The organism is Pseudoduganella sp. R-32, from assembly GCF_049913245.1.
GTDB lineage: Bacteria > Pseudomonadota > Gammaproteobacteria > Burkholderiales > Burkholderiaceae_D > Rugamonas.
On sequence record NZ_CP183987.1, the window covers coordinates 4,135,383 to 4,192,461 of the forward strand.

The window sequence follows — 57,079 nt, forward strand, 5'->3', positions numbered from 1 at the left end:
TCAACTCCGCCACACCAGGGCAAAAATTTGGGATAATCCTCGACCTTTGCCACTAAATCAAACATTTGCTCGGCGCTGTATCCCAGGAATACCGACTTGTGCACTACTGCCATTGAGTAACCGTTTGCTATGATGTTGTCCAAAGAACCCGTAGTTTAACCGACCCACGCATTTTTACCCATGTCCATTGCCGATAATCGCAAAGCCTTCCACGACTACTTCATCGAAGACAAGTATGAAGCAGGGATCGCGCTCGAAGGCTGGGAAGTCAAGGCGATCCGCGATGGGCGCGTTCAGATCAAGGAAGCTTACGTTACCATCCGCGATAACGAACTGTACCTGTTTGGCGCGCACATCAGCGCCCTGCCCACCGCTTCCACCCACATCCACCCGCAAGCAGTGCGCACGCGCAAGCTGCTGCTGCATCGCGCCGAGATTGACAAACTGGTCGGCAAGGTCGAGCGTGCCGGCTATACGCTGGTGCCGCTGAACCTGCATTTCAAAGGCGGCCGCATCAAATGCGAGATCGGCCTGGCCAAGGGCAAGAAGCAGCACGACAAGCGCGCCTCCGAGAAAGACCGCGACGCCAGCCGCGAGGTGGCGCAAGCCATGAAGCAGCACCGCCGATAACATTTCCAAGTGGCAACATTGATGGTACACTTTGCACCATCAATAATGCCCGGAAATGACATGGCGACCAAAATCGCATTCGCACTGATGGCAGCCGCTGCGCTCAGCGGCTGCAAGACTCCGTATTCGTCCGCACCGCTCGCCACCAATTTCCCCACCACCAGGCAGGAAAAGCTGCAGGCTGCGGCGCATTGGAACGCGATCGCCGGCCATCTGCAGCAACAACTTATCGCCGAGCTGAAGAAGGCGCCGCCACGACCGCTGTATGTGGCAAGCCCTGTCAACCAGACTCCATTTCAACAGGCTATCAACAACCAGCTCATCTCCTCGCTGGTCCGGGACGGTTACGTGGTTTCGCGCACGCCCGCCGGCGCACTGCAAATCGACCTCGATATCCAGGCCATCACATTCAGCCCGAATCGCAAGCAAGCACCGACGGTAGGCGTAGCAACCGCCATCGCCACGGGCGTTTGGGTGCTGGCCGAGCGTATTGGCGAACCGGTCGGCAAGCTTGGCCGCTTTGCAGGCGCAGCCGGGGTTGGCGCCGGCATCGACGCCTACCAATGGTACGGCAGCGAATTCGCGTCTGGACCAACGCCTCGCACCGAGATTATCATTACAGCGTCCGTGACCGATGAACATCGCTACCTTGCGCGCGCGGCTAACACCTACTATGTCGCCGACACCGATCGCGCCCTGTACGGCATACGGGACGAAGCCGTACTGCAAATTAGCCAGAGCTTCCAGGTAAAAGGAGACCGATGATGCGCGCTATCGCTGCCCTACTTCTTCCGCTCGCACTGGCAGGCTGCGCCTGGTTCTCCAACAAGCCGCCCGAGAACGACTATGCCTCCACCTCGCAAAACCAGTTTGTCGGCGCCAATTACCGGGCAGCAGACGCTCTGCTCGCGCAACTTAATGGCCGCGTGGCAGGCGACAAACCCTTGATCATGGCGACCGTAGTCAACATCGACGCGCTGGACCAGAGCTCCACACTGGGCCGGCTGGTATCCGAACAGGTGTCGACGCGCCTGGCCCAGGGCGGCCTGCGCATGCTCGAAATGAAGCTGCGCAATTCGGTCTACATGAAGCGCCAACAAGGCGAAATGATGCTGACGCGCGAAGTGGGCGAAGTGGCGCACAACCACAATGCCCAGGCCGTAGTGGTCGGTTCATACGGCGAAACCAATGACGCCGTCTTCGTCAACATCAAGGTGGTACAGCCGCAAACCAACCAGGTAATGGCAGCCACCGACTACGTGCTGGCCAAGGACAGCGTAGTCCGTTCTATGCTGCTGGGACGCTGAGCAAGTCCACCAGCCGGGGCAGCACTTCCTGCGCGGGCGACTCCAGCTTCAGGGACAGCAGGCCGTCGGCGCGCGTCCTGCCTGCGTTGATCGCGGCAATCGGCTTGCCCGCCGCCGCAGCCATGCGGCAGAAGCGGTAGCCGGAAAACACCATCAGCGAAGAGCCGACCACCAGCAGCGCGTCGGCCGCCTCCATTTCAGCCAGTGCATGCGCGGTGCGTGCCGGCGGCACGTTATCGCCAAAGAAAACCACGTCGGGCATCAGCACACCGCCGCAGGCGGCGCAGGCCGGCGCATGGAAGTCCACCAGCGCATCCGGTTCGATCGCAGCATCGCCGTCGGGCAGCGGCTGGGCAAGCATATTCGCCAGCTCGGGATTGTCACGCTTCAACTGCGGCTGCAGGCCGGCGCGCGAATAGCGGGCCTGGCATGCGAGACAGCTTACATGGTGCAGGTTGCCGTGCAATTCGATCAGGCGCTTGCTGCCGGCCCGCTGGTGCAAGCCATCGACGTTCTGGGTAATCACGCAATGCAGGTGGCCGCCGGCCTCCAGTTCGGCGATCGCGCGATGGCCGGCATTCGGCACGGCGCTCGCCATCGTGGGCCAGCCCACCATGCTGCGCGCCCAGTAGCGACGCCTGATCGCCTCGTCGCGGCGGAATTCCGGGCCCTGGATCGGCGTGCGTCCGCGCCGCACGCCGTCCTTGTCCCGATAGCCGGGAATGCCGGAGGCAGTACTCAGCCCCGCGCCGGTCAAGACCAGCACGCGGCTGTGGCGCGCCAGCCAGCGCGCCAGTTCAGCCTCAGTCGACAGCGGCGCATCCATTGGGCTTGAAAATGCGTTCGGTCGACGCCGGGTATTTTTCCAGCTTCGCTGTGGCGCGAGTTGGGCGCGGAGCGAAGTCGCCGCCGCAGTTCGGGCATTTGCCGTGCAGCTTCTCGTCCACGCAATCGGCGCAGAAAGTGCACTCGAAAGAACAGATCAAGGCATCCTGCGCACCGGGCGGCAAGTCCTTGTTACAGCATTCGCAGTTGGGTCGCATTTGCAGCATTTCCAGGTTCCTTTATTGACTCTTGTAGCTGATTGCATTCAGCAAAGCGCTGGTGGTGTCGATATCGGCCAGCGCCTCATTACTTACGCGCGCAAAGCTGCGTTCACGGATGCGGGCCAGGCGTTCGAGCAATTCCTGCCTTGGCAGTCGCGATTGCACGATCGCCGCAGGATCAATGCCCTCGTAACGGCCCCCATTTGCTTCCAGCGTATCGAGCAGGCGCCGCACTTCAGCGTCGGCCAGGCTACCCTTGCCTGCTTGCTGTGCCGGCTGTTGCGCCAGTTGCTGGCGCATCGGCGCAAAGAAGGCCAGCGCCTCTTTCGACAACCCTTGCGGCTTGAGCGCCAGCAGCACCTGGCGGCCCTGCGGCCCGCCTGCGCGCAACAGGAAGTTCACAGCGCGCGTGAACACTTCCATGTCCGGGCTTTGCAGCAGCGGTTCAACGGCCGGCACGCTGGCTGGCGAGCCGACGAGCTGCAGCAAGTCCAGCACAGGCTTGACCAATGAAGGGTCGCGCAACAGTGCGGCAAGATGACGCTCTGCCGCCGCGCCAAAGCGGCCATACAGCAAAGCGCGCACCCCGGTTTCGTCGATGGTAGAGCCTTGCTGCGGCAGCGGAATGCTCACGGCCTTGCGCAGGAAAGCGCGATCGACCAGCGGCAGCAGGCGCGCATCCTGGCTGGCCGCGGCAGCGTGCATCAGGCGGAATAGCTGCGGGCCATCGAGCGCCGCATCGGGATTGATGGCCAATGCCGCTTGCACGATAAGCGCCTTGTCGGATTCGGCGCCGTAAGCGGCCAGAAAGCAAGCGGCGTCCAGCAACAGGTGCTGGCTGGGGCGCGGCGAGCGCAATTCGGCAGCCAGTTCGCGGCGCAGCAAGGGAATTGCATCCTCACGGTAATCGCCGAAGAAGCGCCAGGCAGCATCGAGCTCGCGGCGCTGGGCTCCCGCTGCGGCGGCGTTGGCAGCCGCCGGCATGGCGCGGATCTGGGCGATGCGCGCAGTAATGGCGGCATCGGTAGCGGCATCGCCGGCATATGCCGTGAAAGACGACGCTGCCAGGGCAGCGGCAAGAAGGCGCCTCATGCCGACAGCCTGCGCTGCAGGTCCGTCACGCCAGCGAGCCAATCCTCGTAATGTTCGCTGTCTTGCCACAACTCGCGCAACTCGGAAGCATCGGACAGCACCAGCCCCAGCACGCGCTGGGCCTTGTCGGCGATATCGGCCCGAGGCTTGTTGAGCTTCGCCTGCACCTCAGCCACCCACTCGTCGACGCGCTCGGAATCCTCATCCCTCGCCCCGCCCTTGCCTTGCAGGCGCGACCAGGTTTCCACCGCCGCCAGCGCCTCGGCGCCAAATGGCGCCTCCAGGTACTCGGTGGTCTCCGCCTGCAACACGTTGTTCAACGTGTCCTCGATAAAGTAAAGGTCCCTCGATTCCTGCAGATCCTCCGCCCAATCCTGCGCGAAGTCATTGCCAAACGGTCCAACAGCCCAGGTTCCCACAAGCGCCTCCTGTATGATATAAGGCCGCATTGTACGCAATTACGGCAGACCTCGTGTCACACCCTGGGGTCACACCCCGAAAGTGACACGGGCTGAGCCATTTCCCGCTTGAGGCCGTGTCACACTTGGGGTGTGACCCCAAGGTGTGACACGGACTCTGCTGGAGCTTACTTCTGGGTCTTGACCACTTGCAGGGCGGTGGCGATCAGGCTACTCATTTCACCGACGTTGGCGGGCACGATCAGGCTGTTGTTGGTCTTGGCCAGTTCGCCGAAGGCGCTGACGTATTGCTCGGCGACTTTCAAGTTCATTGCCGCTTCGCCGCCGGGTTGCTGGATCGCTGCGCCAACCTGCTTCAGCGCGCCGGAAGTCGCTTCGGCAATTGCGAGGATGGCGGCAGCTTCGCCTTGCGCGCGGTTGATGGCCGCTTGCTTGTCGCCTTCGGAACGGGCAATCGCGGCTTCGCGCTCGCCGGTGGCGATGTTGATCTGCTCCTGCTTGCGGCCTTCGGAGGCTGCAATCAGCGCGCGCTTGCCGCGCTCGGCCGTGATCTGGGCCTGCATGGCGTGCAGGATTTCTTGCGGCGGCGTCAGGTCCTTGATTTCGTAGCGCAGCACTTTCACGCCCCAGTTGGCGGCCGATTCGTCGATCGCGTTCACCACCGTGGAGTTGATGTGGTCGCGTTCTTCGAAAGTCTTGTCAAGCTCCATGCGTCCGATCACCGAGCGCAGCGTCGTTTGCGCCAGTTGCGTGATTGCGGCAATGTAGTTGGAGGATCCGTAGGAGGCGCGCATGGCATCGGTCACCTGGAAGTACAGGATGCCATCCACCTGCAACTGCGTATTGTCCTTGGTGATGCAAACCTGCGATGGCACATCCAGCGGTATCTCTTTCAGCACGTGCTTGTAGGCGATGCGGTCGATGAACGGCACCACGATATTCAGGCCGGGCCCCAGCGTGGCGTGGTATTTGCCAAGCCGCTCGACCACCCATGCGTGCTGCTGCGGCACCACATTGATGGTCTTGAAGACGAACACCAGCGCGACGATAAATACCACCAGCGTGACAGTGCCAAAACTGATTTCCATTCCCTTCTCCCTGTTATGCGCCGACGATCAGCCGGCTGCCGCGAATCTCGCGAATCCTGAATACGCCTGGCGCCGCTGCTTCGCCCGGCGCCAGTTCCACATCCCACATGGCGCCGCGATACATCACGCGTGCAGCGCCGTCCTGCCAGGCGGCCACGCTCACGGTCTGGCCGATGTCCAGGTTGACGTCCGGGTTGGACGCCGCCGGTGGCTGCGTGGTCTTGCCGAAGCGGCTGCGGCGCAGCAGCAGCGTGGCGATGGCGGCGACCATGGCGGCCACCAGCATCTGGCCCGGCATGTCGATGCGCGCCAGCGAAGCAAGCGCGCCCGCCCCCATGCCGATGGCAATCATCAGCAGGTAGAACGTGCCGCTAAACAGTTCGAGGGTGACCAGCACGCCCGCGCCAATCGCCCACAACATCCAGTCAGCCATCACAACCTCCAAAAGTAAAAAACCCCCGCTGCCGACAAGGCCACGGGGGTTCAAGCCGCTTATCGGCGGTTTATTGTTGCATTTCTGCCAGCTTCTGCCAAGTGTCGATGACCGAGTCCGGGTTCAGCGACATGGTCTCGATACCCTGCTGCATCAGCCACACGGCCAGTTCCGGGTGGTCGGAAGGACCCTGGCCGCAAATGCCAATGTACTTGTTCAGCTTGATGCAGGCCGAAATGGCCATGCCCAGCAGCGCACGCACTGCTGGATCGCGCTCGTCGAAGTCGGCTGCCAGCAGTTCCATGCCGGAATCGCGGTCCAGGCCCAGGGTCAGCTGGGTCAGGTCGTTGGAGCCGATCGAGAAGCCGTCGAAGTGCTGCAGGAACTGCTCCGCCAGCACGGCGTTGGATGGCACTTCGCACATCATGATGACGCGCAGTCCATTTTCGCCGCGTTTCAGGCCGTTCTTGGCCAGCAGGCCAACCACTTTCTCCGCCTGGCCCAGGGTGCGCACGAACGGCACCATGATTTCGACGTTGGTGAGGCCCATTTCTTCACGCACGCGCTTCATCGCGACGCATTCCATCTCGAATGCGGCAGCGAAGTCTTCGGACAGGTAGCGCGCGGCGCCGCGGAAGCCCAGCATCGGATTTTCTTCATCCGGCTCGTAGCGCGAACCGCCGATCAGCTTCTTGTACTCGTTGGACTTGAAGTCGGACAGGCGCACGATCACTTTCTTCGGCCAGAAGGCAGCGGCGATGGTGGCGATGCCTTCCGCCAGCTTGTCGATGTAGAACTGCTTCGGCGAAGCGTGGCCGCGGGCGACCGACTCCACCGCCTTCTTCAGGTCGGCGTCGATGTTCGGGTATTCCAGGATCGCTTTCGGGTGCACGCCAATATTGTTATTGATGATGAACTCGAGGCGGGCCAGGCCCACGCCGTTGTTCGGCACGGACTGGAAGTCGAAGGCCAGCTGCGGGTTGCCCACGTTCAGCATGATCTTGGTCTTGATCGGAGGCAGTTCGCCGCGCGACACTTCGGAGATCTCGGTTTCCAGCAGGCCGTCGTAGATCTTGCCCTCGTCGCCTTCTGCGCAGGACACGGTCACGAAGTTGCCGTCTTTCAGGACGTCGGTTGCGTCGCCGCAGCCCACGACTGCCGGCACGCCCAGTTCACGCGCGATGATCGCTGCGTGGCAGGTGCGGCCGCCGCGGTTGGTGACGATTGCCGAGGCGCGCTTCATCACCGGCTCCCAGTTAGGGTCGGTCATGTCGGCTACCAGCACGTCGCCCGGCTGCACGCGTTCCATTTCGCTTGGGTCGTTGATCACGCGCACAGGGCCGGCGCCGATCTTCTGGCCGATCGCGCGGCCGGAGGTCAGCACGGTGCCGCTCGACTTCAGCTTGAAGCGCTGCTGCGAGTCGGTGGCTTTCTGCTGCGATTTCACGGTTTCAGGACGTGCCTGCAGGATGTACAACTTGCCGTCGCGGCCATCCTTGCCCCACTCGATGTCCATCGGGCGGCCGTAGTGCTTCTCGATGATCATGGCGTACTTGGCCAGTTCGACGATTTCGGCATCGACCAGGGAGTAGCGGTTGCGCATCTCGATCGGCACATCGACGGTCTTCACGGAACGGCCGGCCTTGGCTTCGCTGGTGAATTCCATCTTGATCAGCTTGGAGCCGATATTGCGGCGGATGACGGCCGACTTGCCCTGTTCCAGCATCGGCTTGTGGACGTAGAATTCGTCCGGGTTCACGGCGCCCTGCACCACGGTTTCGCCCAGGCCGTAGGAGGAAGTGATGAAGACCACGTCCTTGAAGCCCGATTCGGTATCGATGGTGAACATCACGCCCGAAGCGCCCAGGTCGGAACGCACCATGCGCTGCACGCCGGCCGACAGCGCCACTTCAGCGTGGGTGAAGCCTTTGTGTACGCGATAGGAGATCGCGCGGTCGTTGTACAGCGATGCAAACACGTGCTTCATCGCTTCCAGCACGTTGTCGATGCCGACCACGTTCAGGAAGGATTCCTGCTGGCCTGCGAACGATGCGTCAGGCAGGTCTTCCGCGGTGGCGGAGGAGCGCACGGCGAACGACACTTCAGTGGTGGAGTCTGCGACCAGTTTGTCGTAGAAGGCGCGGATATCGGCTTCCAGGCGAGGCTGGAACGGAGTATCGATGATCCATTGGCGGATTTCTGCGCCCGATGCTGCCAGGGCGCGGACGTCGTCGACGTCCAGGTGTTCAAGGCGGTCAGCGATGCGCTTGGCCAGCGAAGGGCCACCGTCAACGCTGTGCGACAGGAAGTCGCGGAAGGCCTGGGCGGTGGTCGCGAAGCCGCCAGGCACCCGCACACCTGCGCCGGCCAGCTGGGAGATCATCTCCCCCAGCGACGCGTTCTTGCCGCCGACGGATTCGACATCCGTCATGCGCAAATTCTCGAACGAGGCAACGTACACCCCGTCGGATTGCTCCTTCAATGCTGCGTTAGTCATAAAGACACCTTTTTGATGATAAAAATCTTTACGCAGGCATGCTTGGCATCGTTCTTGTCATTCTTGGCGCCGTGCAGCACAATCTTACCGTTGGCAAGCATTTTACAGCCTGCGCAGCAAATTGACGATTCATCCACTGGAAAAGCTTTTTTGATGCCACAAGATCAACGTTTATTGCCGGCTTCGAGCCGCACCGTCTTTTTCGTCTCTGACGGCACGGGCATCACTGCCGAAACTTTCGGCCATTCCGTGCTGACGCAGTTCGACCTGCGCTTCCGCCAGATCCGTCTGCCCTTCATCGATACCTGCGACAAGGCTTATGATGCAGTGCGCAAAATTAACGAGATCGGGGCCGAGGATGGCGCCAAGCCGATTGTCTTTTCGACCCTGGTGAAAGCGGAGCTGTCGGAGGTGATCCAGCGCGCCAACGCCATGCACATGGACCTGATCCAGACCTTCGTCGCGCCGCTTGAGCAGGAATTGGGCGTCAAGTCGACCCACACCATCGGCCGGTCCCACAATGTGGTGGACAGCGAGGAATACAAGAACCGTATCGAAGCGATCAACTTCTCACTCGCGCACGATGATGGCCAGTCGAACAAGAACTTGTCCTCGGCGGACGTGATCCTGGTCGGCGTCTCGCGTTCCGGCAAAACCCCTACTTCGCTGTACCTGGCCATGCAATACGGCGTGAAAGCGGCCAATTACCCCCTGATTCCCGACGATTTCGAGCGCGGCAAGCTGCCTTCGGCGCTGTATGCGTACAAATCGAAGATTTTCGGCCTGAGCATCGAGCCGCAGCGCCTGTCGGAGATCCGCAACGAGCGCCGTGCCGGCTCCAAGTATGCTTCGCTGGAAAACTGCCGCTATGAGGTCAACGAGGCGGAAGCCATGATGCGGCGCGAAGGCATCCGCTGGCTCTCGTCCACCACCAAGTCGATCGAAGAGATTTCCACCACCATCCTGCAGGAAATCAAGCCGAACCGCTCGGTTTATTGAGGATTTCCGCCCGCATCGCCCGCTGGAACTCGGCCCACAGGGCTGCCAGCGGGCGTCCATAGGCGCCGCTCACCGCCCCGGCAAACGCGTCGCCCCGCCCGACCGCCGCCAGCAGGCGCTTGAACGCTGCCGGGTCTCTTTCGTCCATCCACGCTACCAGCACCGACGCCTGGCGGTAATACATGGCATGCGCCAGCCCGTAGCTGGGCGCCTGCTTGGGCGCGAACAGGGAGCCCTCATCTTCAGGAACCATGTGCCGGCCGTGTACGAAGGCCTGCACCGCCTCCTCACGTGTCACGTTGCCAGCGCCGCCACCGCCCGACAGATAGGTCGGCAAGCCTTCCCAGAACCAGTTGGGTAACTTGCCGATGCCGGACATGCCGATCCGCTGCACCAGGTGCAAGTGCGCCAGTTCGTGCGTCACGATGGCCTCCCTGCGCTCGGTTGCCCAGGCCTGCATTTTCGGCGCAAGGTGCACATCGCCCAGCACCACCACTCCGGCTGCGCGCGGGGCAACAGCGCCGTAACGCGAGAAACTCTCGTCACTGGCATACACATTGACGCGTACCGGAGCCACGTACGCCATGCCGAAGGCCCGTTCATCATGCCCGATGGCGGCCGGCAGGAGCGGCGCAATGGCTGCGCCGAAGGCCTCGGCGCCGGGCTCGCACCAAATGCGGGGATCGGGCGTGCACTGCGTGAAATGGTCCTTGCTGGACAGCCAGGCACGCGCGCCGTAAAAGGCCATCTGGCCAACGGGCGTGAAGGCAGCGGCGACCGGCAGGCTGACCGCGATTAGCAGCCCCGCAATCCATCGTTTTTTCATTAGAAGAAGTCTTTCCAGTCATCCAGCCAGCCGGGGATGTCGTCCACCGGCATCGGGTTGGCAATATAGAAACCCTGGGCATAGGTGCAGCCCAGCCCTTGCAGGAAGTCCCAGTCATCCCTGGTTTCCACACCCACTGCGCAGGCATGCCGCGACAGGCTGCGCGCCAGGCCAAGGCAGGTTTTGAGGACGGTGCCGATGGGGCGCTTGCGCGAGGCGCCATCGACGAAACCGGGATCGATCTTCAGCTCGGAGAACGGAATGGCGGCCAACAGCTGCAGGTTGGAGCGCCCGGTGCCGTAATCGTCGATCGCCAGCCCGAATCCCATCATGCGCAGGCGCAAAAGGCGTTCGATGAAATGCGGATTGGTGGTCAGTACTGAAGCTTCCGTGATCTCGAACGTGAGGTAGTCGGACAGGATGCGGTGGCGCTCCAGGCAGGCCGTCATCTGGGCGATGAATTGCGGGTGCGCCAGCGTGCCAGGGTCCACATTGAGCGAGATCGAAATCGGAATCCCCTTGTCGTGCAGGCCGCGACAGGCTGCGACCGACTTCTCGATCATGCACCAGTCGAGGAAATCGATGCGCCGCACGCTTTCGAGCACCGGCACAAATGCCGATGGACCAAGCACCCCATGCTCGGGATGGCGCCAGCGGGCGAACACTTCCAGCCCTTTGACAGTGCCGGTCTCCAGTTCGATCTTGGGCTGGAAATAGGGATCGAATTCGCGTCCCTGGAGCCCGCGCCCTACTTCGGCAAAGCTGAACTCGGGATGCTGCGGGCCCGCTTCCGGCTCGGCGGAAGGCTCCCGGTAGTTGGCAATCAGTTCCTGCAGCCTGGCCGAGGTGACTGGCTTGGCCGAACTGCCCAGCACATCGAGTCCATAGGCTTCGGCCATGGTCTCGACGGAAAACAGCACGTCGGCGCTTTGCGAGGCGAAGATGATGATGCCCGCCCGGCAGTCGATTTCGGCCAGGCGCCGTAGCACTTCCAGGCCGTCCATGCCGGGCAGCGTCAGGTCCATCAGGGCGATGTTGGCGGGGGGATTGAGGCCGATTTCCAGCAGGCGCAGTGCACTCAGCCCATCTGATGCCTGGGTCACCTGCCGGGCGCCCAAGTGGCGCAGCATGCCGGCCAATAGCTCACGCTGGACGGGTTCGCCCTCGGCGACCAGGAAGTGCAAGCTTGCAATTTCCATAACGCCCATTCCAGCATGGTTAGTTTTATTAAGCCAGATTTTGCCTTACTTGCTCGAAAAAGCATACTGCCGCGCATGCGGCGACATTCAGCGATTCGACCTTGCCCAGGTGGGGCACGATGACGCGGTGGGTGGCCGTGCTTAACAGCATGTCCGAGACACCCTGCCCTTCATGCCCGAAGATCCAGGCCACGGGGCGTTTCAGGTCCAGCCGGTACAACTGTTCGGCTGCGTAGCCGCTGGTGGCCAGGGTGGCGATTTGCGCGCCCTGCACCAGTTGCGGCAGGTCGACGTTTTCGTAGATATCGAGCACAAAGTGGGCGCCCATGGCGGCGCGCAGCACTTTCGGCGACCAGCAGAAGGCGGTGCCGGGTGCGCAATACACCTCCTTCACGCCTGCAGCGGCGGCGCTGCGCAGGATCGAACCGACGTTGCCCGGGTCCTGCACGTTATCCAGCAGGACGGCGTTGACGCTCAGCGCCTGAGGCACATCTTTTTGGGGCGTGGCGATCAGGAACATCAGGCCGACGCCGTGTTCGACCTGACTGACGGCGTGGTAAAGCTGGTCGGTCAGGCACAGGATATGGGCGTGCTCTGCCTCCAGGCGGGCGATGATGGCGGCCACCTCCGGGTTGTGCAGCGCGCCTTCGGCCACGATGGCTTGTTCGGGATGGCCGCGCAACTCGAGCCAGGTCTCGCACAGGTGCACGCCATCCAGCAGGCTGCGGCCGGCCTTGCGACGCGCCTGCGAGTTGGTGGCGAGCTTGGCCAGTTCCTTGTATTGCGCGTTGTCGCGCGAAGTGATGTTCTTCACAGGTCACGCTCCAGGACTTCACGCACCGGCGCAAAGCTGCGGCGGTGCACCGGCGAGGCGCCGTGCTCGCGCAAACGCTCCAGGTGCAGCGCCGTGCCATAGCCTTTGTGCTGGTCGAAGCCGTATTGCGGGTATTTCTTGTGCAGCTTGACCAGCGCGGCGTCGCGCGCGGTCTTGGCCAGGATGGAGGCGGCTGAAATGGATTCGATCTTGTCGTCCCCTTCCACGATGGCGATGCTCTGGATGCGCATGACCGGGCACTTATTGCCGTCGATCAGCGCGAGGGTCGGCACGGTTTGCAGCGCATACACCGCACGCTTCATGGCCAGGAGGCTGGCCTGGAGAATGTTCAGGCGGTCGATTTCCTCTTCCGAAGCCTTGGCCACGGCCCAGGCGATCGCGTGCTCGCGGATCAGGGGCGCCAGCTCGTCGCGCTTTGCCTCGTTGAGCTTCTTGGAATCGCGCAGGCCCGGAATCGGCCGGTTGCGATCGAGGATCACGGCAGCGGCAAACACCGGGCCGGCCAACGGACCGCGCCCGGCCTCATCGACGCCGCAAATGATCTCGTCGAGGGAATATGGAAGGTCGTCAAACAGACCGGATTGTTGGGACATCACTCAATTCTTTCTACTGTCCAGTTCGTGTCACACCTTGGGGTCACACCCCAAGTGTGACACGAACTGATCCATTCTCACGGCAGCGTCCGTGTCACCGTTGGGGTGTGACCCCATGGTGTGACACGGGCTTATCTGTTGATGACCTTAAGGACTGCCGCGGCGCCTTCCTGGGCGCTGTTACGCAGCAGGCTGTAATGCATGTCGGTAAAGCGTTGCGCCAGCTGCAGGCGGTGCGGGACGTCGCTCAGTTGTTTCCACATGGCGTCGGCCAGCGTCTCGGCTGTTGCGGCGTTCTGCAGCATTTCCGGTACCAGGAATTCGCGCGCCAGGATGTTCGGCAGGCCGATCCACGGCTGGTATCCCATATGCCTCATGATATGCCAGGATGCGGCCATCATCTTGTAGGCAATGACCATCGGCTTCTTGAACAGGGCTACCTCCAGCGAGGCGGTGCCGGAGGCTACCAGCACGGCATCGGCGGCGCAGATGGCTGTGTGCGACTGGCCATCCAGCAGCATCAGCTCGACATCCTGCAGGCCGGCTTCGGCCACCAGTTCCAGGAAATACTTGCGCTGCTTTTCGCCCGCCATCGGCACCACGAATTTCAGCGTGCGGTCGCGCTGCTGCAGCAGCTTGCAGGCGCCAATGAAGGCGGCTGTGTTGTACTTCAGTTCGGCCATGCGGCTGCCCGGCATCACCGTGACGACGTTGGCATCCTCCGCAATGCCCAGCTGGCGGCGCGCGGCCGCTTCGTCCGGCTGCACGGGGATCACTTCTGCCAGTGGGTGGCCGACGTAAGTCACGGGCACGCCAGCTTTTTTGTAGATCTCTTCCTCGAACGGGAAGATCACCAGCATGTGCGAGACAGATTTGATGATCTTCTTGATCCGGCCGCCGCGCCAGGCCCAGATTTGCGGGCCGATATAGTGCACGGTCGGGATGCCTGCGGCGCGCAACTGCGCTTCCAGGCCCAGATTGAAGCCCGGATAGTCGGCGCCAATGAAGCAGGCAGGCCGTTCGGCCAGCAGCTGGTCACGCAGCGTGTTCTGGATGCCTTTCAGCTCGCGGTAGCGGGGAATGATCTCGAACAGCCCGCGCACGGTCATCTTCTCGATCGGCCATTGCGACTCGAAGCCATGTTCCATCATGGCCGGGCCGCCGATGCCGTGGAAGCGCGCTTCGGGCAGGTGCGGGCGCAGGCCGCCCAGCAGGCGGCCCGCCAGCAGGTCGCCGGAAGGTTCGCCGGCGACGACTGCAATCGATACGTCAGCGGACGATGCCACGGGTGGTCGTATCGAGGAATTCGCGCATCGAGCGCGCGGCGGCGGCGCAATCTTCCGGCAGCCCGGCTTCGGCTTCCAGCATGGCTGCCCTGGCTTCGTCCAGCGTCAGGCCGGAACGGTACAGGATCTTGTAGGCGTTGCGGATGGCGTTGATCTGCTCGCGCGTGAATCCGCGGCGTTTCAGCCCTTCGATGTTGACGCCATGCGCTGCTGCCGGATTGCCGTTCAACAGCACGTATGGCGGCACGTCCTGGGTCAGGCTGGTGCTCATTCCGACGAAGGCGTGGGCGCCGATCTTGCAGAACTGGTGCACGTTGGCGAAGCCGGACATGATCACCCAGTCGCCGATCTCGACGTGGCCCGCCATCTGCGCGTTGTTCGAGAAGATGGTGTTGTTGCCGACCACGCAGTCATGCGCCAGGTGGACGTAGGCCGAAATCCAGTTGTTGTTACCCAGCTTGGTCACGCCCTTGTCCTGCACCGTACCGAGGTTGAAGGTGCAGAATTCGCGGATGGTGTTGTCGTCGCCGATTTCCAGGCGGGTCGGTTCGCCGTTCCATTTCTTGTCCTGCGGCGCGGCGCCGATGGAGGAGAACTGGAAGAACTTGTTGTTCTTGCCGATCGTGGTATGGCCCTCGATCACGACGTGCGGGCCCACCACGGTGTTCTCGCCAATCACCACGTTCGGGCCAATGATCGTGTAGGGGCCGATCTCGACGCCGGCAGCCAGTTCGGCTTTCGGGTCGACAATCGCTGTTGGGTGGATGGTTGCCATGGTCTTACTCCACGGAGCGGATGGTGCACATCAGCTCAGCTTCCAGCGCTACCTGGCCGTCGACCGAGCCGACCGCCTTGTATTTCCAGATGCCGCGCGCATTGCGCAGGATTTCCACGTCCATCTTCAGCTGGTCGCCAGGACCGACTGGGCGCTTGAAGCGCGCATTGTCGATACCGACGAAGTACACCACCGAATTCTCGTCCGGCTTGATGCCCATGGACTTGAACGACAGCAGGGCTGCGGTCTGCGCCATCGCTTCGATCATCAGCACGCCGGGCATGACAGGCTTGTGCGGGAAGTGGCCGTTGAAGAACTCTTCGTTCACGGTCACGTTCTTGATGGCGGTGATGGACTTGTTCTCTTCATAAGAGATGACGCGATCAACCAGCAGCAGCGGGTAGCGGTGCGGCAGGTAAGCCTTGATCTCGCAGATGTCCATCGTTTTGTTTTCGGTAGTCGTCATGATTCTTCGTCTTCGGTTTTAGTTTTAATGGTCTTTTCCAGCGCGCGCATTTTATCGCGCATGGTCGGCAGGTTCCGGACAATCGCAGCCGACTTCTCCCAGTCGCTGTTCTTGGCCAAGGGGTAGAAACCCGTGTATTGGCCTGGTTCGGTGATCGAGCGCGATACCAGGCTGCCCGACGAAATATGGACATGGTCCGCAATCGTCAGGTGGCCAAGGATCATCGCCGCGCCACCGAAAGTGCAGTACTTGCCGATTTTTGCGCTGCCTGCCACGCCGACGCAGCCGGCCATGGCCGTGTGCGCGCCGATATGGCAGTTGTGGCCGATCTGGATCTGGTTGTCCAGCTTCACGCCGTCTTCAATAATGGTATCCGCCAGCGCGCCGCGGTCCACGGTGGTGTTGGCGCCGATATCGACATCGTCGCCGATCACTACGCGGCCCACTTGCGGGATGCGTACGTAGACCCCGCCGTCATTGGCAAAGCCGAAGCCGTCGGTGCCGATCACCGCGCCCGAGTGGATGATGCCGCGCTTGCCAATCACGCACTTCGAATGGAAAGTCACATTGGCAAAGAAATGCGTGCCCTCGCCCACCCGCGCATCGCGGCCGATGGTGCAGCCGGCATCAAGCACCACGCCAGCGCCGATCACGGCGCCCGCTTCGACCACCACTTTGGGGCCGATATGGGCAGTGGCGTCCACGCTCGCAGCCGGGTCGACATACGCCGTCGGGTGCACGCCGGCCGGGCGCACATAGGCCGTCTGCGCTTCGAAGATCTGCGCGGCGCGAGCAAAGTACACGTAGGGATTCTTGACGACGATGCGGGCACCCTTGTAGGTTTCTGCCACGGTGGCATCGTCATTGGCGCTGACAATCAGGGCTGCCGCCTGGCTTTGCCCTGCTTGTGAACGGAATTTGCTGTTACTGAGGAAGCTGATATGCGAAGCGCCTGCATCGGTCAACGGCGCGATCCCGGCAACATAAAGTTCCGGGTCCCCCACCAGTTGGCCGCCCAGGCGCTCGACCAGTTCTCCTAGCCGAAGGCCCATCTGTAATCCAATCTATCTGTTATTTGTCCAACGCTTCCAGCACCTTGTTGGTGATGTCGATGCGCGGGCTGGCCCACACGGCGTCCTGCAGGACGATGTCGTAGCCTTCGGTATTTGCAAGCTGCTTGATGATCTTCGTCGCCTTTTCGGCAATCGCAGCACGCTCCTCGTTGGTGCGCTGGTTCAGGTCTTCGCGGAATTCACGCTGGCGGCGCTGGAAGTTCAGGTCCGCCTCGTAGGCTTCGCGCTGCAGCTTGCTGCGCTCCGGCTCGGGCTTGCTGGCGCCTTCCTTTTCCCATTTCTCGGCCGCCGCCTTGGAGCGCATGGCCAGTTCCTGCAGCGCTTTCTCGCGGCTGGAGAATTCCTCGCGCAGCTTGTTGTCGGCCGACTTGGCCAGCTTCGATTCGTTGTAGATGCGCTCGGCGCTCAGCCAGGCAATCCGGGAGGACTGCGCCAGCGCCGGTGCCGCGGCCATCATGCCCAGCGCCAGTACGGCAGCGATTTTGCCCAGGGTAGCGGTTGCAGTCTTCAACTCGATTCTCCGTCCAAATAAGTTGCTTTGGTGCACTAAATGCATCAGAAACCAGTGCCCATCTGGAACTGGAAGCGTTCCAGGCGGTCACCCAGTTTGTCGTTCAGAGGCAAAGCATAACTCAACTTCAGCGGCCCCACAGGGGAAATCCAGCTCAAGCCCAGGCCGGCCGAGAAGCGCAGCTCGGACAGGCGCATCTTCTGGCGTTCCTGGTAGACCTGGCCGCCATCGAGGAAGCCGAACCAGCGCAGCGAGCGGTCCTGGCCCTGGCCTGGGAACGGCATCTGCAGTTCGGCATTGCCGATCAGGCGCGAAGCACCGCCCAGCGAGTCGCCGTAGCGCGGGTCGACCGCGCCCAGCGAGGAACTCTGGTAGCCGCGCACCGAGCCGATGCCGCCAGCGTAGAAGTTCTTGAAGACCGGGTAGTTCTTGCCGCCGAAGCCGCGGCCATAGTCGACCTCGCCCTTCAGCGCCAGGGTGATCTTGTTGGTCAGCGGCTTGTACCACTGGGTTTCGTACACCGCTCGCCAGTACTTCGATTCGCCGATCGCATCCAGTTCCAGGTTGATGCGCTGCATGTAGCCGAGGGTCGGGGTCATGGCGGAGTCGCGGCTGTCGCGCGCCCACGCCGCGGTCAGCGGAACCGAGTAGGCGTTGACTGAGCCGACGCCGCTGGCCGGGCCGCCCAGGTCGCGCACGTACTGCTTGAAGTAGGTCGGCGACGATTCGTCGGTTTCCACGTTCGACTTTTCCAGCCCGATACCGAAGAAGATGGTGTCCTGCTCGGAGAACGGCACGCCGAAGCTCACGCGGCCGCCGGTCTGCTTGATGGTGTACAGGCCGGTGTTGACTGCAGGCGGGCGGAAGGTGCGCAGGTAGAGCTCATAGCTGCGCGAGATGCCGTCCGGCGTGAAGTACGGATTGGTGTGCGAGAACGCGATGGTGCGGCTGTACTTCGAGGTATTCAGTTCCAGGCCCACGGTGTTGCCCGAGCCGGCGAAGTTGGCCTGCTGGATCGCCGCGTTGAAGGTGAACTTTTCAGCCTGCGAGAAAGCGCCGCCGATCTGGAAATTGCCGGTCGGGCGTTCGACCACGGACAGGTTGATGTCCACCTGGTCGGAGGTGCCCTGCGCTTCCGGCGTGTCGACCGTCACGTCCTTGAAATAGCCGGTGCGGTCGACGCGGTCGCGCGAAGCCTTGATCTTGGAGGCGTCGTACCAGCTCGATTCGAACTGTCGGAATTCGCGGCGGATCACTTCGTCGCGGGTGGTGGTGTTGCCCGAGATATTGATGTGGCGCACATAGGCGCGCTTGCCCGGGTCGATGAAGAAGGTGAACGCGACTTCGCGCTTGGCCTGGTCGATTTCCGGATTGGCGTTCACGTTGGCGAAGGCGAAACCGAAGGTGCCGAGGCGGTCGGTGATCAGCTTGTTGGTGGCGGTCAGCAGCTTGCCGGAGTACAGCTTGCCCTTTTGCAGCAGCACCAGCTGGCGCAGTTCGTCTTCGCGGCCGAACATCTCGCCTTCGAACTTGATGTCGGAGACCGTGTACTTTTCACCCTCGGTGATATTGATGGTGATGTAGATGTCCTTCTTGTCCGGCGTGATCGAGACCTGGGTCGAATCCACGTTCATCTCGATATAGCCGTGGTCCAGGTACCAGGACTTCAGGGTCTCGATGTCGCCATTCAGCTTGGTCTTGGAATACTGGTCGGACTTGGTGTACCAGCTGAACCAGCCGCCGGTATTCAGGGCGATCTGCTCTTTCAGTTCCTTGTCGCTGAAAGCCTTGTTGCCGACGATATTGATCTGCTTGATGCGCGCCACGTCGCCTTCATCGACGTCGAAGTCGATGCTGACGCGGTTACGCTCCATCGGGGTAACGGTGGTGGTGATTTTCACGCCGTACAGGCCGCGCGACAGGTACTGACGCTTCAATTCCTGTTCGGCGCGGTCCACCGATGCCTTGTCGAAGGTCTTGGCTTCGCCGACGCCGATATCCTTCAGCGCCTTGACCAGCATGTCCTTCTCGAATTCGTGGGTGCCTTTGAAGTCCACCTTGGCGATCGCCGGGCGTTCCTCCACTATCACCACCAGCACATTGCCGTCGCGCTCCAGTTTCACATCCTTGAAGATGCCGGTCGCGTACAGGGCCTTGATGGTGGCTACGGATTTGTCGTCACTGAAGGTTTCGCCCACGCGCACCGGCAGGTAGCTGAACACGGTGCCGGCTTCGGTACGCTGGATGCCTTCGACGCGGATGTCCTTGACGACGAACGACTCGGCGGCCATTGCGCTGCCGGAGCAGAAAGCCAGGACGGCTGCGCCTACCAGGGTACGGCGGAATTGGGGAGCGATACGATCAGTGTGTAATTTCATCGGCAAATCGAAAAAAATTAAAGCAGGCGGGCCAGGTCATTGAATATAGCCAGCGCCATTAAAGACACCAGCAATCCCAGTCCAATACGCTGCGCCATTTCGCCAAAGCGCTCGGAAACGGGGCGCCCTGTCAAAACTTCCAGCGAATAATACAGCAAATGCCCCCCATCCAGAACAGGAATTGGCAGCAAATTCATCAGCCCAAGGCTCACGCTGATAAAGGCGACGAAGGCAATAAAAGGCTCGGCGCCCATTTTCGCCGTTTCACCGGCATATTCGGCAATGGTCAGCGGGCCGGTAATATTCTTCAGCGAGACTTCACCAACAATCATGCGGCCCAGGATCTTGAAGGTCATCGTGCAGATTTCCTTTACCTGGCGCACCGCCTTGGCGCCTGCCTCCAGCGGGCCGTAGTGCACCACCATCGTATCAACAGCGCCCACCAGTTCGGCCTTGATCTTACCGACTGTTACAAGACCTTTGCTGTTTGCCTGCTTGTCCTCTACCGCATCCGGGGTCAGCTCGAGCTCCAGCCTGCGCCCCTCGCGCAGCACGGTCACGACCAGCTTTCGGCCCGGCGAGCGCAGGACTTCGGCCACGAAGCCGCGCGCATCGTCAATCGGCTGGCCGTCGACAGCCTGGATCACATCGCCCTTCAGCATTCCGGCGCGGCGGGCGGCGCCGCCCTCCTCCATGCGGCCAATGACTGGCGGCGGGCGCATCAGGTCGAGGCCGATCACCGCCGGCACGTCGTCCTCGAGGCTCACATGGCCCGCCGCTTCGGCCGGCAGCGAAGCGCGAACTTCGCCGTAACCGGGGCGTTCGACCACCAGGCTCAGGGCTTCCTTGTGAATTGCAGACTGGATGATGGCCCAGCGCAGCTCGGACCAGCCCTGCACCGGATCGCCATTGACCGACTTGACCAGGTCGCCCCGGTGCAGGCCGGCGGCAGCTGCTGCCGTCGCTTTCGCCGGTTCCGCAATACGGGCCGTCGGCTCGCGCACGCCGGACATGTACAGGCCGGCGTATAGGGCGATAGCAAGCAGGAAGTTGGCCAGCGGGCCGGCGGCCACGATGGCGATGCGTTTCCACACGCTCTGGCGGGTAAATTCACGGGCCAGGTCTTCGGCCGGCAGGCCGGATACATCGCCTTCGCGGGCATCCAGCATCTTCACGTAGCCGCCCAAGGGGATGGCAGACAAGGCCCATTCGGTCTGGTCCTTGCCGAACCTGCGCATCCAGACGATGCGGCCCATGCCGACCGAGAAGCGCAGCACCTTGACACCGCACCAGCGCGCCACCAGGTAGTGCCCCAACTCGTGGATGATGATCAGGGAACCGAGACAGACAATCGTGGCGAGAATGGTGCGGAAAGTGTCCATGGCTGGCTGCTTATCCGGCGATGATCCGTTCTGCTGCGGCCCGTGCCAGCGCATCCTGCGCCATCACGGCATCAATGCTGCTGGCCGCTCCATGCGGCAATTCGTCCATCACCTGGCGAATCACGCGGTCGATGCGGCGGAAGCCGATGCACTCGTCGAGGAAGGCCTGTACCGCCACCTCGTTGGCCGCATTCAGCAAGGCTGGCGCGGTGCCGCCTGCACGCAAGGCCTCGTAGGCCAGTGCCAGGCAAGGGAAACGGTTGAAGTCCGGCTTTTCGAACTGCAGGGTGCCGACCTGGGTCAGGTCAAGCTGTGCCACGCCGGAGGCGACGCGCTCCGGGTAAGCCAGCGCATGGGCGATCGGCGTGCGCATGTCCGGGTTGCCCAGTTCCGCCAGTACGGAGCCGTCGTTGTAGGACACCATCGAGTGGATCACCGATTGCGGGTGGATCACGACCTCGATCTGTTCGGCCGGGGCGCCGAACAGCCAGTGGGCCTCGATCACTTCCAGGCCCTTGTTCATCATGGTCGCGGAATCGACCGAAATCTTGCGGCCCATGACCCATTTAGGGTGCTTGCAGGCCTCGTCCGGGGTCACGTTTTCCAGCGTGGCGACGTCGCGCTTCAGGAACGGGCCACCGGAAGCGGTCAACAGGATCCTGGTAACGCCGAAGGCAGAAGGCACGCGGCCATAGCCTTGCGGCAGGCACTGGAAGATCGCATTGTGCTCGGAATCGATCGGCAGCAGCACGGCGCCGCTTTCGGCCACGGCATCCATAAACAACTGGCCGGACATGACCAGCGCTTCCTTGTTGGCCAGCATGACCTTCTTGCCGGCGCGGGCGGCAGCCAGGGTTGGCGCCAGACCGGCGGCGCCGACGATGGCGGCCATCACGGCATCGGTTTCGGAGGCTGCGGAAACCGCGCACAGCGCAGCTTCGCCCCACTCCACTTCGGTGCGGCAGCCGGCGGCACGCAGCAAGGCGCCCAACTGGTCGGCGGCAGCGGCGCTGCCGACTACGGCGCGAGCCGGTCGGAACTGGACGCACTGTGCAGCCAGTTCTTCGACGCGGCTATGGGCGGTCAACGCGTAGACAGAATAACGGTCCGGGTGGCGCGCAATCACGTCCAGTGTGGAGACGCCGATCGAGCCAGTGGCGCCGAGGATGGTAATGCGTTGCATGGAATTCCTTAGAACAGCCTTGGAGTGATCAACGCAGCGATGGGCAGCACCGGCACCAGCGCGTCGATACGGTCAAGCACGCCGCCGTGGCCAGGCAGCAGGTTGCTGCTGTCCTTCATGCCGGAGCGGCGCTTGAGCATGGATTCAAACAGGTCGCCCACAATGGATGCGGCGACGATCAGCACCAGCACGGCCAGCATGATGCCCCAGCCCATGCGGGTCGCCAGGCGCACCGCGAAAGTGTCCTGCAGCAGGGGTACGGATGGCGCCAGCAGCACGGTCACGACGGCCAGCAGCAGCACGGCAACCAGGCCGCCTACCGCGCCCTCCCACGACTTGCCGGGAGAGATGGTCGGTGCCAGCTTATGCTTGCCGAAAGCCTTGCCGGAGAAATAGGCGAAGATGTCGGCCGCCCACACAATGGCCATGACCGACAGCAGGTAGACAGGGCCGCGCGCGAACAGCAGCAGGATGGCGACGAAGCAGGACACCAGGGTCACGGCGTACACCATGCTCAGCATGGTATTGCCCATGCCTTCGGCCGGCGGCAAGCCCAGTTTGAGGGCCGGCGCAAAGCGGATCAGCCAGATGGCCGCGCCGATGGCCAGCCAGAACCTGGCCTGTTCGAGTCCCGCATTGAAGAAGAAGGTATAGACAAACGCCGCCGCCCACGCGGCCGCCACGACGATCGCGGCGCGGTTCTTGAACAGGCGGAAGGCTTCCCACACGGCAGCGGCAAAGAACACAGCCACCACCACATTCACCGCTGGCTGGTAGCCGGAGAACAGGACAGGCAACAATACCGCCAGCAGCAGGACGGCGGTAATCACGCGGGTTTTCAGCATTGTTTTAGCTCTTATTTGCTTTTCTTTGCCACCTGGTCGCCAGTGCGGCCAAAGCGGCGTTCACGGCCCTGGTAGGAGGCAATCGCCTCATCCAGGCGTTCGGCATTGAAGTCGGGCCAGTAGGTGTCGGTGAAGTGCAGTTCCGTATAGGCCAGTTGCCACAGCAGGAAATTGGAGATGCGCTCTTCACCGCCGGTACGGATGAACAGGTCCGGCTCCGGGGCATATGCCATCGACAGGTAGGGTGCCAGTTGCTCTTCCGAGAAATCGGTCGTGCCGGGGTGCTCGGCCACCATCTTGCCGATCGCCTGCATGATATCCCAGCGGCCGCCATAGTTGGCGCACACGGTGACGGTCATGCGGGTGTTGTTGGCGGTCTTGCGCTCGGCATTGGCGATCATGTCCTGCAGCTTCTGGTCGAAGCGCGACAGGTCGCCCACCACCTTCAGGCGGATATTGTTCGCATGCATCTTCGACACCTCACGCTCCAGGGCCGTCACGAAGAGTTTCATCAGCAGCGAAACTTCCTCTTCCGGCCGGCGCCAGTTCTCGGAGCTGAACGCAAAGACGGTCAGGTACTCGATGCCCCGCTCGGCGCAGGCTTCCACCACGGTGCGCACCGCTTCCACGCCTTTGACGTGGCCCGCCACGCGCGGCAGGAAACGCTTGGTTGCCCAGCGCCCGTTGCCGTCCATGATGATCGCCAGGTGGCGCGGCACCTTGGGCGCATCAGGCACGTCGGTTGTCGAACTAGAATATTTCATAGGTGCGTAAACTAAAAATCCGGGGAGGCAGGGGCAATACCCCTATCCTCCCCGGTTTCGGGACCTTAGACGGTCAGGACTTCTTTCTCTTTTTCGGCGACGGTCTTGTCGATGTCGGCGATGAACTTGTCGGTCAGCTTCTGCACTTCGTCAGCTGCGCGGCGCTCTTCGTCTTCCGAAATGGCCTTGTCCTTCACCAGCTTCTTCAGGCCTTCGTTGGCGTCGCGGCGGATGTTGCGCACGGCGACTTTAGCGTCTTCGCCTTCGCCCTTGCACAGCTTGACCATTTCCTTGCGGCGCTCTTCGTTCAGCGGCGGGGTCGGCACGCGGATCATGTCGCCCTGCGAGGCCGGGTTCAGGCCCAGGTCGGAATCGCGGATCGCCTTTTCAATGACGGCGCCCATTTTCTTTTCGAACGGGGCTACGCCGATGGTGCGCGCGTCAACCAGGGTCAGGTTGGCGACCTGGTTCAGCGGGGTCGGGTTGCCATAGTAGTCCACCATCACGTGGTCCAGGATGCCTACGTGGGCGCGGCCGGTACGCACTTTGGCCAAGTCGGCCTTCAGGGTTTCCAGCGATTTGACCATGCGGTCCTGAGTATTCTTTTTAATGTCAGCGATAGACATTGCTGCTCTCCTGTTGCAATTACTTGAAATATTTTAAACGTGAACCAGTGTACCCTCTTCCTCGCCCATAATCACGTTCATCAACGCGCCCGGCTTGGTAATTGAGAATACTTTGATCGGCAGTTTCTGGTCGCGGCACAGCGCGAAGGCGGTGGCATCCATGACTTGCAGGTGCTTGGCGATCGCTTCGTCAAAGCTGATCTTGTGGTACATGGTGGCGTTCGGGTCTTTCTTCGGGTCGGCGGTGTAGATGCCGTCGACCTTGGTGGCCTTCAGCACGATTTCCGCGCTCACTTCCGAGCCGCGCAGGGCCGCTGCGGTGTCGGTGGTAAAGAACGGGTTGCCGGTGCCGGCGGCGAAGATCACGACCTTGCCCTCTTCCAGGTACTGCAGCGCTTTCGGGCGCACATAAGGCTCGACCACCTGCTCGATGCCGATAGCCGACATCACGCGCGCGGTCACGCCCACGTGCTTCATTGCGTCGGCCAGGGCCAGCGCGTTCATCACGGTAGCCAGCATGCCCATGTAGTCGGCGGTGGCACGGTCCATGCCCTGGGCGCCAGGCGCCACGCCACGGAAAATGTTGCCGCCACCAATGACGACCGCCAGTTCAACGCCCAGCTTTGCTACTTCGGCGACGTCCGCCACCATACGTTCGATGGTGCCGCGGTTGATGCCGTACGGGTCATCGCCCATCAGGGCTTCGCCGGACAATTTCAGGAGGACGCGCTTGAAGGCTGGTTTTGACATGAGCTGGGGCTCCTTTTAAATGTTTTGTTCGGTGTGGCTTCGGCGGCAATGATAACGGAAATGCCATTGTCCACCGTTTAATTCAGGATTGAAAGCCTTAAAAAAGGCTTAACAACCTTAAAACCGGTAAACCAGTGCCTGACCCGCAGGGTCAGGCACTTGCCCGCTGCCGCCGCGTATCGGGTGTCAGACCCTGCGGGTCCGACACTGGTTTACCGGTTTGGCAACCAGCAGGCTTAAAAAAACGGGCCTTTCGGCCCGTTTTCTTGATTATGCGCCTTTGGAGGCAGCCATCTGGGCTGCGACTTCCGCCGCGAAATCGTCAACTTTCTTCTCAATGCCTTCGCCAACCACGTACATGGTGAATGCCTTAACGGTGGTGTTAGCGGCTTTCAGCATCTGCTCGACGGACTGCTTGTCGTTCTTCACGAAAGCCTGGTTCATCAGCGACACTTCTTTCAGGTACTTGGCAACGGCGCCATCGATGCGCTTGGCAACGATGTCGGCTGGCTGGGCTGGCTTGCCAGCGGCAACAGCGGCAGCAGCGTCTTCGTCCGACTTGGCCTGGGCAACCGAACGCTCTTTAGCGATCAGATCGGCAGGAACTTGCTCGGAGGACAGAGCCACTGGCTTCATTGCAGCGATGTGCATGGCCACGTCTTTACCAACTTGCTCGTCGGCGCCGTCGAACTCGACGATTACACCGATCTTGGTGCCGTGCAGGTATGCAGCCAGCTTGCCGGTGGTTTCGAAACGCTGGAAGCGACGGATCGACATGTTTTCGCCGATCTTGCCCACCAGGGCAGCGCGCACTTCTTCCAGGGTCTGGCCGTTGCCAGCTGGCAGGGCCAGCAGGGCAGCAACGTCAGCTGGGTTGTTTTCAGCGGCCAGCTTGGCAGCCAGGGCAGCCAGGGCCAGGAAGTCGTCGTTCTTGGCAACGAAGTCGGTCTCGGAGTTCACTTCAACCAGGGCGCCGATGTTGCCGGCGATGTGGGAAGCAACCACGCCTTCAGCGGTGATGCGTGCGGAAGCTTTGGCAGCCTTGCCGCCCAGCTTAACGCGCAGCAGCTCTTCCGCTTTGTCCATGTCGCCGCCGGCTTCGGTCAGCGCTTTTTTGCATTCCATCATTGGCGCGTCGGTCTTAGCGCGCAGTTCACCTACCATTGCTGCAGTAATTGCTGCCATGTGATTCTCCTGTATTCGGTTTGGGATTCAGTCCGGGGCGGCGCCAAAGGCAGCCTGCTCATCCGGGTAATTCTGTTTAAAAAAAAGGGGGAGCTGGTGGGCCACCCCTTTCTCAAGCTGAAGCTGCCTTGCGGCAGCCAGGCAGTTAAGCCTGCTCGTTAACTTCTACGAACTCGTCGCCAGCTGCAGTCTTGATGGATTCCAGGACTTCAGTGGTAGCGTTTGCACGACCTTCCAGGATCGCGTCTGCCACGCCGCGGGCGTACAGGGTGATCGCTTTGGAGGAGTCGTCGTTACCAGGGATAACGTGAGTCACGCCTTCTGGGGAATGGTTGGTATCGACCACGCCGATCACTGGGATGCCCAGTTTTGCGGCTTCGGTGATCGCGCCTTTGTGGTAGCCAACGTCAACCACGAAGATTGCGTCAGGAACACCGCCCATATCCTTGATACCGCCGATCGACTTCTGCAGCTTTTCCAGTTCGCGACGGAACAGCAGAGCGTCTTTCTTGGTCAGCTTTTCAACGGAACCGTCTTCGATCGAAGCTTCCATGTCTTTCAGGCGCTTGATCGAGGTCTTGATGGTCTTGAAGTTGGTCAGCATGCCGCCCAGCCAACGCTGGTCAACAAACGGAACACCGGCGCGCTGAGCTTCAGCAGCGATGATGTCGCGAGCCTGGCGCTTGGTGCCAACCATCAGGATGGTGCCACGGGAAGCGGAGATTTGACGGATGGTTTTCATCGCGTCCTGGTACATGGCCAGGGTCTTTTCCAGGTTGATGATGTGAATCTTGTTGCGGTGGCCGAAGATGAACGGAGCCATCTTTGGGTTCCAGAAACGGGTTTGGTGACCGAAGTGGACGCCGGCTTCCAGCATTTCACGCATCGTTACAGACATTATTTACTCCAGGGTTGGGTCTGGAATCCTCCCAGTCACCCTTGCGGGCACCCTTGTTGGGGGGATTCGGGTTTATAAAATAAGAAAATTTACTACTTTGCAAGACACTAGGTCAGGCAACCATAAATTTTAGCGTATTGGAGGGGGCTCATGCAAGCGTATTGCAGCCTTCCACACAGTGCGCCGGGCCGCATTTTAGTGCAAACTTGATAATAAATACAAAGATTTCCGAAAATTTTCGTATTTCTTGTCGATTCTTGGCGCGCTGGCGCGTCGTGCCTGTACCAACCCACCCAAATGGAGATTACTGAAATGGCTACGAATACCATCAAACTGCATCGTGTACTGCGCGCTTCCCCTGAGCGCATCTACAAGGCCTGGACCACCGCCTCGGCCTTCAACAAATGGCTGCCGCCAAACGGTTACCTGGGCGAAGTGCACGAAATGGATGCCAGCGTTGGCGGCAAGTACCGCATGTCCTTTGTTGACCTGGGCACCGGTTTTACCCACTCCTTCGGCGGCGAATACCTGGAACTGCATCCGGGCGAGAAAATCCGCTACACCGCGGTGTTCGACGATCCGAACCTGCCGGGCCAGATGCAGACCACCATCAATCTGCGCGCCGTCTCCTGCGGCACCGAAGTCGACATCGTCCAGGAAGGGGTGCCAGCTGTAATCCCGGCGGAGCAATGCTATCTCGGCTGGCAGCAGTCGCTGGCCTTGCTGGCTTTACTGGTTGAACAGTAAGGAGGCGGCCATGGGATCTCCCTCCTCCTACTTCCCCTCGATCGAAGCAAAGTACGGCAAGCCGGTCGAGCATTGGCTCAAGCTGCTGAAGGGCATGAAAGACTTGAAGCACATGGATATGGTGGCTGCGCTGAAGGCCGAACACGGCATGGGCCACGGCCATGCCAATGCCCTTGTTGCGCACTTCAAGACGGAGAACAGCAAAGCTTGATCCGCATCTAAGCGGCAGGAGGGGAGCGTCGCCACAATGGGGAAACACGTCGAGGTGCCCTCATGAGCCTGGTTGACATCAATCCCCTACCCGCCGAAGATGAAATCATGGATCCAGCAACCAAACAGTATGTTGATTCCAGCCTCCTGATCGCTGAGGGGCGTTCTGACGTAAAGCTCGCGGAATTCCGCTCCACGATTGAAGCGTACACTGCCCGGGCTGACGAACGCGAGGCGGCTGCCCGGGCGCGCGAAGCCCTCGACGCAAAAGCCTTCGTGCAACATATGAGCGAGATTGCTGCGCGGGCCGCTGAGCGCGATGCGGCCGCACGGGAGCGCGAGGCAGCCATTGTGGAGCGCGAGGCCATCCGGGCCAAGGCATTTGAACGACGGATGGACGGCTATGAGGCACGGGCCGACGAGCGCCAAAGGGCCACGGAGGCAAGGCTTGATCGAATCGAAGCTTCAATTGCAAGCTTGAAAAAACTCGTCGTGGGAGCTTCCCTCAGCACCGTGCTGGGCGTGGGGGCGATCTACGTAGCACTGGTCCAGAATTATCACGCTGCCTTCGACTCGGCTCGCTATCTTACGACGGCCGAGCGGGACGTGGCGGCGCAGCGCCAGCGCACCGAAGCGCTGCTGACCGCCATCGATGCCCGCTTGGCCGCCATGCAGAAAGCTGGCGGCCAGCAGGACCCTTCACCTTAGGCGCCTTACTTCGTGACGCTCAGCGTGTAGTTGCCGGAGCCGCTATACGAGTACACAGTGATCCGGTAATAGGCTACCGCGGCACTGTAGCTGATCGCTTCGGTCGACGTCGGGCTGGTCGACGAAGCCACCTGCACCCACGCACTGCCATTCCACTTCTCCAGCTTCAACTCAAAGTCGGCGTTCGACGGGCCGGACAGGTTGGCCTTGATCGTGCCGCCGTTGTAGTAGAAGTATGGCGATGGGTGGATGGCGGATGCATTGGTGCCGGACAGGTAGCCGGTGTAGGTTTCACCGCCGCCCGTGCCGTCGCCCTTCACGACATCGAAGGAGATCGTCTTGGCGGCCGCGCTGATATTGGCAAGGCCGAAGTTGGAACCGCTGCCGCTCCACCAGCGCGAGTTGGTGCCATGGCTGGCGTAGTTGTTCGGCACCGTGTCATAGAAGGCCTTGTAGATTGCGCCGTCATACAGGTCGGTGCCGTCGCCGCGATTCACATTGTTTTCGGGATCGCGGCGGCCATCGGCATGTTCCATCTGCACGTATGGATGCCACTCGTCGGAGTTGTTGCCCGCCGGGTCGATGTGCCACACGGCCAGGCCGGAACCCAGTTGGTACAGGTTCTGGTCCGCTTTGTAGATCGCTTCCACGTAGAAGGCCTCATCGGTCTTGGCCGGATTGGTCCAACGATACAGGCTGTGCGAACCGGAAGTGTGACTCAGGCGGCCTTTCGGCGCATTGGCGTTCAGCGCCGGATTCAGCTCGGTCACCGTATCCCAGCCCACCTGGTAGCGGAAGAAGCCATTCGGCGGCACCGGGCGGTACTGGCTTTGCGCGCCAATGCTGCCGAAGCCCATGATGCAATAGCTGGCCGCCGAACCTTCGGAGCTGCCGTCATAGTCATACAGGTCCGGCCAGCCCATTACCAGGTGTCCGGTCTCGTGAGAAAAGGTGCCGATTGCCAGGCTGTTGCCCATATTAGTGATCTGGTAGTAGCCGGTGCAGACGCCGTCCGCGCAGAACTGCTTGCCCAGCCAGCCCATGTGCGGCCACAGGCCCTTGGACCAGGCGCTGTCCGCGCCGCCGGAGTAGAAGAAGTTCAGGCCGCGAATGCGCTTGTTGGCATCAACGCTCAGCGATGCGAAGTTGAAGCCTTGGGTGTATTCCAGCCAGTTCAATGCTTCGGAAATCAGCTCCTGCGAACGCACGCCGGAATCGAGCGAGCTGTCGGCGTAATAGGCCTTGTTTTTCTTGGCGCGGTAGTAGATCGTGGTGGTGTTGGTGTAATCCAGCTTGCCGCCCGAGACCGATTGCCAGTAGCCGCGCACGGACTGCGCGTTGCCGAAGCCGGTGTACGGCATGTCGTTCAGGAAGGAATTGACCTGGGCCTGGGTGATCGTACCGGGAACGTCCGGGAAATCGATGATCACGGTCAGGCCTTTGACCTGGCCCGTTACAGGGGCCGCCAGGGCCTGCGGCGCGCTCATGGCGGCGCTCGCCGATTTGCGGGCGCTATCCAGCGTGCGGCCGTTCATCTTCTCGAACTTTTCCTTGGCCTTGCGGGCGCGGGCTTCCTGGCTCAGGCCTTCTTGCTTCTTCGCGGTACCGCCCAGGCTACGCACCTTGGCGTTGGTCGCCAGCACGCCGGTCGACACCAGTTCGTCGCCGGCGGCGTTCACGGTGGCGTAGCAGAAGCCTTTCTTTGCGGCGTCGTACACGACCAGCGAGCCGTCATCGGTACGTTGTTCGGCGTAGTAATCGTTACCATCCAGGTGAACGCGCAGCTTTTCACCGCCTGGCTGCTTGAACTCATAAACGCTGTCTTTGTAGGGAATACCAGCCTGCGCAAACAGGCTGGCCATCAACATCGCAGCTGCAGTAACTACTTTCAATCGCATTTCGGTCTCTCCGTTTCTTGTTGTAAAGAAAGGAAAGTAAATCACGCACGATTGTGCAAGTCTTGATGAATTTATAAGTGCGCGGTGTAGAAATCGGCACAATCGCGCACCATCGACATCAAGTCACCGTGAAGGCAACCGGGCCTGCAAGGGCCGAATAGCCGTCGTTATACAGCAGCCAAGCTGCATAGCTGCCGGCGGCCAGGCCGGACGTGGCGAAGGCTGCCGTGCCGGCGCCGCTGGCGACGTACTGCCATGCCAGCGAGGCGGTCGAGCCTGGCGTGACGCCGTTACGGTAAATGCCGATCCAGTTCTTGCTGTTAACCTGCGGGGCGGGAACCGAGTAGCTGAAGCTGATTGGAGTGCCGCGCGGGACCGAAGCGGCGCTGGCCGACAACGTAGCCCTGGGACCGGCTGGCGTGCGGCCCAGTACCGGGTCGGTGCGGCTGGCCTGGCCGTTTTCCACGCGGCCGGCCATGCGGCGCAGGTATTGCGCGTCGAAGTCGCAAGTCACGGCCAGGTCGTACCAGCCGTAGCTGGCTCCAACCGGAATGCTCACGACGGCCTGTTGGCCGGCAGCCACAGTGTGGCTCGTGGCGGCGCGCCCATAGGCATTGTCGACAATGCGGAAGGTGGCGGCACGCAAACCCTCCACATTGGAGAGGACGATATCAACCGACATGGCGAGCGGGTTGGCGTTCAGCCACGCCTCCGGGCGCGCACCGCCAGTCGCAGTCGCCAATGCCAGCACGCCGGCAAACTCACGCTGGAAACCGCCCGGCCCCACAACGCTCAGGTGATAGTTGGGCGTAGACCAGTTCCATGCTTCGCGTTCGATCTTCTTGCCTGCTTCGACCGTGTAATACCATGGGCCGTCGCTGCGGACCTGGGAATAGACGATGAACGCACCGCCTGCCAAGCCCTGGTTGAAGAACGACAGCTCCACCTGCTTCGACAAATTCACCCGTGCCGTAGCGGCAAAGGCGTACGGCAAGGCGCAGGAGTAGCGCGGGCTGCCGCCCTCTTGCACCGGCAAGGTCTGCACTGCCGGCGGTTGCGGATAAGGCTTGCCCGACACCAGCTGGTAGGTGGTCGATTTCGGCACGGTCGATGGCCACGACGAATTCGGCGTCTTGAAATCAAAGGCCGAAGTCAGGTCGCCGCACACCGCGCGGCGCCATGGGGAAATGTTCTCGCAGGCGATGCTGGAGCGATGCTTGCCCAGGCCGGCCACCAGCCATTCTTCGAGAAAGCGCAGCTTGGAGGTATGGTCGAACAACTGCGAGCACACACGGCCACCTTTGCTCCACGGCGAAATGACCAGCATCGGTACGCGCGGGCCTAGGCCGACCGGAATGCCGTTGTAGTTTTCGTATTGACCGTTATCGGCCAGCGTGCTGCGCCCCATGCCGGTGTTCAATGGGGCCATATGCGAAGGGATGTGATCGAAGAAGCCGTCGTTTTCGTCGTAGGTAAGAAGGAAGACCGTTTTCGACCACACGTCGGGGTTGGCGACGAGTGCGGCGAGCAAGCGCGCAGTGAGGTTCTCGCCGGCGTTGGGCGAGTTCGGCGAATGTTCCGTGTAATCGTTGGGAGCGACGATCCACGACACTTGCGGCAACCGGTTATTGCGCACATCGTCGGCGAAGGAATTCACCAGCCAGTCGCCCTTGGTGCCGCGCGCGTTGCTTTCATAGGAACCCGGCGCGATGACCCGGCCCTTCTGGTATAGCGGGCTGCTCTCCGACAGGCGCGTGCCATCGGCATTGACGCGGAAGTTGCGGAAATAGGCCAGGTAGTTGTCGCCGTAGTTGTCCCATTCCTGGTACACCTTCCAGCTTACGCTGTTCGCCTCCAACACTTCGGCATAGGTGCGCCAGTTCGGCGCGCTGGCCGTCACGGACGGCGTGATGTTGTCGTATTTCGGATCGTTGTTGTAGTAGCCAGCCGAATCTATGTTGTACAGGCTGCCCATCGCGCCGAGCCAGTTCTGGTTGCTGCCGGTCAGCGAGTACATGCGGTTCGGGTCGGTGGCGCCGAAGATCGAGCAATGGTAATCGTCACAGATGGTGAAGGCGTCGGCCAACGCGTAGTAGAACGGCAGGTCGCCGCGGTCGAAATAGCCCATGCTCTGGGCGGTCTTCTGCTTGACCCAGGCGTCCCAGCCCTGCCATGTGGTTTGCGAACCTTTCCAGCTATGGTTGGTGCCCAGCGAGAGTGCGCTGGTATTCTTGGCGTCGAAATGGAATGGCAGCACATAGCCGCCAGTGCCGTTGGGCTGGTACCAGACCGCTTTCCCGCCCGGCAGCGTGATCGCGCGCGGGTCGTTGAAGCCGCGCACGCCAGCCAGGGTGCCGAAGTAATGGTCGAAGGAGCGGTTTTCCTGCATGAAGATGACGACGTGCTGCACGTCGGCCAGGGTGCCGGTGGCGCTGTAGGCCGGCACCGCCAGCGCTTGCCTGATCAGGTCGGGGAACAGGGTGCTGGCGGCGCCAGCGGAGGCCATGCCAAGGAACTTGCGGCGGCTGGTGGACATCGTTTTTCCTTATCGGTCTGGTTGTAGGGTGTGCCGATGCTAAGGTGCATTTATGACCATTTCATGTCGCCTGTCACCCGTGCGCCACGCCTTTGACCGATTCGCAACCCAGCGTCCCGCAATTCGGCATAGGCGGCCGACCGGGCGCGCGCTGAGGCTGTCGTTTATAATCTTGCTGATAACGCCCCTGAGTGGCGTACCCTGTACAGAACAGCAAGATCCCATGACTATCAATATCAAAACTCCCGAGGACATCGCAGGCATGCGCGAGGCCGGCCGCCTCGGCTCCGAGGTGCTCGACTACATCACCCCCTTCGTCAAGGCTGGCGTCACCACCGGCGAGCTGGACCGCCTGTGCCACGAGTACATGACCAATGTGCAGGGCACCGTCCCGGCGCCGCTGAATTACTGCCCGCCAGGTTATACGCCCTACCCTAAAGCCATCTGCACCTCGGTCAACGACGTGATCTGCCACGGCATCCCTGGCGACAAGGTGCTGAAGGATGGCGACGTGGTCAACCTCGACATCACCGTCATCACCAAGGACGGCTACCACGGCGACAACAGCCGCATGTTCTTCATCGGCAAACCATCGATCCTGGCCAAGCGCCTGTCGGACGTGACCTTTGAATGCATGTGGCTGGGCATTCAGCAGGTCAAGCCGGGCGCCACCCTGGGTGACATCGGCCACGCCATCCAGGTGCATGCCGAGAAAAACGGCTATAGCGTGGTGCGCGAGTTCTGCGGCCATGGCATCGGCAAGGTCTTCCACGAAGAACCGCAGATCCTCCACTACGGCAAGCCAGGCACCGGCCCCGTGCTGGAAGCAGGGATGGTCTTCACCATCGAGCCGATGATCAATGCCGGCCGCCGCGAGATCAAGGAAATGCCGGATGGCTGGACCATCAAGACCAAGGACCGCAGCCTGTCCGCACAATGGGAACATACGCTGGTCGTTACCGAAACCGGTTACGAGGTGCTGACCTTGTCCGCCGGCAGCCCGCAGCCGCCTGCTTTTATCACTGAAAAAGCCGCAGCATAAAAACGCATGCCCCACGCCGCGATGAAGAAGGACCTCCGGGAACAGCTCAAGGCCCGGCTTAAATCGGACCGCCAACGCATCATTGCCAACTTCCATGAAGACGGCATGCCGGAGAAGCTGTTGCGCAACCTGCGCAGCAGCGTCGACGACATCCTGACGCAAGCGTGGGCAGCCAACCGCCTGCCGCCGCAAGCCGCCCTGGTGGCGGTCGGCGGCTACGGGCGCGGCGAACTATTCCCCTACTCTGACGTCGACGTCCTGATTTTGCTGCACGAAGCGCCGGACGACGCCGCGCGCGGCAAGCTGGAAGAATTCGTCCAGCTGCTATGGGACCTGGGCCTGGACGTGGGCCACAGCATCCGCACCATCGACGAATGCCTGGCCGAATCGAAGGCCGACATCACCGTGCAAACCAGCCTGCTGGAAGCGCGCATCATCACCGGCAACATGGTGCTGTTCGCGCAACTGCAGGACGCCTACAACAAGGCCATGGACCCGCGCGCCTTCTTCGAGGCCAAGACCATCGAAATGCGCCAGCGCCATGCCAAGTACGAGGACACCCCTTTCAGCCTGGAGCCCAACGTCAAGGAAAGCCCGGGCGGCCTGCGCGACCTGCACGTGATCCTGTGGATGGCCAAGGCCGCCGGCCTGGCCAACTCCTGGCGCACCCTGGCCGTGCGCGGCCTGATCACCCAGACCGAAGCGCGCCAGCTGATGGAGAAGGAACGCGCCTTCAAGGATATCCGCGTGCGCCTGCACCTGGTGGCCGGCCGCCGCGAGGACCGCCTGGTGTTCGACGTGCAGACCGCCGTGGCCGAAACCCTGGGCCTGAAAGCCACCGGCACCGGCGTGCACATGCGCCGCGCCAGCGAATACCTGATGCAGCGCTACTACTGGGCTGCCAAGACCGTGGTGCAGCTCAACACCATCCTGCTGCAGAACATCGAGTCCTACCTGTTCCCACACGACGAGAAGCCGGTGCGCATCAACGAGCGCTTCAGCGAAGTGAACGGCATGATCGACATGAACGACGACGACACGTTTGAAAAGACGCCGTCGGCCATCATGGAAATCTTCGTGCTGCTGTGCGAGCGCCCTGCCCTGAAAGGCATGACCGCGCGCACCATGCGCGCACTGTGGCATGAGCGCTTCAAGATCGACGCCGACTTCCGCGCCGATCCGGTCAACAAGGCTTACTTCCTGCGCATCCTGCAGGCGCCACAGGGCATCATCCACAACATGCGCCGGATGAACGAGCTGTCGATCCTGGGCCGCTACCTGCCAAGCTTCCGCAAGATCACGGGCCAGATGCAGCACGACCTGTTCCACGTCTATACGGTGGACCAGCACATCATGATGGTGCTGCGCAATATGCGCCGCTTCACCATGACCGAGCACGCGCACGAATATCCGTTCTGCTCGCAGCTGATGGCGAACTTCCCGCAGCCATGGCTGCTGTACGTAGCGGCCCTGTTCCACGACATCGCCAAGGGCCGCGGCGGCGACCACTCCAAGCTGGGCGTGGCCGACGTCGAGCAGTTCTGCCAGGAGCACGGCATCAACGCGGAAGACACCGAACTGGTGGCCTTTCTGGTCGAGCAGCACCTGACCATGTCGCACGTGGCACAGAAGCAGGACATGTCGGACCCGGACGTGATCCAGGCCTTCGCCAAGACGGTGGGCGATGAACGCCATCTGACTGCGCTCTACCTGCTGACGGTGGCAGACATCCGCGGCACCAGCCCGAAAGTGTGGAATGCCTGGAAAGGCAAGTTGCTGGAAGACCTGTACAAGATGACCTTGCGCGTGCTGGGCGGCGAACCGCATTCCGCCGACCGCGAATTGAAGAACCGCCAACAGGAAGCGCTGGCCACCCTGCGCCTGTATGGCCTGCCGCCCGACGCGCACGAAGCGCTGTGGAAGCAGCTCGACCTGGCCTACTTCCTGCGCCACGACGCCAGCGACATCGCCTGGCAGACGCGCGCGCTGTGGGATCGGCTGGACAGCGAACAGCCGGTAGTGAAAGCGCGCCTGGCGCCGATTGGCGAAGGCTTGCAGGTGGCCGTCTACATCAAGGACCAGCCCGACCTGTTCGCGCGCATCTGTTCCTACTTCGACCGCAAGAACTTCAGCATCCTCGATGCCAAGATCCATACGACGAAGCACGGCTATGCGCTCGACACCTTCCTGGTCACCGAGCAGAATTTCGCCAAAAGCTACCGCGACATCATCAACCTGATCGAGCATGAGCTGTGCGACCTGCTGGTAACACAAGGCCCGCTGACCGCGCCAAGCAAAGGCCGGCTGTCGCGCCTGTCGCGCACCTTCCCGATCCAGCCAACGTTGGACCTGCGCCCTGACGAACGCGGCCAGTACTACCTGCTGTCGGTGGCGGCCAACGACCGCACCGGCCTGCTGTACTCGATCGCCAACGTTCTGACCAAATACAAGATCAACCTGCATACGGCCAAGATCATGACCCTCGGCGAACGCGTGGAAGACGTGTTCATCGTCGACGGCCCTGCCCTGGCCAATGCCCGCACCCAGCTCCAGCTGGAAACCGACTTACTCGAAGTACTGAAAATCTGATGTCCGAAGAATTGTTACGCCTTTCCAAGCGCATGTCCGAACTGGGCCTGTGCTCCCGCCGTGAAGCCGATGAATGGATCGCCAAGGGCTGGGTGCGCGTGGATGGCAAGGTGGTGTCCGAACTGGGCACCAAGGTTTACCCAAGCCAGAAAGTCACCGTGGAACGCCAGGCTGCCGCCGAACAGGCGCGCCGCGTCACGATCCTGATCAACAAGCCGGTCGGCTATGTCTCCGGCCAGGCCGAAGACGGCTACCAGCCTGCCGTAGTGCTGATCAAGCCGGAAAACCGCTGGGCCGAAGACCGCTCGCCGGAACGCTTCGACCGCAACCAGTTGCGCAGCCTGGTGCCGGCAGGCCGCCTCGACATCGACTCGGTCGGCCTGCTGGTGCTGACCCAGGATGGCCGCGTCGCCAAGCAGCTGATTGGCGAAAATACCAACGTTGACAAGGAATACCTGGTCCGCGTCGAATACACCAAACCAGGCCGCCTGCCGGACAGCGACCTGCAGCGCCTGAATCATGGCCTGTGGATGGACGGCAAACCGCTGCTGCCGGCGAAAGTACGCTGGCAGAACGACGACCAGCTCAGCTTCACCCTGCGCGAAGGCAAAAAGCGCCAGATCCGCCGCATGTGCGAGATGGTTGGCCTGCGCGTGGTAGGCTTGAAGCGCGTGCGCATTGGTCGTGTCAAACTTGGAAACTTGCCAGAAGGGCAATGGCGCTACCTCAGCCCGGACGAGCACTTCTGAGTCGGCATCAACGCAACAGAAAAGCAGCATTCATTGCCGTTTAGCAAGCGCTGGGCACCGGAACGCGGTAAAGTGTTGGCGTCCTCTCCCAAAAAACGAGAACCTGAGCTGTGAACGATCCAATGCCAAACGACTTCCGCAAGGGACCGCCCCGTCCACAAGACGCGGTGGAGCCGATTGCCGCGGGGTCACATCCGCACGATATCGTGGACCCCGATGAAATCGGCGACGCACTGGCGGCGCTGGCCGATGCGGGCGACGCGATTTCAATCTACCACCGGGACAACGTCGAGCCGGTGATGGCGCGCCTGCTGTCCGTCGATCCCGAACTGCCGCACTTCGTGATCCAGCTGAACGAAGGTTCAACCCTGCCACCGGGTGAATGCACCTTCGTGGCATGGCTGCGCAGCGCCAAGTTCCAGTTCAAGCTGGACGACCCGCAATGGAACGCCCTGCCCGAGCAGCCAACCCTGGTCCCGGCGCAATTCCCCGAACGCTGCCAGGTGCTTAACCGCCGCGCGGCGCCGCGCCTGGAGACGCCGCTCGGCACCTACCACACCGCCTCCTTCGTCCTGAATGGCAAGCCGTACGAAATGCAGCTGTACGATTTCGCTGTCGGCGGCGTCGGCATGCGCTGCTCGCCGCGCGATGCAGTCGGCTTGCATGTCGGCCGCAAGCTGCAGCGCGTACGGCTGGACATGGGCCCCGGCTCGGTGCTGATCTGCGACCTGGAGATCCGCCTGGCGCGCCATTTCCGCTCCTTCCTGCTCGGCGAGCAGGTGCAGATTGGCTGCCAGTTCCAGAACCTCTCGCCCATGATGCAGGACGAACTGCAACGCATCCTGGAAAGGCTTAACACTACCCGCGGCGGCCAGCGCTAAGCCCCGGCTTACGCCGCCTAGAACGAAGTCCGCAGCGACAGCGTGTAGCTGGCGCCGGGCTTGTACTCGTCGAAGATCGCGTTGCTGAATTGGGTATAGGTCTGGCTGATCGCCTTGTTGGCATTCCAGACGCTGAGCGTCAGGTCGGTGTTGTACCTGAAGCCGAACATCTGCTTCAGGTTCATGCCGACCGACGCATCGACCTGGGTGCGCTCCGTGGTGTAGGCATACGCCCCTCCCGCAACATTCAAGCCGGTACTGGTGTTCACGACATGGCTTGCCGTGTATTGGCGTGCCACGCGGATATTCAGGCCGCCGCGTTCATAGTACAAGGTAAGGTTGTTGGTGCGCGGCGGCACGCCGGCCACTGGCGGCGCATTCGGCGCGTCGTCCGTCTGCTTGGCATAGGTGAAGTTGGCGGTGAAGCCAAAGCCCTTCACCGGCAGCATGTCCAGCGGCTGCTGCCAGGTGGCTTCCAGGCCTCGAACCTTCAGCTTGCTGTCGATGTTGTACGGCTCGGTGATTTCCACCAGATGCTTGTCGCGGCCACCGCTGGCCGTCACCGCCTGCTGCTGCGCCTCCGTCAGGCCGACGGTGCCGAACATCTGGTCCAGCTGCGCCAGCGAATAGGTGTTGATGCGCTGGCCCGGGCGGCTGGTGATGTCTTTGCCGAAGGCGCTCAGGGAAACATAGGCTTCCTTGCTCATGTAATACTCGAGCCCGATATCCAGGTTGTTCGCCTCGAATGGCTTCAGGTTCGGATTGGTCACGCTGCCCTGGCGCGCGCCCTGGTCGCCCAGCGTAAGTTGGGTCTGGCGCAGGTCGGCCGGGTTGGCACGCGTCAGCGACTTCGACCCGGAGGCGCGCAGGATGGTATTCGGCGTGACGTTGTAGGCCAGCGTGGCCGACGGCAGCGTGTTGCTGTATTTGGTGGTCTCGTACCTCCACACACTGAGGTTGTCATACAGGCCGCCGTTCTTCAGCGTCGCGTTGCGCGGGTCGGCGCCGACACTCAACACGCCGATGGTCTGCTCGGTCTGCGCATAGCGCACCCCGGCGTTATAGCGCAAGGTGCGGCCAAAGAGCTGCACGCGGCCGGTGGTTTCCGCATAGGCCGCGTCCACCACTTCGCGGATGTAGCCGCCGCTGCCGTTCTGGAAGCCCTTATGGATGTTGTCGCGGAAGTACTGGTAATCCGTATCAGCGGCAAACCTTGGCCAGTCGACGGTAATGAAACCATTGCTGCCCGCTTTCACGTAGTTCGGGATTGCCGAATTCGGAACCACCGAACCGAGATACATCAGGGGCGCCGCCCCGGCGGTGGAACCGGTGCCGTAACCCGGGTAGGCAGTGGTGACATCAGCCACCGGGCCTGGCGTGCTGCGGCCATCGCAACCGGGGCTGCGGATCTGTGTGTTCGGTGCGAAGAAGCGGTAGCTCATGTTATTGCCACATGCGACGTTCATCCAGGCGTCGGCGACGGAATAGCTGCGGTAGCGCCGTTCGATGTCGTCACGCGAACCGCCAAACTTGATGCTGAAGTCCGCGTCGCCCCAGTTGACGTTCAGGCGAGTGCCTTTGGTCTTGTTGGTGCGCTCGTAGAGGTCCATGCGCAGCCCGGACAGGCTCTGGCCCGCCTGGTACCAGCCGAAGTTGTTCGGATCGTTGATGTCCAGGTTGGAGGTGTAGACCGGCGTCTGCCCCGGCGTGCTGTTGTCGTAATAGATGACGGAATTGGGCGACCTGGTTGCCACCAGCACGGTCGGCATGTCGCGGAAGAAGGTGCTGTTGGTGGCGTTGAAATGGCCGTCGATGGTCCACTTGTCGCTGGGACGGAATTCGAAGCCCGGATTGATGCTGCGGAACTTGGTCTCCTCCTTCATCGGGCGGTATTCCAGCGCCCAGAAAGTATTGGCAAACGTCGCCTTGGTGATGGTGCACCCCAAGGTGCAGTCGCTGCGGTCGAATTCCATGCCGATCGGTATCGGCGTATTGGCGCGGGTGCCGGCGTTCATGCCCTCGTAGGTCATCCTGTTCTTCTTCTGCGCGAACATGGTGTCGAGGTAGATATCGAGCATATCGTTCGGCTGCCATTGCAGGCTGATGACTTCACCGGCGCGATTACGCTTGCCTTCGTAGACAAAGTGCCGTCCCAGTCGGCCCATCAAGCCGTTGTCGATCTGCTGCAGCGTGGCGCCGGGGTTCAGCGCCAGCAGCATGGCGCGGTCGATCTGCTTGCCCGGCACCAGGATGGGGCGTGCAAATTCCGGCAAGGCGCTCAATGCCAGGCCGGACGGCACGGTGTCGGGCGTCGATTGCGAGCCGCCGCCGGTGCTGTTCAATTTGTCCGACGCATTGCCCTGGAAGGATTTCAACTGGAAGTTGCGCATGTCGACCGTCTGGAACCCGTCGGTCTTGTAGCCGGTGTTCCCCCAGGCGATGCCGGCCAGGGCGCCGAACTTGCCCCAGCCGGCGGTGGTCCAGGTATTGCTCACCAGGGCCGATCCGGTATTGCCGGTCTTGCTGTTTTGCTCGCGGTAGTTGCCGCTCAGGGTAAACGCGGAGCGAAAGCCGGCCTTGTCGAAAGGACGTACGCTGCGCATATCGACGGTGCCGGCAATGCCGCCTTCGATCAGGCTGGCCTTCTGGCTCTTGTAAACGCTGGCGCTGCGAAATAATTCGGAAGGCAGGAAGTCCATGTCGACTTCGCGGTTGGCGCTGATCGAACCGCCCCAACTTCCCGCCGACGCCGACGCCATGGGCGCGCCGTTCAGCAGCACGCGCGTGAACGCCGCGCCCATGCCGCGGATCGAGATGTTCAGGCCCTCGCCGTCGATCTCGCCGCGCCGCACGTTCACGCCCGGCACCCGCGCCAGGGCATCGGCAATGTTCGGGTCGGGGAATTTGCCCATGTCTTCGGAGAAGACGGTATCGCTCAAGCCGATGTTGTCGCGCTTTTCCATTGCCGACAGCGCGAGCGAGCTGCGATAACCGCTCACGGTGACTACCGGCAGCACCTTGTTCGCTGCAGTTGGCCTGGCATCCGTTGCCGGCGTGGCTTCGGCGGAGGGCTGCGACTCGGTGGCTGCAGTGGCTGGCGGTTGCGGCGCTTCGCTTTGCGCGTAGGCCGTCGAAATCATCCCCGCGAGTATGGTCATGACGAGGATTTCACCGCGCGTGCCGAAGCGGCGCACGCGTCCTCCCAGTTGCTGGTTCATGCTGTCTCCTTTATATACGGCCTCATGGGCCTTGATTTAGTTAGCGCTATCAATGCGCTTGCAAAGTTACATTTGCTCCTTGTAATGTGGGCGCTTGCGCCCGCACGGTGATGGCTCCCTTCTGTCCCGGCTTGCCGCGCACGATGGCCAGGCACAAGCCGTTGAAGGCGGGTCGTTCGGTGGATGGGAAAGGCACGAAGCTGGTCGGGTCGCCGTTATCGGTCGCCACGATCTCGCCCGGGCCTTCGATGCTGAATTTCACGCTGTCCTTTGCCATGGGGACGGTATTGCCGTCCAGGTCGGTCACGCGCAGGGTGATGAACGAGAGGTCCGCGCCATCGGCAGCGATCTCGCTGCGGTCCGGCACCAGGTCGAGTTTTGCCGCGGGGCCCACAGTGCGTACCGCCGATACCGCCCATTCCTTGCCCTGTTTGTACGCGATCACCTTCAACTCGCCCGGCTCGTAAGTCACCAGGTCCCAGCGCAGGCGGTATTCGAATTCCGCGCGCTTTTTGCGGCCCTGGCTTTTGCCGTTCACGAACAGTTCGGCCTCGTCGCCCGAGGTGAATACGTGGACCGGCGTGAACTTGCCTTCCCTGCCCGGCCAGGTCCAGTGCGGCAGGATGTGCGCCAACGGAAGGTCCGGGCGCCAGCGCGCCTGATACAGGTAGAAGCGGTCCTTCTTGAAGCCCGCCAGGTCGATGATGCCGGAATAGGAACTGCGCGAAGAGTAGAACGGCGTCGGCTCGCCCAGGTAATCCCAGCCTGACCAGACGAATTCCCCCGCCACATAAGGGTATTGGTCCTGCGCGGACCAGGAGCGGTCGGCTGAAGTGCCGAAGTCGGACGCATACAGCTCGTAGGCGCTGACCTGGTGCGTATTCCAGTCGCCGCCGGCGTCGGGCCGTACCGAGGACGTGAGCGCGCCCGTCACCGGAAACTGATACTCGCCGCGGCTGCTCAAGGCCGAAGCGCTTTCGCTGCTGAAAATCATCTTGCCTGGGAAGCGGGCACGGAATTCAGGGAAGCGGCCTGGATTGCTGCGGATGCCCGCGCCCTGGTAGTTCACGCTGACCAGGTCCACCGTAGCCGGCAGCGGCATGTGGGCACGGGCGTAATTCATGGCGGTCATGGTCGGGCGGCTGCGATCCTCTTGCCGCACGATGGCAGCCAGCTTGCGGCCGATCGCGGCGCCCTCTTCACCGGTGTACTGCTCCCCCACCTCGTTGCCGATACTCCAGATCACAATCGAGGGATGGTTGCGGTCGCGGCGGATCATGGCGCGCAGGTCCTGCTCGTGCCAGTCGGGGAAGATCAGGTGCGTATCGAGCGCGGTCTTTTTCCGTTCCCACACATCGAACACTTCGTCGATCACCACGATGCCCATGCGGTCGGTCAGCTCCAGCAACTCCGGAGCCGGCGGATTGTGGCTCATGCGCAGCGCATTGGCGCCCATTTCCACCAGCATTTGCAGCTGCCGTTCCGCAGCGCGCACATTGAAGGCGGCGCCGAGTGCGCCCAGGTCATGGTGGTTGTTCACGCCCTTCAGCGCAATGCGCTCGCCGTTGACCAGCATGCCTTTGTCAGGGTCCATGCGCACATCACGAATGCCGAACCTTGTCTCGAATTCGTCGATCCCAACGCCGTCGCGCCGGACGGTGGTGACGGCCACGTATCGATGCGGATGCTGGGTCGGCGGCGGCCCCCAAAGGCGCGGCCGCGCGATGGTTGTGCTGCCTGTTGCGACATTGCTTGCGCCTGCGGCCACTTGCAGGCGCTGCGGCTGGATGTGCGCAACCGGCTGGCCGCTGCGGGTCCCCTGTTCGTCCAGCGCGTATATCGCCGTTGCCACACTGACGGTGGCGCCGCTGCGCGAGTCGTTGTCCACCGCGACTTCCAGCGACACCTCGGCGGAGTCCCGGCTCACGCGCGCCGTTCGCACATGGGTGCCCCAATGCGCGACATGGATGGGCGCCATCTTGGTGAGCCACACATTGCGGTAGATGCCCCCGCCCGGATACCAGCGCGAAGACTCCGGCGGGTTATCCAGCCGTATCGCGAGCATATTGCTGCCGCCGGGGACGACGTATGGCGTCAGGTCCAGCCGCCAGGAGTTGTAGCCGTAAGGCCAGCCGCCGACCAGCTTCCCGTTGAGCCACACCGTCGCATACGACATCGCGCCGTCGACATCGAGGAAGATCGAGCGGCCGCGGTCGGAAGCCGGTATGTCGAGTGCCTTGCGGTACCAGCCGATGCCCCAGCTGGGCAAGCGGCCAACGCCGCCATAAGGACCGGTCTCCAGGAAGGGCCCGGCAATGGCCCAGTCGTGAGGCAGGTCCACGCGCTTCCATGCGACGTCGTCGTAGCCGGGCTTCAGGTAGGCCACGTCCAGTTGCGGCTCCTGCGCCGGGCGCCGATGGCGTCGAGCGGGATCGCTGATAAAGGCGTTGCCGCTCGGGAGTATCCACGGCTTGAGGACCTGTTCCTGTGCTGCGGCCGCAAGCGCCGCAGCCTGCGGCACCGCATCGGCAGCCTTGCCGTCTTCACTTGCCGTCACCTCGGGTCGCACGTCGTAGCGCAGCGAAGCGGAGGTACCGGGTGGATCGCCCATCGTGAAGCGCCAGCCGGCATTGATCGACAGGCGTTCTCGCGGAGCGGCGGCAGCAAGCAGCGCGACAGCCCAAAGCAACAGGGACGCCAGCGCCCTGCATTTCGTCAGACGTTTCATGTTTTCCCGTAGTTCGAAGTAAGCCGTCGCGCAAACAACCAACCACTAACACGAAACCGATAGCGCAACCATTTCAGTCTATATTTGGCGTCATAGAAATGTCAACAACTTGTTGGCGAGACTGTTGCGCACGATTGAAAGGCGTTGTTTGCGCTATTCATTTGGCGCAGGCCTTCGATCAACATGGTGATTTTCTGGCGTACCGCAGCCGTGCCCCCGTTGACTGGCCACTGCCACTGCTTTGATACTTCAACGGCAACATACCAAAAAAATCCCCAAGGAGACATCGTGAAAACTTTCCGGTTGAATGCCTGCGCGGCAGGTATGGCCTTGCTCGTCCTCTTTTCCGGCTGGTTCGCCGGCAATGCCCATGCGGCCGACTTCGGACTTACTGAAGACAGCAATTTCTACACCATCGACACCGGCGCCGGCCTGGTGTTCAAGATCCGCCGTACCGACAATGGCGTGAGCACGCAGTCCGCCGGCGACATCGCTTCGATGATTTACAACGGCGTACAGTACCAGGACCAGTCGCGCGGCAGCCAGGTGAATTCCGGCTTTGATTTCCTGTACACCGGGGTTTCCGCAGTCAGCGTAAACGCCACCACGCTCGGCCCCGACTTCATCAAGGTGACGGTGCAGGCAGGCGACCTGACGCACTACTATATCGCCCGCCGCGGCTATCCGCACATCTACATGGGCACCTATTTCACCAGCGAGCCAAGCACGCTGGGGCTGACACGCTATATCCTGCGCGTGCCGATTGCCGCCTTGCCGAACGGGCCTGTGCCATCGGATATCCGCAACAATACGGGCGCCATTGAATCGGGCGATATTTTCGGACTTGCCGACGGCCAGACCCGCTCCAAGCATTATTCCAACAGGCGCCTGAAGGACTGGTCGTACATCGGCGCCACCGGTCCCGGCGTCGGCCTGTGGGTGGTGCGCGACAACAACGAGGGCAATAGCGGCGGCCCCTTCTACCGCAGCCTGCTGAACCAGGGCACCTCGACCACGCAGGAGATTACCTACATCGTCAACTATGGAGAGGCCCAGACCGAAGCGTTCCGGCCCGGCATCCTGAACACTTATTCGCTGGTGTTCAACAACGGCAGCGCACCGACAACTCCCGACACCTCCTTCTTCGCCAGCATGGGCATGACCGGATTCGTCGGCCCTGAAGCGCGCAGCCGCGTGGCCGGCGTGGGCCTGCAGGGACGCGACACGCGCTATGAATACACGGTGGGCTTCTCCAATGCCACCGCCCAGTACTGGGCCAAGGCCGATGCGGCAACCGGTCACTTCGACAGCCCCGGCATGATTCCCGGCACCTACACCATGAAGGTCTACAAGAACGAACTGGTGGTCGATACGCGCAGCGTGACTGTGGCGGCGGGACAGACGGTGGCGCTGAACACCATCAATATCGCGGGCGACCCCAGCACCGCGGCAGCGCTATGGCGCATCGGCGACTGGGACGGCACGCCGGCGGAACTGCTGAACGGCGACAAGGTCACCACCATGCATCCATCCGACGTGCGCATGGCTTCCTGGACGCCGGGCGACTTTGTGATCGGCAGTTCCAGCGCGGCCACCGGATTCCCGGCTTATCAATGGAAGAGCGTCAACGGCACCATCACCATCCGTTTCAACCTCAAACAAAGCCAGCTTGTGCCGCTCACGCTGCGGGCCGGGATCACCGTCGCCTTCGCAGGCGGGCGGCCCAAGGCACAGGTGAACGGCTGGGTCTCGGCCAACCCGGCCGCCTCCAGCCAGCCTTCAACGCGTACACTGACCGTAGGCACCTACCGTGGCAACAATACGCTGTACACCTTCAATATCCCGGCCAGCGAACTGGTGGTCGGCGAGAACGTGCTGACCCTCACCGCCATCAGCGGTTCCAGCGGCACCACTTACCTGAGCCCCGGCTACGCCTGGGATGCCGTCGACCTCATTCCTACGCCATGAACAAGATAAGACTACTCACCCTGTCGGCAGCGCTGGCCGCTGCCGCCGCAGTGCCGGGCGCGGCATCGGCAACCGTGATGCGTACCTTGGCTGCGCCGCCCTCCTCGCTGCACACCGCTACCTTCAGCGCAAATCTCGCGCTGTCGAATGATTATGTGGAGGACGGCCTGCTGTTCCATTTCAACGGTTCGGCCAACAACAACCAGTGCGGCTATGCCGGCATCAACTGCTATGACCAGCCATCGGACCTCAGTCCCTGGTTTTCGGGGAATTACATGTCGACATCGGGGAACAATGCCTACATCAGCATCAGGCGGGCAGACGGCAGCGATTTCCGCAGCATCGCCTTCGCCGCGGCGTCCGGCTACCTGACCGTGAACGGCTACTGGAGTACATGGAACGACAATGTGCGCACCGGCGCCGGCAATTTCACGCAGGCTGGCGGCACCCTGCTTGGGCTCTATGATGCGACGGGGTTCGACGAAGTGCGCTATTACGCCTTCTCCGGCGCCAACCGCAGCAGCGGCTGGAGCAGCCCGGCCATCGATGCAGTCCAGGCAGACATACCGGAACCCGGCGGCGCTTTGCTGCTGGGCGCCGGCCTGTTTGCCCTGGCCACGGTGCGCCGCAAGCGCGCCTAGAGCACGTCCAGCGGCGTGGCGCGCGTGGGCGGGGCGAACGCCTTGTCCAGCGAAGCCAGGTCCTCTTGGTCCAGGCGCAGCGTCATCGCGGCCGCGTTGGCGCGCACATGCGCTTCGCTGCTTGCTTTCGGAATCGGCATCACGCCGTCCTGCCGCAGCAGCCATGCCAGCGCAATCTGCGCGGGCGTAGCATGGTGACGCGACGCGATGGCCTGCAGCGCCGGTTCGGCCAGCAGGCGTTCCTGTTCCTTACGGTTGGATTCAAGCGGCGAGTAGGCCATCAGCAATATGCCGCGCTCCTGGCACCAGGGCAGCAGGTCCCACTCGATACCGCGACGACGCAGGTTATACAGCACCTGGTTCGCCTCAATGGCTTCACCGCCGGCCAGCGCAGTCGCCTTTTTCATGTCCGACAGGTCGAAATTGCTGACGCCGAATTCATGGATCTTGCCGGCCTGCTTCAGGGCTATCAGCCCTTCCAGGGTCTCGGCGAAAGGCACGCTGCCTTGCCAGTGAAGCAAGTACAAGTCGATGTGGTCGACCTTCATGCGCTTCAGGCTCTTCTCGCACGCCGCCACCACGCCCTTGCGCGAAGCGTTCTGCGGCAGCACCTTGCTGACCAGGTAAGCCTCGCTGCGGCGGCCGGCAATCGCTTCGCCGACCACTTTCTCGGCGCCGCCATCGGCATACATTTCCGCCGTGTCGATGACGGTCATGCCGAGGTCCAGTCCCAGTTGCAGGGCGCGCACCTCGGCAGCCTTGTCGGCTGCCCGCTCGCCCATATTCCAAGTGCCCTGCCCGATCCTCGACAGCGTCATGGCGACCTCCGGAAGTGTTGCGTCAAGCCTCGATGGCGCTGGCCGACTTCGCGGACCAGCGGTACAGCCCTACGACCACGGCGCCAGCAACGGCCAGCGCGATCAGCATGGTGGTTGCCTCGCTCATGCTGTTGGCAATTGCCAGCGGTTCGCCTTTGTTGGTCAGCACGATCAGGCCAGCCAGGGCAACGTTGAACAGCGATTCACCGACAATAAAGCCGGACATCACCAGCACGCCCAGGCGGGAAGCTGCTTCGCCATGCTTCTTGTTGCGCATTGCTTTCTCAAAGAAGTAACCGGCGATTGCGCCCACCACCACCGGCGAGGTAACCGCCGACGGCAAGTAGATGGCCAGGCCGACGCCGAGCGGCGCACAGCTGTATTTGCGGTTGCTGGACTTCTTCAGGATGAAGTCGAGTGCAACCAGTGCCAGGCCGATCAGGGCGCCATAGCCGATCAGGTCCCATTTCAGGTCGCCGCCGATCACGCCTTTGGCCAGCGTGGAAATCAGGGTCGCTTGCGGGGCCGCCAGCGGCTGGTCGGAAATGGCATTGGCATTCGGTGCGCCCGCGAAGCCGTTCGCGTGGTTCAGCAGCTCCAGCACCGGCGGCACCACGCAGGAACCGGCGAACACGCCGATGATCAGGGCGACCTGCTGCTTCCAGGGCGTCGCGCCGACCAGCTGGCCGGTCTTCAGGTCCTGCAGGTTGTCGTTGCCGATCACGGCTACTGCCAGCACCACGGTGGTGACGAACAGTGCGAAAGCGATCAGCGCCTGGGCGGTATCCGGCCCCATGATTTCGCGGCCCACCCAGCCTACCGAGGTGGCGGCACCCAGGATCGACAGGATGGCCAGGCCGGATACCGGCGAATTGGAAGAGCCGATCAGGCCGGCCATGTAGCCGCACACCGCGGCAGCCAGCATGCCGGCAATCAGGATGTAGCCGATGCCCACCACGATCAGAGGGGTCGAGATCGAGGACAGCGGGCCGCCCGACAGGAAGGACGACAGCAGCCAGCCTGCCGGCACCATAGACAGAAGGGTCACCAGGCCGACGATGAAGATCGGCAGGTCCTTGTCTTCGCGCGGCACGTCGCCGCCGCCGGCCTTGGCGCGGCGTGCAGACTCCATCGCGGACTTCAGGCCGCCCACGACCGGCTTGGCCAGTGTCGCCAGCGTCACGATCGCGGCAGCGCCAATGGTGCCGGCGCCCATCATGCGCACCTGGCTGCTCCAGATGCCCAGGGCGTGGTCGGCCACCGATACGCCGGGAGCCGCCGGATTGGCCATGGTCAGCAACGGGACCAGGATACCCCATGCAATCACCAGGCCGACCAGCATGGCCATGCCGACCGCGATACCCATCAGGTGGCCGGCGCCCACCAGGGCCAGCGAGCTCGATGCTCCCAGGCCGGTGGCGCCGTTGCCGAATTTGACGAAATGCGCCACTTCAGCGGCAACCAGCTTGGCAGCGCCGAGGAAAGCGAAAATGGCGGAAGCCACGGAACCCCAGATCACCGCCCACAGTCCAGCCTTGCCCTCCTGCGCGCCGGCACGCGATTGGGTGCCGACTTTCAGCACTTCCGCCGCGGCCACGCCTTCCGGATACGGGAGGTCGGACTGCGACACCAGTGCGCGACGCAGCGGCATGGTGTACATCACGCCCAGCACGCCGCCGATGGCGCAGGCGCCAAAGGTTGGCCAGAAAGGAATTTTTGCCCACCAGCCGATCATCAGCAGGCCAGGCAGCACGAAAATCACAGACGCCAGCGTGCCCGCGGCCGACGCGATGGTCTGCACGATATTGTTTTCCTGGATCGTCGCATCCTTGAATGCGCTGAGCAGGGCCATGGAAATCACGGCAGCGGGAATCGAGGTGGCGAAGGTCAAGCCGACTTTCAGGCCAAGATAGACCTGCGCCGCGGTAAAGACCAGTGTAATGAGAATGCCGAGGGCGATGCCGCGGACACTGAATTCGAGCGGGTTGTTCTGCGACTGGTTGCTCATCTGGGTAATCCGTTGTGTTGATAAGGATGCAAAGTGGCCGGGATATTACGCCAGATTCGCGGCGCCGCCAAACAAATCAGTCGTCGTCGCCGGGATCGAGGTCGGGGAACAACACCGAGGTAAAGCCGAACTTGGAGAAGTCGCGGATCCGTGCTGGATACAGGATCCCCAGCAAATGATCGACCTCATGCTGTACCACGCGGGCATGGAATCCCTCGGCATCGCGCACGATGCGTTCGCCGAACTGGTCGTAGCCCTCATAGTGCAGGCGCGTATAGCGCGGCACAGAGCCGCGCAGGCCCGGCACCGACAGGCAGCCTTCAAAGGCCTCTACCATCTCTTCGCCGAGCGGCGTCAGCACAGGGTTGATCAGCACCGTTTCCGGCACTTGCGGCGCATCGGGATAACGCGTGTTGGCCTTGAAGCCGTAGATCACCAGTTGCAGGTTGACGCCAATCTGCGGCGCCGCCAGGCCGGCGCCGTTCGCCGCATGCATGGTGTCGAACATGTCCACGATCAGCGCATGCAGCTCTTTCGTGTTGAACTCGCGCACCGGCTCGGCAACGCGCAACAGCCGCGGATCGCCCATTTTCAGGATTTCACGCACGGCCATGCTTAGCCTCCCAGCAGCGCGAGCAAGCCCGCTTCATCAAGAATCGTCACGCCCAGCTCTTCGGCCTTGGCCAGTTTGCTGCCCGCCTCCGCGCCGGCGACGACATACGAGGTTTTCTTCGACACCGAACCCGACACCTTGCCGCCGGCACCTTCGATCAGGGCTTGCGCCTGGTCGCGGCTCATGGTCGGCAGCGTCCCGGTGAGGACGAAGGTCCTGCCGCTCATGGCGCCTTCCGCCTCGGCCACCTCGGGCAGTTGTGCCAGCAGCGCTTCGCGCAGCTCGTGCAGGGCCACCAGGCATTCGCGGTTGGCCCGTTCGCGCAGCCAGGCTTCAAGGCCCTGTTCCACGGTCGCCGGCAGGCCGAACACGTTATACACCGTCAAGTGCGACAGTGCCTCCAGCGTCATGCCCTGCTCTACCAGCTGGCGCGCGCGCGGCTCGGTCAGTTTCGGAATGCCGACGGCAGCCAGCAGCGCAACCGTGTCCAGCTTTTCGCGCAGCGCGGCCTTTGGAGCATGCTCCCCTTTCGGCGCCACGCCAGCGGCCAGCAGCGCATCCAGCGCCTCCTGGTTGCGCTCTTCGGCGAAGAAATCGGCAATCGATTCGGCTACCGTACCGCCGATATCAGGCAGCACGCGCAGCAGCGCCACGGGCGCCTTGCGGATCAATTCCAGCTTGCCCAGCCAGTCGGCCAGCGTCTTGGCGGTCGACTCGCCGACGTGGCGGATGCCCAGTGCGAACAGCAGGCGCTCCAGGGGCGGGTTCTTGCTGGCGGAGATGGCGTCCAGCAGGTTTTCCGCCCACTTGGTCGGGACCTTGCCCTGGGCGACAGTTTCCGGCGTGGTGCCGTCTCGCTCGTCGGCCAGGCGCTTCATTTTCAGCAGGTCATCCAGGGTCAGGCGGTACAGGTCCGCCACGCCATGCACCAGGTTGCACTCGACCAGGTTGTCGATGTAGCGGTCGCCCAGGCCTTCGATATCCATCATGCGGCGGCCGCAGAAGTGGCGGATCGCCTCCTTGCGCTGGGCGGAGCAGAACAGGCCGCCGGAGCAGCGCGCGACCGCTTCGTCGGCCTCACGCACCACGTGCGAACCGCATACGGGACATTCGGCCGGCAGCGCCCACATCAGCGGTTCCGGCGCTGGGCGCTTCTCCAGCACCACGGACAGCACTTCCGGAATCACGTCGCCCGCGCGGCGCACGATGACCGTATCGCCAACACGTACGTCCTTGCGGCGCACTTCGTCCTCGTTATGCAGCGTTGCATTGGTGACAGTCACGCCGCCGACGAAGACCGGCGCCAGGCGCGCCACCGGCGTAATCGCGCCGGTACGGCCAACCTGTACCTCGATCGCCTGCACGGTCGTCAGCGCTTCTTCCGCCGGGAATTTATGCGCCAGCGCAAAACGCGGGGCGCGCGAAACGAAGCCCAGCGCACGCTGGTCTTCGAAGCGGTTGGTCTTGTACACCACGCCGTCGATCTCGTACGGCAGCGAGGGACGCGCTTTCCCGATGCGCTCGTAGTAGCCCAGCAAGCCATCCTTGCCGCGCACCACCTCGCGTTCGGCGCATACGGGCAGGCCAAGTTCGGCGTACCAGTCCAGCAGCGCGCTGTGCGTTGCCGGCAGTTCGGCGCCGGTCAGTTCGCCGATGCCATAGGCATAGAAGCTCAGCTTGCGCTGCGCGGTGATGCGCGAGTCGAGCTGGCGCAGCGCGCCGGCGGCAGCGTTGCGCGGGTTGACGAACTCTTTCTGGCCCAGTTCACGCTGGCGCGCGTTCAGGGCGGCAAAATCGGCCTTGAACATCAGCACTTCGCCGCGTACTTCCAGCACCGGTGGCGGCGCATCGGTATTCAGGCGCAGCGGGATGCCCTTGATGGTACGGATGTTGGCAGTGACGTCCTCGCCGGTGTAGCCGTCGCCGCGCGTTGCCGCCTGCACGAAGACGCCGTCTTCGTAGCGCAGGTTGATGGCCAGGCCGTCGAACTTGGCCTCGGTTGCGTATTCGACCAGTTGCACTGCGTCGAGTCCTTCGCGCACGCGGCGGTCGAAGTTCTCGATATCCTCGTCGTTGAAACCGTTATTCAGCGACAGCATCGGCACCGCATGCGTCACGGCGGCGAATTCCGCCAGGGGCGGCGCGCCCACGCGCAGGGTTGGCGAGTCGGGAGCCTGCAGCTCGGGGTGCGCCGCTTCAATCGACTGCAGTTCGACGAACAGCTTGTCGTATTCGGCATCGGGGATGGTCGGCGCATCCAGCACGTGGTAGGCGTGCAGGTGGCGGTTCAGCTCCGCGTTCAACCAGGCTGCGCGTTCGGCGGGTGTTGCGTGTTGGGTATTGCTCATGTTTCCGGTTAGCTGAACAGGCGCAGTGCGCGGGTGGAACCAGCAGGAATATCCGATGCAGCCATGTCGTCGTAGAACTCGCGCACCTGGCCGGCAATGCTGGCCAGGGTTTCGTCGGCCAGCGGCTGGTTGGCGTCATCGACAATGGTCGCATCCAGGCGCGCCATCAGGTTCTTGGCACAGCCGATCATCGAGCCAAAGCCGTCGCGTGCCGGAGCGACGCAAGGCACGTCCAGCAACAAGGTCAGGCGCGAAGTGGTTTCCTCGGCCAGCGTGACGTTGGTCGACAACGAGAACAAGTAGCCGCCCTCGCCGTCCGGCATGGCATAGCGGCCGTCCGGGCGCATGTCGAAGCCCAGCTTCTCCAATGCGCCGAGCAGGGTCGCTATGTTCCATGGAGCACCGTTGGAAGCGAGGTTCACGCCCAGCTGCGCATCGTGGTTGGCTACGAAGCGATGCAGGTTTTTCGCATCCTGCATGACTTCGATCATGTCCGGGATTTGCGGCTCGGCGCCGATTTCGTCGGACACGCTGCGCAGGCGCGTCACCAGCTCGGAGTATTCCAGTTCATTCAATGCGGTGCTGCGGCTGGCCAGCTGCACCCCGCCTTGCAATTTGGTGTACACCACGCCGTGGCGTACCGGCTCCCAGTCGCCGCTCACGGCCAGGCCAATGAAGTGGACAGGCTTGTTGCCGACAAAGCGCAGCTTCTGCAGGGCAGGCAGCAGTTTTTCGCCGCGGGCCGGCGCTTCCAGCTCCAGCGGCAGCAGGCAATCGATCAGCGGATCGACCAGGCAGGTGGCCAGTTCTTCGGCAGGCACGCCGGCATCGGCGGCGCGTACCGGCAGCACCGGCGCATTGCTGTCCGGTGCGATATTGGGCGCGGCCACGTTGCCGACATGGCCTCCGACATGTTCCGGCACGCCGTAGGCGCCCGAACCGGCATCAGGCATCGGCACGTCGTCGAGGTGGAAGCGCGGTTCGGCGCGCACGCCGTCATCGCTGCGCATCAGGACATCGTCGTGCTGGCCGTCGAAGGCGCGCTCGACACGTTTCTTCAGCTTGTACTCCTGCCACTTGTTGTAGCTTATGACGCCAACGACGAACACGCCGCCTGCGGCAATCAAACTCATTTGGAAATCTGTAATCATGCGGCTTGAGCCTCTGTAGCAAATGATGCGGCGGATTCCATGTCCACCGCTACGATGCGCGACACACCTTGCTCCTGCATCGTCACACCGATCAGTTGATTGGCCATCTCCATCGCAATCTTGTTGTGCGAGATGAAGAGGAATTGGGTCTGTTCGGACATGCGCTTGACCATGCGGCAGAAGCGCTCGGTATTGGCATCGTCCAACGGCGCGTCCACCTCGTCCAGCAGGCAGAATGGCGCGGGATTCAAACGGAACATCGAGAACACCAGGGCCGTTGCGGTCAGCGCCTTTTCGCCGCCGGACAGCAGATGGATGGTGGCGTTCTTCTTGCCTGGCGGTTGCGCCATGACCTGCACGCCGGAGTCGAGGATTTCCTCGCCGGTCATGATCAGCTTAGCCTGGCCGCCGCCGAACAGGATCGGGAACAGTTCGGAGAAGCTCTGGTTAACGCGGTCGAAGGTGTCCTGCAGCAGGTCGCGCGTTTCCTTGTCGATCTTGGTGATCGCATCTTCCAGGGTCGCAATCGCTTCGGTCAGGTCGCGGTTTTGCGCGTCCAGGAAATTCTTGCGCTCCGACGCGGTAGCCAGTTCGTCCAGCGCGGCCAGGTTGACGGCGCCCAGCGCGGTAATGGCGTTGGTCAGGCGCGTTACCTCGCCCTGCAGGTAGGAGGCCTTCATGTCCGGGTGCAGTTTTTCGGCCAGCGCGGCTTCGTCGGCCTGCACTTCGGCCAGTTGCTGCGCGAACTGTTCCTGGTTCAGGCGCGCGGCCTGCTCCTTCAGCTGCATTTCGGTGATCTTGTCGCGCTGCGGCTGCAGGCTGCGCTCGGACTGCATGCGCGAGTCTTCGAACTGGCGCAGTTGCTGCGTGATCTGGTCAAGTTCATGGCGGGCGTCGGCCAGCGCGCGCTCCTGCTGCGTGCGCCGGTCCAGCAGGTCCTGCAGGCCTTCGTTGGCGGTGCCGGCCTCCAGCCCTTCCAGCTCCAGCTTGCCGGCCTGCAGGCTTTCCGTCACCTGCGCGACTTGCGAAGTAGCGGTCGCAATATTTCGACGCAGCTCGTCGATGCGGTTGCGCCCCGATTTCTCGGCAAATTCAGCTTCCTGCGCCTTGCGTTCCAGTTCGCGCAGGGCTTCGCGGGCGTCGGCCAGGCGCTGCTCTTTCTGCATGAAGGCAGTCTGGCCATCTTCATGCTCGCCTTGCAGGTTGCCCAGCTCCATATCGAGCTGCTCGAACTTTTCTTCCGATTCCAGCTTTACCTGCATCTGCTCTTCTTCTTGCGCGGCGATTTCGGCGAGGTCGGTTTCGATCTGGTTGCTGCGCTGGTTGAAGCGGGCTTCGATCTCGGACAGCTTGACCACTTCCAGCTGCAGCGTATGCACGCTGGCGGTCAGGCTTTGCACCTTGGCGCGCAGTTCGGTGAGCAGGCGGCCATGGTTGCCAAGCGCCGCATCGGCACGCACGGCGCGGCTGCGGGCTTCTTCAGCCAGCATCGATTGCGCGCGCAACTGCTTGGTGATGTTGTCGATTTCGTGCTGGCGGCCAAGCATGCCGGCCTGTTCGTCGTCCGCCGCATAGAAGCGCACCGACGATTGCGTAATGATGTGGCCCTGCTTCGTCACGAAGCAGCCGCCCGCCGGCAGCGTGCCGCGCGCGGCAAAGGCGCTGGCGTTGTCGTCGGCCAGGAACACATTGTGCAGCCAGTCCTGCAGCACGCCACGCAAGCCAGGATCGTTCAGCTTCAGCAGGTCGAGGAATGGACGCAGCGTCGCATCGCCCGATGCCGCAGGCGCAGCGGCGGCAACCGCAGGCGCGAACAGCGCCAGCTTGGCCGGCGGCGCATCGTTGAAGAAGTGCTTGGCCCATTCGATATTCGATACCTGTAACGCCGAAGTCCGTTCGCGCAGCACAGCCTCCAGGGCAGTTTCCCAGCCTTGCTCGATGTCGAGCTTTTGCCACAGGCGCGGCAGCTCGTTCAGTTCGTGCTTTTGCAGCCATGGCGTGATCTTGCCCTCGGTCTGGACGCGCTCCTGCAACTGGCGCAGCGCATTCAGCCGCGCTTCCAGCTGGTGGGTCGCGGCGGACTCGGATTGCACGGCTGCCTGCGCAGCCTGCCGTTCTTCCTCGAGCTTTGGCTGCTGCTCCAGCGCTTCCTCGAGCATCATGTTCTGCTCTTCCAGCGACTGCTGCTTTTCTTCGAGCTGCATCTTCAGGTTCGACAGGTGCGATGAATCCGGCATCGCCAGCCCGCCCTTCTCCTGCTGCAGGCGCTCCTTGCGCGTTGCCAGGCCGGCCAGGATGTTGGAAGCATTGCGCTGGTGCGCAGATTCCAGTTCCAGTTGCTGCTGCGCCTGCATGATGCGCGCGCGCGACTCCGTGCTCCGGGTCTGCGCCTCGCGCCATTCCTGCTCCAGCACCGGCAGCAACTCGCCCTTCTGCTCGGCCAGCATGCGCGCCTCTTCCACGCGCGCCGACAATTCCTCCAGGTTGATTTCCGCTTCGGCGACCTGGCCGCCGTATTCCTCCGCCTGCTGCGACCACTGGTCGCGCTGCGCGGTCAGCGTAGCCAACTGCTGCTGCAGGCGGGTGCGCGACTCGATCACGAACTTGATCTGCGCCTCAAGGCTGCCGATTTCTGCATTGGTCTGGTACAGGTGGCCCTGCGCCTGGTGCAGGCGGTCGCCGACAGCGAAGTGCGCCTGGCGCATCTGCTCCAGCGTCAATTCCACGTTGCGCAGCTTCGCGGTCTGTTCTTCCAGGTCGTTTTGCGCCTGCTCCATTTCGCGGAAATACTTCGCCTGCTCGGCCTGCGCCTCGTTCTTGCGCAGCAGCCAAAGCAGCTTCTGTTTTTCCTCCTGGTCGGATTGCAGCTGGTGGAACTTGGTCGCCACCGCAGCCTGGCCTTCCAGCTTTTCCAGGTTGTTAGTCAGCTCGCGCAGGATATCTTCCACGCGCAGCAGGTTTTCCCGCGTATCGTGCAGGCGGTTTTCTGTTTCGCGGCGGCGTTCCTTGTACTTCGAGACCCCGGCCGCCTCTTCCAGGAACACGCGCAGTTCTTCCGGGCGCGACTCGATGATGCGCGAGATCATGCCCTGGCCGATGATCGCGTAGGCGCGCGGCCCCAGGCCGGTGCCGAGGAAGAT

Annotated in this window: 49 protein-coding genes (2 of these 49 only partly in view); 13 read left to right on the forward strand and 36 right to left on the reverse strand. The window is 62.3% G+C overall.

The genetic code is table 11. The features are described from left to right. A protein-coding gene (locus tag ACN9MU_RS18740; protein WP_426161894.1) for a type II toxin-antitoxin system RatA family toxin crosses the window boundary here: on the reverse strand, window positions 1-113 show its 5' end (the start). It extends 319 nt beyond the left edge of the window; 113 of the gene's 432 nt are visible here — the first part of the coding sequence; it begins with the start codon at window positions 111-113; its stop codon lies off the left edge, out of view. Between the two features lie 67 nt (window positions 114-180). Between ACN9MU_RS18740 and smpB the strand changes: the two genes are divergently transcribed. Genes smpB through ACN9MU_RS18755 form a run of 3 tightly spaced genes read left to right on the forward strand, consistent with a single transcriptional unit; the run spans window position 181 to window position 1,937 of the window. Continuing rightward, window positions 181-630 carry an SsrA-binding protein SmpB gene (gene smpB / locus ACN9MU_RS18745; protein WP_130312176.1) on the forward strand — a complete coding sequence of 150 codons (450 nt, stop codon included), beginning with the start codon at window positions 181-183 and terminating at the stop codon, window positions 628-630. 60 nt (window positions 631-690) lie between these two features. Further along, window positions 691-1,395 (forward strand): hypothetical protein, encoded by a 705-nt coding sequence (locus tag ACN9MU_RS18750; protein ID WP_426335908.1) that lies wholly within the window; start codon window positions 691-693, stop codon window positions 1,393-1,395. After that, window positions 1,392-1,937 carry a FlgO family outer membrane protein gene (locus tag ACN9MU_RS18755; RefSeq protein ID WP_426161896.1) on the forward strand — a complete coding sequence of 182 codons (546 nt, stop codon included), beginning with the start codon at window positions 1,392-1,394 and terminating at the stop codon, window positions 1,935-1,937. Before ACN9MU_RS18750 ends, ACN9MU_RS18755 begins: the two co-directional genes overlap by 4 nt. Here ACN9MU_RS18755 and ACN9MU_RS18760 read toward each other — a convergent pair. From ACN9MU_RS18760 to ppsA, 7 genes are all read right to left on the reverse strand, one after another. Continuing rightward, on the reverse strand, window positions 1,918-2,763 hold the full coding sequence (locus ACN9MU_RS18760; protein ID WP_426335909.1) for an NAD-dependent protein deacetylase: 846 nt from the start codon (window positions 2,761-2,763) through the stop codon (window positions 1,918-1,920). The genes ACN9MU_RS18755 and ACN9MU_RS18760 overlap by 20 nt on opposite strands. Next, window positions 2,741-2,989 (reverse strand): DUF1272 domain-containing protein, encoded by a 249-nt coding sequence (locus ACN9MU_RS18765; protein ID WP_426161898.1) that lies wholly within the window; start codon window positions 2,987-2,989, stop codon window positions 2,741-2,743. Before ACN9MU_RS18765 ends, ACN9MU_RS18760 begins: the two co-directional genes overlap by 23 nt. 12 nt (window positions 2,990-3,001) lie before the next feature. Then, a complete protein-coding gene (locus ACN9MU_RS18770) occupies window positions 3,002-4,075 on the reverse strand; it encodes a hypothetical protein (RefSeq protein WP_426343277.1) in 1,074 nt (357 codons plus the stop codon). Continuing rightward, window positions 4,072-4,494 carry a DUF4259 domain-containing protein gene (locus ACN9MU_RS18775; protein WP_426318224.1) on the reverse strand — a complete coding sequence of 141 codons (423 nt, stop codon included), beginning with the start codon at window positions 4,492-4,494 and terminating at the stop codon, window positions 4,072-4,074. The genes ACN9MU_RS18770 and ACN9MU_RS18775 overlap by 4 nt, the downstream gene beginning before the upstream one ends. A gap of 167 nt (window positions 4,495-4,661) precedes the next feature. Next, complete coding sequence (locus tag ACN9MU_RS18780; protein ID WP_426161902.1) at window positions 4,662-5,582, reverse strand: SPFH domain-containing protein; 921 nt, start codon at window positions 5,580-5,582, stop codon at window positions 4,662-4,664. A gap of 13 nt (window positions 5,583-5,595) precedes the next feature. Further along, window positions 5,596-6,015, reverse strand: coding sequence for an NfeD family protein (locus tag ACN9MU_RS18785; RefSeq protein ID WP_426343278.1), 420 nt, complete (start codon window positions 6,013-6,015; stop codon window positions 5,596-5,598). A gap of 70 nt (window positions 6,016-6,085) precedes the next feature. After that, window positions 6,086-8,512 (reverse strand): phosphoenolpyruvate synthase, encoded by a 2,427-nt coding sequence (ppsA, locus tag ACN9MU_RS18790; RefSeq protein WP_426161904.1) that lies wholly within the window; start codon window positions 8,510-8,512, stop codon window positions 6,086-6,088. Window positions 8,513-8,665: 153 nt separating this feature from the next. Between ppsA and ppsR the strand changes: the two genes are divergently transcribed. Next, window positions 8,666-9,511 carry a posphoenolpyruvate synthetase regulatory kinase/phosphorylase PpsR gene (gene ppsR, locus ACN9MU_RS18795; protein ID WP_426161906.1) on the forward strand — a complete coding sequence of 282 codons (846 nt, stop codon included), beginning with the start codon at window positions 8,666-8,668 and terminating at the stop codon, window positions 9,509-9,511. Here ppsR and ACN9MU_RS18800 read toward each other — a convergent pair. From ACN9MU_RS18800 to rpsB, 18 genes are all read right to left on the reverse strand, one after another. Then, entirely contained in the window at window positions 9,486-10,337 is an 852-nt protein-coding gene (locus ACN9MU_RS18800; RefSeq protein WP_426318226.1) for a hypothetical protein, read from the reverse strand. The genes ppsR and ACN9MU_RS18800 overlap by 26 nt on opposite strands. Beyond that, window positions 10,337-11,536: an EAL domain-containing response regulator gene (locus ACN9MU_RS18805; protein ID WP_426318227.1), complete on the reverse strand. Its 1,200-nt coding sequence runs from the start codon at window positions 11,534-11,536 to the stop codon at window positions 10,337-10,339. Before ACN9MU_RS18805 ends, ACN9MU_RS18800 begins: the two co-directional genes overlap by 1 nt. 28 nt (window positions 11,537-11,564) lie before the next feature. Then, window positions 11,565-12,350 carry a TrmH family RNA methyltransferase gene (locus ACN9MU_RS18810; RefSeq protein ID WP_426161911.1) on the reverse strand — a complete coding sequence of 262 codons (786 nt, stop codon included), beginning with the start codon at window positions 12,348-12,350 and terminating at the stop codon, window positions 11,565-11,567. Beyond that, window positions 12,347-12,964, reverse strand: coding sequence for a ribonuclease HII (rnhB, locus tag ACN9MU_RS18815; RefSeq protein ID WP_426318228.1), 618 nt, complete (start codon window positions 12,962-12,964; stop codon window positions 12,347-12,349). The genes ACN9MU_RS18810 and rnhB overlap by 4 nt, the downstream gene beginning before the upstream one ends. 131 nt (window positions 12,965-13,095) lie before the next feature. After that, the gene (lpxB, locus tag ACN9MU_RS18820) at window positions 13,096-14,250 is read right to left on the reverse strand and encodes a lipid-A-disaccharide synthase (protein ID WP_426343279.1); all 1,155 of its coding nucleotides are present in this window, start codon (window positions 14,248-14,250) and stop codon (window positions 13,096-13,098) included. Continuing rightward, a complete protein-coding gene (gene lpxA, locus ACN9MU_RS18825) occupies window positions 14,234-15,025 on the reverse strand; it encodes an acyl-ACP--UDP-N-acetylglucosamine O-acyltransferase (protein WP_426161914.1) in 792 nt (263 codons plus the stop codon). The genes lpxB and lpxA overlap by 17 nt, the downstream gene beginning before the upstream one ends. 4 nt (window positions 15,026-15,029) lie before the next feature. Continuing rightward, window positions 15,030-15,491, reverse strand: a complete 462-nt coding sequence (gene fabZ, locus ACN9MU_RS18830; RefSeq protein ID WP_055924214.1) for a 3-hydroxyacyl-ACP dehydratase FabZ — start codon at window positions 15,489-15,491, stop codon at window positions 15,030-15,032. Further along, window positions 15,488-16,543 carry a UDP-3-O-(3-hydroxymyristoyl)glucosamine N-acyltransferase gene (lpxD, locus tag ACN9MU_RS18835; RefSeq protein ID WP_426318230.1) on the reverse strand — a complete coding sequence of 352 codons (1,056 nt, stop codon included), beginning with the start codon at window positions 16,541-16,543 and terminating at the stop codon, window positions 15,488-15,490. Before lpxD ends, fabZ begins: the two co-directional genes overlap by 4 nt. A gap of 19 nt (window positions 16,544-16,562) precedes the next feature. Further along, window positions 16,563-17,075 (reverse strand): OmpH family outer membrane protein, encoded by a 513-nt coding sequence (locus tag ACN9MU_RS18840; RefSeq protein ID WP_426161916.1) that lies wholly within the window; start codon window positions 17,073-17,075, stop codon window positions 16,563-16,565. 44 nt (window positions 17,076-17,119) lie between these two features. Beyond that, on the reverse strand, window positions 17,120-19,453 hold the full coding sequence (gene bamA / locus ACN9MU_RS18845) for an outer membrane protein assembly factor BamA (protein WP_426161917.1): 2,334 nt from the start codon (window positions 19,451-19,453) through the stop codon (window positions 17,120-17,122). 17 nt (window positions 19,454-19,470) lie between these two features. After that, the gene (gene rseP, locus ACN9MU_RS18850) at window positions 19,471-20,835 is read right to left on the reverse strand and encodes an RIP metalloprotease RseP (RefSeq protein WP_426318231.1); all 1,365 of its coding nucleotides are present in this window, start codon (window positions 20,833-20,835) and stop codon (window positions 19,471-19,473) included. Between the two features lie 10 nt (window positions 20,836-20,845). Then, window positions 20,846-22,018 (reverse strand): 1-deoxy-D-xylulose-5-phosphate reductoisomerase, encoded by a 1,173-nt coding sequence (gene ispC / locus ACN9MU_RS18855; protein ID WP_426318232.1) that lies wholly within the window; start codon window positions 22,016-22,018, stop codon window positions 20,846-20,848. 8 nt (window positions 22,019-22,026) lie between these two features. Continuing rightward, entirely contained in the window at window positions 22,027-22,863 is an 837-nt protein-coding gene (locus ACN9MU_RS18860; protein WP_426318233.1) for a phosphatidate cytidylyltransferase, read from the reverse strand. Window positions 22,864-22,874: 11 nt separating this feature from the next. After that, window positions 22,875-23,627 (reverse strand): polyprenyl diphosphate synthase, encoded by a 753-nt coding sequence (gene uppS / locus ACN9MU_RS18865; RefSeq protein WP_426161921.1) that lies wholly within the window; start codon window positions 23,625-23,627, stop codon window positions 22,875-22,877. Between the two features lie 65 nt (window positions 23,628-23,692). Further along, window positions 23,693-24,253, reverse strand: coding sequence for a ribosome recycling factor (frr, locus tag ACN9MU_RS18870; protein ID WP_057262710.1), 561 nt, complete (start codon window positions 24,251-24,253; stop codon window positions 23,693-23,695). 33 nt (window positions 24,254-24,286) lie between these two features. Beyond that, window positions 24,287-25,003 carry a UMP kinase gene (gene pyrH, locus ACN9MU_RS18875; protein WP_130312126.1) on the reverse strand — a complete coding sequence of 239 codons (717 nt, stop codon included), beginning with the start codon at window positions 25,001-25,003 and terminating at the stop codon, window positions 24,287-24,289. 270 nt (window positions 25,004-25,273) lie between these two features. Beyond that, entirely contained in the window at window positions 25,274-26,188 is a 915-nt protein-coding gene (gene tsf / locus ACN9MU_RS18880) for a translation elongation factor Ts (protein WP_426161922.1), read from the reverse strand. A gap of 145 nt (window positions 26,189-26,333) precedes the next feature. Next, window positions 26,334-27,086 carry a 30S ribosomal protein S2 gene (rpsB, locus tag ACN9MU_RS18885; RefSeq protein ID WP_130312122.1) on the reverse strand — a complete coding sequence of 251 codons (753 nt, stop codon included), beginning with the start codon at window positions 27,084-27,086 and terminating at the stop codon, window positions 26,334-26,336. A gap of 312 nt (window positions 27,087-27,398) precedes the next feature. Between rpsB and ACN9MU_RS18890 the strand changes: the two genes are divergently transcribed. The 3 genes from ACN9MU_RS18890 to ACN9MU_RS18900 all read left to right on the forward strand — a co-directional run bounded on the left by ACN9MU_RS18890 (window position 27,399) and on the right by ACN9MU_RS18900 (window position 28,751). Beyond that, window positions 27,399-27,833: an SRPBCC family protein gene (locus tag ACN9MU_RS18890; protein ID WP_426318234.1), complete on the forward strand. Its 435-nt coding sequence runs from the start codon at window positions 27,399-27,401 to the stop codon at window positions 27,831-27,833. A gap of 10 nt (window positions 27,834-27,843) precedes the next feature. After that, window positions 27,844-28,044, forward strand: coding sequence for a DUF4287 domain-containing protein (locus ACN9MU_RS18895; RefSeq protein ID WP_426161925.1), 201 nt, complete (start codon window positions 27,844-27,846; stop codon window positions 28,042-28,044). A gap of 62 nt (window positions 28,045-28,106) precedes the next feature. Continuing rightward, complete coding sequence (locus ACN9MU_RS18900) at window positions 28,107-28,751, forward strand: hypothetical protein (RefSeq protein WP_426318235.1); 645 nt, start codon at window positions 28,107-28,109, stop codon at window positions 28,749-28,751. A 5-nt stretch (window positions 28,752-28,756) separates the two neighbouring features. On the opposite strand, the gene ACN9MU_RS18905 is transcribed toward ACN9MU_RS18900, so the two are convergent. Continuing rightward, window positions 28,757-30,649, reverse strand: a complete 1,893-nt coding sequence (locus ACN9MU_RS18905) for a M6 family metalloprotease domain-containing protein (RefSeq protein WP_426318236.1) — start codon at window positions 30,647-30,649, stop codon at window positions 28,757-28,759. 118 nt (window positions 30,650-30,767) lie between these two features. Then, window positions 30,768-33,185 (reverse strand): phosphocholine-specific phospholipase C, encoded by a 2,418-nt coding sequence (locus tag ACN9MU_RS18910; RefSeq protein ID WP_426343280.1) that lies wholly within the window; start codon window positions 33,183-33,185, stop codon window positions 30,768-30,770. Between the two features lie 223 nt (window positions 33,186-33,408). On the opposite strand from ACN9MU_RS18910, the gene map reads away from it, so the two are divergent. The 4 genes from map (at window position 33,409) to ACN9MU_RS18930 (ending at window position 38,446) form a co-directional block, all read left to right on the forward strand. Next, window positions 33,409-34,227: a type I methionyl aminopeptidase gene (gene map / locus ACN9MU_RS18915; RefSeq protein WP_426161931.1), complete on the forward strand. Its 819-nt coding sequence runs from the start codon at window positions 33,409-33,411 to the stop codon at window positions 34,225-34,227. Window positions 34,228-34,233: 6 nt separating this feature from the next. Continuing rightward, window positions 34,234-36,816 (forward strand): [protein-PII] uridylyltransferase, encoded by a 2,583-nt coding sequence (locus ACN9MU_RS18920; protein ID WP_426343281.1) that lies wholly within the window; start codon window positions 34,234-34,236, stop codon window positions 36,814-36,816. Continuing rightward, window positions 36,816-37,565 (forward strand): pseudouridine synthase, encoded by a 750-nt coding sequence (locus tag ACN9MU_RS18925; protein WP_426335915.1) that lies wholly within the window; start codon window positions 36,816-36,818, stop codon window positions 37,563-37,565. Before ACN9MU_RS18920 ends, ACN9MU_RS18925 begins: the two co-directional genes overlap by 1 nt. A gap of 122 nt (window positions 37,566-37,687) precedes the next feature. Then, window positions 37,688-38,446 (forward strand): flagellar brake protein, encoded by a 759-nt coding sequence (locus tag ACN9MU_RS18930; protein ID WP_426318240.1) that lies wholly within the window; start codon window positions 37,688-37,690, stop codon window positions 38,444-38,446. Window positions 38,447-38,463: 17 nt separating this feature from the next. On the opposite strand, the gene ACN9MU_RS18935 is transcribed toward ACN9MU_RS18930, so the two are convergent. Next, complete coding sequence (locus ACN9MU_RS18935) at window positions 38,464-41,664, reverse strand: TonB-dependent receptor (protein ID WP_426318241.1); 3,201 nt, start codon at window positions 41,662-41,664, stop codon at window positions 38,464-38,466. 49 nt (window positions 41,665-41,713) lie between these two features. After that, complete coding sequence (gene galB / locus ACN9MU_RS18940; RefSeq protein ID WP_426343282.1) at window positions 41,714-44,392, reverse strand: beta-galactosidase GalB; 2,679 nt, start codon at window positions 44,390-44,392, stop codon at window positions 41,714-41,716. Between the two features lie 288 nt (window positions 44,393-44,680). Here galB and ACN9MU_RS18945 point away from each other — a divergent pair, with 288 nt between their 5' ends. Continuing rightward, complete coding sequence (locus ACN9MU_RS18945; RefSeq protein WP_426335917.1) at window positions 44,681-46,360, forward strand: rhamnogalacturonan lyase B N-terminal domain-containing protein; 1,680 nt, start codon at window positions 44,681-44,683, stop codon at window positions 46,358-46,360. Beyond that, a complete protein-coding gene (locus tag ACN9MU_RS18950; protein WP_426161941.1) occupies window positions 46,357-47,001 on the forward strand; it encodes a PEP-CTERM sorting domain-containing protein in 645 nt (214 codons plus the stop codon). The genes ACN9MU_RS18945 and ACN9MU_RS18950 overlap by 4 nt, the downstream gene beginning before the upstream one ends. Here ACN9MU_RS18950 and ACN9MU_RS18955 read toward each other — a convergent pair. From ACN9MU_RS18955 to smc, 6 genes are all read right to left on the reverse strand, one after another. Then, complete coding sequence (locus tag ACN9MU_RS18955) at window positions 46,998-47,819, reverse strand: aldo/keto reductase (protein ID WP_426161942.1); 822 nt, start codon at window positions 47,817-47,819, stop codon at window positions 46,998-47,000. The genes ACN9MU_RS18950 and ACN9MU_RS18955 overlap by 4 nt on opposite strands. Before the next feature lie 22 nt (window positions 47,820-47,841). Then, window positions 47,842-49,827, reverse strand: coding sequence for an OPT family oligopeptide transporter (locus ACN9MU_RS18960; protein WP_426161943.1), 1,986 nt, complete (start codon window positions 49,825-49,827; stop codon window positions 47,842-47,844). Window positions 49,828-49,903: 76 nt separating this feature from the next. Continuing rightward, a complete protein-coding gene (gene def, locus ACN9MU_RS18965) occupies window positions 49,904-50,440 on the reverse strand; it encodes a peptide deformylase (protein WP_426161944.1) in 537 nt (178 codons plus the stop codon). A 2-nt stretch (window positions 50,441-50,442) separates the two neighbouring features. Then, window positions 50,443-52,788 (reverse strand): NAD-dependent DNA ligase LigA, encoded by a 2,346-nt coding sequence (ligA, locus tag ACN9MU_RS18970; RefSeq protein ID WP_426318245.1) that lies wholly within the window; start codon window positions 52,786-52,788, stop codon window positions 50,443-50,445. A gap of 8 nt (window positions 52,789-52,796) precedes the next feature. Further along, complete coding sequence (locus tag ACN9MU_RS18975) at window positions 52,797-53,921, reverse strand: cell division protein ZipA C-terminal FtsZ-binding domain-containing protein (RefSeq protein ID WP_426343283.1); 1,125 nt, start codon at window positions 53,919-53,921, stop codon at window positions 52,797-52,799. A 14-nt stretch (window positions 53,922-53,935) separates the two neighbouring features. Next, window positions 53,936-57,079: the 3' portion of a chromosome segregation protein SMC gene (smc, locus tag ACN9MU_RS18980; RefSeq protein ID WP_426318247.1), read on the reverse strand. It continues 387 nt past the right edge of the window; the window shows 3,144 of its 3,531 coding nt (coding positions 388-3,531); its start codon lies beyond the right edge, outside the window; it ends in the stop codon at window positions 53,936-53,938.

Excerpts from the sequence above, each read along its gene's own strand:
- smpB (WP_130312176.1), top strand. The coding sequence starts at position 181 with ATGTCCATTGCCGATAATCGCAAAGCCTTCCACGACTACTTCATCGAA.
- ACN9MU_RS18750 (WP_426335908.1), top strand. The coding sequence starts at position 691 with ATGGCGACCAAAATCGCATTCGCACTGATGGCAGCCGCTGCGCTCAGC.
- ACN9MU_RS18755 (WP_426161896.1), top strand. The coding sequence starts at position 1,392 with ATGATGCGCGCTATCGCTGCCCTACTTCTTCCGCTCGCACTGGCAGGC.
- ACN9MU_RS18760 (WP_426335909.1), bottom strand. The coding sequence starts at position 2,763 with ATGGATGCGCCGCTGTCGACTGAGGCTGAACTGGCGCGCTGGCTGGCG.
- ACN9MU_RS18765 (WP_426161898.1), bottom strand. The coding sequence starts at position 2,989 with ATGCTGCAAATGCGACCCAACTGCGAATGCTGTAACAAGGACTTGCCG.
- ACN9MU_RS18770 (WP_426343277.1), bottom strand. The coding sequence starts at position 4,075 with ATGAGGCGCCTTCTTGCCGCTGCCCTGGCAGCGTCGTCTTTCACGGCA.
- ACN9MU_RS18780 (WP_426161902.1), bottom strand. The coding sequence starts at position 5,582 with ATGGAAATCAGTTTTGGCACTGTCACGCTGGTGGTATTTATCGTCGCG.
- ACN9MU_RS18785 (WP_426343278.1), bottom strand. The coding sequence starts at position 6,015 with ATGGCTGACTGGATGTTGTGGGCGATTGGCGCGGGCGTGCTGGTCACC.
- ppsA (WP_426161904.1), bottom strand. The coding sequence starts at position 8,512 with ATGACTAACGCAGCATTGAAGGAGCAATCCGACGGGGTGTACGTTGCC.
- ppsR (WP_426161906.1), top strand. The coding sequence starts at position 8,666 with ATGCCACAAGATCAACGTTTATTGCCGGCTTCGAGCCGCACCGTCTTT.
- ACN9MU_RS18800 (WP_426318226.1), bottom strand. The coding sequence starts at position 10,337 with ATGAAAAAACGATGGATTGCGGGGCTGCTAATCGCGGTCAGCCTGCCG.
- ACN9MU_RS18805 (WP_426318227.1), bottom strand. The coding sequence starts at position 11,536 with ATGGAAATTGCAAGCTTGCACTTCCTGGTCGCCGAGGGCGAACCCGTC.
- rnhB (WP_426318228.1), bottom strand. The coding sequence starts at position 12,964 with ATGTCCCAACAATCCGGTCTGTTTGACGACCTTCCATATTCCCTCGAC.
- lpxA (WP_426161914.1), bottom strand. The coding sequence starts at position 15,025 with ATGGCAACCATCCACCCAACAGCGATTGTCGACCCGAAAGCCGAACTG.
- fabZ (WP_055924214.1), bottom strand. The coding sequence starts at position 15,491 with ATGACGACTACCGAAAACAAAACGATGGACATCTGCGAGATCAAGGCT.
- lpxD (WP_426318230.1), bottom strand. The coding sequence starts at position 16,543 with ATGGGCCTTCGGCTAGGAGAACTGGTCGAGCGCCTGGGCGGCCAACTG.
- bamA (WP_426161917.1), bottom strand. The coding sequence starts at position 19,453 with ATGAAATTACACACTGATCGTATCGCTCCCCAATTCCGCCGTACCCTG.
- rseP (WP_426318231.1), bottom strand. The coding sequence starts at position 20,835 with ATGGACACTTTCCGCACCATTCTCGCCACGATTGTCTGTCTCGGTTCC.
- ispC (WP_426318232.1), bottom strand. The coding sequence starts at position 22,018 with ATGCAACGCATTACCATCCTCGGCGCCACTGGCTCGATCGGCGTCTCC.
- ACN9MU_RS18860 (WP_426318233.1), bottom strand. The coding sequence starts at position 22,863 with ATGCTGAAAACCCGCGTGATTACCGCCGTCCTGCTGCTGGCGGTATTG.
- uppS (WP_426161921.1), bottom strand. The coding sequence starts at position 23,627 with ATGAAATATTCTAGTTCGACAACCGACGTGCCTGATGCGCCCAAGGTG.
- frr (WP_057262710.1), bottom strand. The coding sequence starts at position 24,253 with ATGTCTATCGCTGACATTAAAAAGAATACTCAGGACCGCATGGTCAAA.
- pyrH (WP_130312126.1), bottom strand. The coding sequence starts at position 25,003 with ATGTCAAAACCAGCCTTCAAGCGCGTCCTCCTGAAATTGTCCGGCGAA.
- tsf (WP_426161922.1), bottom strand. The coding sequence starts at position 26,188 with ATGGCAGCAATTACTGCAGCAATGGTAGGTGAACTGCGCGCTAAGACC.
- rpsB (WP_130312122.1), bottom strand. The coding sequence starts at position 27,086 with ATGTCTGTAACGATGCGTGAAATGCTGGAAGCCGGCGTCCACTTCGGT.
- ACN9MU_RS18890 (WP_426318234.1), top strand. The coding sequence starts at position 27,399 with ATGGCTACGAATACCATCAAACTGCATCGTGTACTGCGCGCTTCCCCT.
- ACN9MU_RS18895 (WP_426161925.1), top strand. The coding sequence starts at position 27,844 with ATGGGATCTCCCTCCTCCTACTTCCCCTCGATCGAAGCAAAGTACGGC.
- ACN9MU_RS18900 (WP_426318235.1), top strand. The coding sequence starts at position 28,107 with ATGAGCCTGGTTGACATCAATCCCCTACCCGCCGAAGATGAAATCATG.
- ACN9MU_RS18905 (WP_426318236.1), bottom strand. The coding sequence starts at position 30,649 with ATGCGATTGAAAGTAGTTACTGCAGCTGCGATGTTGATGGCCAGCCTG.
- ACN9MU_RS18910 (WP_426343280.1), bottom strand. The coding sequence starts at position 33,185 with ATGTCCACCAGCCGCCGCAAGTTCCTTGGCATGGCCTCCGCTGGCGCC.
- map (WP_426161931.1), top strand. The coding sequence starts at position 33,409 with ATGACTATCAATATCAAAACTCCCGAGGACATCGCAGGCATGCGCGAG.
- ACN9MU_RS18920 (WP_426343281.1), top strand. The coding sequence starts at position 34,234 with ATGCCCCACGCCGCGATGAAGAAGGACCTCCGGGAACAGCTCAAGGCC.
- ACN9MU_RS18925 (WP_426335915.1), top strand. The coding sequence starts at position 36,816 with ATGTCCGAAGAATTGTTACGCCTTTCCAAGCGCATGTCCGAACTGGGC.
- ACN9MU_RS18930 (WP_426318240.1), top strand. The coding sequence starts at position 37,688 with ATGCCAAACGACTTCCGCAAGGGACCGCCCCGTCCACAAGACGCGGTG.
- ACN9MU_RS18935 (WP_426318241.1), bottom strand. The coding sequence starts at position 41,664 with ATGAACCAGCAACTGGGAGGACGCGTGCGCCGCTTCGGCACGCGCGGT.
- galB (WP_426343282.1), bottom strand. The coding sequence starts at position 44,392 with ATGAAACGTCTGACGAAATGCAGGGCGCTGGCGTCCCTGTTGCTTTGG.
- ACN9MU_RS18950 (WP_426161941.1), top strand. The coding sequence starts at position 46,357 with ATGAACAAGATAAGACTACTCACCCTGTCGGCAGCGCTGGCCGCTGCC.
- ACN9MU_RS18955 (WP_426161942.1), bottom strand. The coding sequence starts at position 47,819 with ATGACGCTGTCGAGGATCGGGCAGGGCACTTGGAATATGGGCGAGCGG.
- ACN9MU_RS18960 (WP_426161943.1), bottom strand. The coding sequence starts at position 49,827 with ATGAGCAACCAGTCGCAGAACAACCCGCTCGAATTCAGTGTCCGCGGC.
- def (WP_426161944.1), bottom strand. The coding sequence starts at position 50,440 with ATGGCCGTGCGTGAAATCCTGAAAATGGGCGATCCGCGGCTGTTGCGC.
- ligA (WP_426318245.1), bottom strand. The coding sequence starts at position 52,788 with ATGAGCAATACCCAACACGCAACACCCGCCGAACGCGCAGCCTGGTTG.
- ACN9MU_RS18975 (WP_426343283.1), bottom strand. The coding sequence starts at position 53,921 with ATGAGTTTGATTGCCGCAGGCGGCGTGTTCGTCGTTGGCGTCATAAGC.